The sequence below is a fragment of the Pseudokineococcus sp. 5B2Z-1 genome, assembly GCF_037482305.1.
In the GTDB taxonomy this organism is placed as follows: Bacteria; Actinomycetota; Actinomycetes; order Actinomycetales; family Quadrisphaeraceae; genus Pseudokineococcus.
The window spans coordinates 840,734-898,404 of record NZ_JBBHZG010000001.1; the positions used below are offsets into that span (position 1 = coordinate 840,734).

Here is a 57,671-nt window from a genome sequence, read left to right on the forward strand (position 1 = left end):
TTGTGGTCCCCCCCCGGGGGCGGGCCCGTGGGGCCCGCCCCGACGGTCCGCCCGACCTCAGGCGGCGTAGCTCCAGCTCGACGGGGTCGCGCTCGTGCCGTCGGGCGTCGTCGCGGCGCCGTCGTCGGCGGGGTCCTGCGGCGCCGTCGCGCCGTCGGCCGGGTCCTCGCCGGCCGGGTCGCCGGGGCCCTCACCGCGGGGACCGTGCCCGCCGGGGCCGTGGCCGCCCGGACCGGCGGGCCGGTCGCCGACCTCGGTCGTCACCAGCTCGCCGATCCGGGTCTCGAGGTCGGCGGCGCGCTCGTCCGCCTGCTCCTGCGTGATGCGGCCGTCGGCGACCTCCTCGTCGAGGTGGGCGCTCGCGGCGTCGACGAGGGCGGCGACGAGGTCGTCGGTGCTCACGCCCTGCTCCTCGGCCACGGACGCCAGGGTGGCGCCGTCCTGCGCCAGGGCCTCCCGGAGCTCCTCGGGCGTGAGGTCGAGCACCTCCGCCGCGGCGTCGAGGCCCGCGGGCCCCGGCCCGAGGCCCAGCCCGCCGGGCCCCCCGGGCCCGCCCGGACCGCCCGGACCGGGCAGCGCGTCGGCGAGCGTCGAGGCGACCTCGTCGGCCTGGTCCTGGGTCAGCGTCCCGTCCGAGACGAGGCCCGCGAGGGCCTCGGTGATGCGGTCGACCCGGTCCGCCACGGCGTCGACCGCCCCCTGGGCGGCCTCCTGGGTCGACCCCGTCACCGCGTCGGGCGCCGCGTCCGCGAGCGCCGGCCCGGCGAGGGCCGCCCCGCCGAGGGCGATCGCGCCCGCGACGGTGATGGTGGCCAGCTTCCTGCGCATGGTGTCCTCCTCCGACGGGCGGTCGTTCCGCCCGAGGACCACGACGCTGCGGGCCGCGCCTGTCAGGACGCTGTCACGCCCTCATGGCTCCCCTGCGGATCGACGGGACGCCGCCGGAAGGCCCGCCGGGCGCCCGGGACGACGCGGACCGGCGCCCGGGCGGCCCACGCCCTACCGTCGGCGCGTGAGCGCGAGCGACGACCGCCCGGCGGGCGGCGGCCCCGCCGCCGACGACGCGGCGGACCTGCACGCCCGGGTCCTGGCGGCGCTGCGGCGCACCGCTTTCCTCCTGGAGCGGGAGCTGGCGAGCACCCACCGCGTCAAGGCCTTCCGCGCAGCGGCCACGACGGTCACGCGCACGCCCGCGGACGAGCTGGCCCGCCGGGTCGCCGACGGCTCCCTCGAGCAGCTGCCCGGCGTCGGCCGCACGACGGCGGCGCTCGTCGTCGACGTCGCCGCCGGACGGCGGCCCGCCTACCTCGTCGACCTCGAGGGGCGCCAGGAGCCCCTCGTCGACCCGGCCGACGAGGGCGCCGCCGGCGGCGCGGCCCTGCGGGCGGCCCTGCGCGGCGACCTGCACCTGCACTCGGACTGGAGCGACGGCGGCAGCCCCGTCGAGGACATGGCCGTCACGGCCGTCGAGATCGGCCACGAGTACGCGGCCCTCACCGACCACTCGCCGCGCCTCAAGGTCGCGCGCGGCCTCAGCCCCGCGCGGCTGCGCCGCCAGCTGGCCCTGCTCGAGGAGCTCGCGGCGCCGCTCGCGCCCTTCCGGCTCCTGTCGGGGATCGAGTGCGACGTCCTCGCCGACGGGTCCCTCGACCAGGAGCCCGAGCTGCTCGACGCGCTCGACGTCGTCGTCGCCTCCGTCCACTCCGACCTGCGGATGGAGCGGCGCGCCATGACCCGCCGCATGGTGCGCGCCGTGCGCGACCCCCGCACCGACGTGCTCGGGCACTGCACGGGCCGGTACGTGCAGCCCCGTGAGGGGGTCGGGAAGGCGCGGCCCGAGAGCGAGTTCGACGCCGAGGAGGTCTTCGCCGCGTGCGCGGAGGCCGGCGTCGCCGTCGAGGTCAACGCCCGCCCCGAGCGCCTCGACCCGCCCCTGCGGCTGCTGCGCCTCGCTGTCGAGGCCGGCTGCCTCTTCAGCGTCGACACCGACGCCCACGCCCCCGGCCAGCTCGACTGGCAGGAGCGCGGGTGCGCCCGGGCGGCGCGGTGCGGCGTCCCGCCCGAGCGCGTGGTCAACACCTGGCCCGTCGAGGACCTCCTGGCCTGGACGGCCGACCACGCGCACCGGCCGGGCTGAGGGACGCGCCCGACCGCCGGGCCCGCGCGGGTCACCCGTCGGCGCCGACCTCCTGCACGCGCAGCAGCAGCAGCTGCTCGGGGTCCATGGCGGGGGCCCGGACGCCCGCCGCGGCGAGCACCGCGCCCGGGAGGACGACGCCCTCGTCCAGCCACGGCGGGCGCCCGCCGCGCAGGTGCGGCGCGTCCCCGGGCGCCTGCGCGCTGACGCGGTACAGCGAGTCCGGCCGGAGCCCGGGCAGCCGGACGGCGCCGGGCACGGAGGTGAGCGGCGCGTCCAGCTGCACGAGCGCGAAGAGCGCGTCCGCGCCGTCCGCGGCCACGACGCCGTGGAGCGCGACGGCGGGGTCCACCGGGTCGGCGCGGACGACGGCGCCGGTGTGCAGCAGGCCGCGGAGCTCGCGGTAGAGCGCCACCCACCGCGCCAGCTCCGCGCGCTCGTCGGGGGTGGCGCGGCTGATGTCCCACTCGACGCCGAGGGACCCGAACAGCGCCGTGCCCGCGCGGAAGGACAGGTCGTGCGTGCGGCCGGTCGTGTGGGAGCGGGGGGAGGCGACGTGGCCGCCGACGAGCTCCGGCGGCAGCAGCTGGGCGGTCCAGCGCTGGATCTGCTGGCGCTCGAGCGGGTCGTTGCAGTCGCTGCCCCACACCCGGTCGGTGCGCTCGAGGACGCCGAGGTCCACGCGCAGGCCCCCCGAGCTGCACGACTCGACCTCCACGCCCGGGTGGCGGCGCCGCAGCTCGTCGAGGAGCGCGTAGACGGCGGCGGTCTGCGCGTGGACGCCGGCCGCCCGGGCCGGCCCCGACCCGGCGTCGAGGACGTCGCGGTTGTGGTCCCACTTCACGTAGGCGATGTCGTGCTCCGACAGCAGGGCGTCGAGGCGCCCGAGGACGTGCGCGTGGGCGTCGGGGTGGCCGAGGTCGAGGACCTGCTGCCCGCGCGAGAGCACGGGCTCGCGGCCGCCGACCCGCAGCAGCCAGTCCGGGTGCGCCCGGGCCAGGTCGGAGTCGGGGTTGACCATCTCCGGCTCGAACCACAGCCCGAAGTCCATGCCGTGGGCGTGCACGGCCTCGACGAGCGGCCCGAGCCCATCGGGCCACACGTCCTCGTCGACGTACCAGTCGCCGAGGCCGGCGGTGTCGTCGCGCCGTCCGCGGAACCAGCCGTCGTCGAGCACGAAGCGCTCGGCGCCGACCTCGGCGCCCCGCCGCGCCAGCTCGGTGAGGCGCTCGAGGTCGTGGTCGAAGTAGACGGCCTCCCACACGTTGAGGACCACCGGCCGCGGGGAGCGCGGGTGCTCGGGGCGCGCGCGCAGGTGGGTGTGGAAGCGCGCCGCGACGCCGTCGAGACCGTCGGCGGCGTAGGAGCCGTACAGCCAGGGGCCGACGTGCTCCTCCCCCGGGCCGAGCCGGACCTCTCCGGGCAGCAGGAGCTCCCCGCCCGCCAGCACTTTCGCCCCCTCGGCCGTGCGCTCGGCGCGCACGACGTGGTTGCCGCTCCAGGCGACGTGCACGCCCCACGCCTCGCCGGAGCGGAAGCCGACGCCCGCCGTCCCGGCCGTCATGACGAGCGGCGCGTCCGGGCCCGTCCGCCCGCGCCTGTTCTCCCGCGCGTGGGCGCCGACGGCGAAGGGCACGCGCTGCGGGGCGCGCTCGCGCGCCCAGCGGCCGGCGAGGTCGACGACCTCGGTCGCCGCGTCCGGCACCGACAGAGAGGGCAGGACGCCGTCGACGACGTAGCCGCCCGCGGCCGACAGGTCCCGCACGGCGGCGCGGACCCGCACGAGCCCGGCGGGCAGGAGCTCGACCTCCACCCGCACGCCCAGCTCGGCGTCCGCGTCCTCCCCCGTCGCGACCGCGCGCCCGCCGCCGGCGTCGTCCGTCTCGACGTCCCACGAGACCAGGCGCGGGGACGGCGACCAGCCGCCCCCGTCGGCGCGGTGGCCGGTGAGCCCCGGCCGGCCCCGCCAGCCCGTCGCCGTCTCGGGCAGCAGCCCGAGGGGCAGGGCGACGTCGAGGTCGTTCGGCGCCACGCCCGGCTCCGCGGCGCGCCGCAGCGCCCGCAGGTGCTCCTCCGGCAGGTCGCCGAGGTCGGCGCCCCAGTGGACGACGGAGGGCAGGCGCCCGTCCTCGGCGGACAGGACGAGGCTGGTGCCGGCCGCGCGCAGGTGTACGAGGTCCACGCGCACGCACGCTAGGGCAGCCGGCGCCGGCCCCGGCGCCCCCGCCCCGTCGCGCCCGGCGGGGGCGTCACGGGCCGGGCGTCAGGACAGGGGCGTCAGGATCACGGGCAGGGCGTCAGCCGCGGGAGTCGTCCCGGCCCGACGCCAGCTGGTCGCGCCAGCTGGGCGGCTCCTGCTCGGCGGGGGCGTCGACGACGTCGACCTCGCCGGAGCGCGCCTCGCCGGCACGGCGGCGCTCCTCCATCTCCTCCTCGCTCGGCCCGGAGAAGCGCTGCGCGCGCGCCACGGCCTCGAGGCTCCCGGTGAAGAGCCCGGTCTCGTACCGCCGCGCGGGCGTGTCCCGCTCCGGGTCGGCGTCCTGGACGGGAGCGCGCTCCGCGCGGGCGCCGTCGCGCGGGGCGGGCGCACCCGCCCGCGCCCGGGGGGCCGCCCCCGCGTCCGAGGCCGTGGTGATGCGCGTGCGCGGCAGCGCGTCCGGGGCCGAGCGCTGCAGCCACACGACGAGGGCCTCGCGCAGCCCGGTCCGCAGGTCCCACAGGGTCGCGCCGTCCTTCGCGCTGACGACCGCGCGCAGCGTGACGACCCCGCCGACGGCCTCGACGACGACGAGGTTGGCCACGCGGCCGTCCCAGTTGGGCGTCGACTCGAGGTAGCAGTGCATCTCCTCGCGGAGCCCGTCGATCGGCACCTCCCAGTCGACGTCGAGCATCACGGCGCCCATGACCTCGGAGTCCTTGCGGGTCCAGTTCTCGATGGGCGTCGTCGTGAAGTACGTCGACGGCAGCACGAGCCGGCGGTCGTCCCAGATGTGGAGGACGACGTAGGTGAGCGTGATCTCCTCGATGCGCCCGAACTCGCCCTCGATGACGACGACGTCGTCCACGCGGATGGCGTCCGTGAAGGTGATCTGCAGGCCGGCGAAGAGGTTGGCCAGCGACGTCTGGGCGGCGAGGCCGGCGACGACGCCGACGACGCCGGCCGAGGCGAAGATCGTGGCACCCCACTCGCGGGCGGCGGGGATGGTGAGGAGCATCGCGCCGACGGCGAGCACCACGACGACGGCGACGGTCAGGCGGCGCAGCAGGGAGACCTGGGTGCGGACGCGGCGGGCGCGGCGGTTGTCGGGCCCGTCGAGGCGGTACTTGTCGAGCGCGACGTCCTCGAGCACGAACGCGACGACGGCGGCCAGCCAGGCGAGCATGGCGATGATCGCGAGGTTGACGACGTAGGCGACCGGCTCCGCCCACGAGGACTGGAGCGTGGCGGCCTCGAGCACGACGCGGGCGGCCACGAGGACGAGGACGATGCGGAACGGCCGCCGACCCCGCGCCTCGACGTCGCGCACGACGCTCGAGCGGCGGCCGATGCGCCGCAGGACGGCGGTGACGAGGAGGCCGAGCACGAAGGCGGCGGCCACGCCGATCGCCAGGTACAGGAGGACCGTCGTCGCCGAGGCGTAGACGATGTCCTCGGGCAACGCCTCGGCGGCGGCGCTCCCCTCCTCGTTCGGGGACAGCAGGGCGAGCACGGTGGGACCTCCGGGGGTGCTTCGAGGGGCGGGGAGCGGGCACGCGGCGACGTCAGCGGCGCTCGACCAGCCGTCAACACTGACCGGCGCCGCGGCGCGGTGCAAGCCGCTCCCCCCTCCCGGCGCCTGGGAGGTCGCTGGGAACCGGGGAGGCCACCGGTCACCCCGCCCCGGACCCGGACGGACCGGGCGCCCGCGTCCCCCGGCTCCGCGCGAGAGGCCCCGGCGGGCGCCCGCCGGCCGTCCCCGTAAGGTCGCCGGTCGTGCCCCCCGCGAGCGCCGCCGCCCCCGCCTCCACCGACGGCACCGCCGGGGCGACCCCGTCGCCGGACCGCTCGACGACCGGTGGGACGCCCGGGACGAAGGGCAGGCCCCGGTCGTCGGCGGACCCGCGCCTCGCCGTCGTCGTCATCACCCACCGCCGCCGGGCGGAGGTCCTGCGCGCGCTCGAGCGGCTGCGGGACCTGCCGGAGGGGCCGGCCGTCGCCGTCGTCGACAACGGCTCGGACGACGGCACCGCGGAGGCCGTCGCGGCCGAGCACCCCTGGGCGCTCCTCGTGGCGAGCCCGGAGAACCTCGGCGCGCTCGGGCGCGACGTCGGCGTCGCGGCGCTGGAGCGGGCGCTCGACCCGCCGCCGGAGCTCATCGCCTTCTGCGACGACGACACGTGGTGGGAGCCGGGCTCCCTGGCCCGCGCCGCCGACGTCCTCGAGGCCCACCCCGCGCTGGCGTGCGTGACGGCGCAGATCCTCGTCGAGCCGGGCGGGCGCCAGGACGCCATCAACGTCGAGCTCCGCGAGTCCCCCGTCCAGGGCCCGTCGTGGCTGCCCGGCCCGGCGCTCGGCTCCTTCCTCGCCGGCGCCTCCGTGGTGCGGCGCAGCGCCTTCCGGGAGGTCGGCGGCTTCTCGCGGCGCCTGTGGCTCGGCGGGGAGGAGGAGCTCATGGCCTCCGACCTCGCCGCGGCGGGCTGGGAGCTGTGCCACCTGCCCGAGCTCGTGCTGCACCACCAGCCCTCCCCCGCGCGCGAGCGGCTGCGGCGGCGGCGCGACGGCGTCCGCAACACCCTGTGGTTCACCTGGCTGCGCCGCCCGGTGCCGGCGGCGGCGCGGCGCACGGCGCACCTGCTGGGCAGCATCCCGCGCGACCGCACGAGCGCGGCCGGGGTGGCGCTCGCGCTCGCCGGGCTGCCGTGGGTCGTCCGCGAGCGGCGCCGGCTCCCCGCCTACGCCGAGGCGCGCTTCGCGGCCCTCGAGGAGAGCCAGCGCCGCTCCACGGCGCGCCACTACGGCTGAGCGCCCTCGGCAGCCCCTCTATCCCGCGCCGACCTCGCCGCGCAGCAGCTCGTCGGGGCCGACCTCCGGCCCGGCCTCGGGCGGGCGCGGCCGGTCCCGCGGGTGGGCGCGGACGGCGAGGAGGGCGACGTCGTCCTCGACGTCCGGCCCCACCTCGGCGAGCAGCCCGTCGAGGAGCTCCTCCACGGTCGCGCCCGCCCGCGCGAGGCGCTCCACCGTCCTGCGCAGCCAGGCGAGCCCGTCGGACAGGTGCGCCCCGCGGCGCTCGACGAGCCCGTCGGTGACGAGCAGGAAGGTGGCACCGGCGGGCAGCGGCACCTCGTGGTCGCGGCGGGCCGCGCCGGTCGAGAGGCCCAGCAGCAGGTCGCTGCGCCGCTGCAGCAGCTCGACCCGCCCGTCGGGGTGCACGAGGACGGGCGGCAGGTGCCCGGCGTTGGCCCAGCGGACGCGGTGCCCGCCCGTCCCCTCGTCGCCGTGCTCGTCGTCCTCGAGCCGCGCGAGGACGGCGGTCGCGAGGGCGCCGACGGCGAGGTCGCGCATCGCCCGGTCCAGCGCGTCGAGGACGGCGGCCGGCGGCTCGTCCAGCGCGTGCCCGACCCCGCGCAGGACGTTGCGCACCTGCGCCATGGCGACGGCCGCGCCCGCGTCGTGGCCGCTGACGTCCCCGACGACGAAGGACGTGCCGCCGTCCGACGTCGTGAAGGCGTCGTACCAGTCGCCGCCGACCGCGAGCTCGGACGCCGCGGGCTGGTAGCGCGCCGCGAGCTGGACGTGGTCCGGCTGCGGCAGCGGGGTGAGGAGGTCGCGCTGGAGGGCCTCGGACATCGAGCGCGCCAGCTGGCCGGAGGCGCGCTCGACGGCGTGCGCCCGGGCCCGCTCGAGGGCGGTGCCGAGCACGCCGGCGACGAGCACGAGGAACTCCAGCAGCACCCGGTCCACGGGCACCTCGGGGTCGACGCCCGTGACGAGCACGGGGCGCTGCGCCCGCGGGAGGACGCCCGGCAGCCGCAGCAGGACGCGGTGCCGGCGGCCCGCCCCCGCCTCGACGCCCCCCTCCGCGGCCTCCTCGACGACCTCCTCCACGACGAGGTCCCGGTCCAGGGGCGCCAGGGGGTCGTCCGGGGCGAGCAGCGCGGGGTCGACGAGGTCGTGGCGCGCGCTGCGGAGCACGGGCATCGCGGCCGCGGGCAGCGCCTCGGCGTCCTCGAGGTCCGAGAGGCGGTCGGTGAGCTGGGCGAGCAGCGCCAGCCGCCGGCGGTCGACGACCTGCCGCGTCGTCTCCGCCGTGATGTCGAGGACGCCGGCGACGCGCCCGTCCGGGGCCGTGACGGGCGAGTAGGAGTAGGTGAAGAAGCACTCCTCCGAGCGGCCCCCGCGACGGACGAGGGGCATCCGGACGTCCTCGGTCCACGTCGGCCCGCCACCGGCCATGACGTCCGCCAGCATCGGCCCGATGACCGGCCACGCCTCGGGGAAGACCTCGGCGCAGCGCCCGCCGAGGGCGTGGGGGTGCTTGTCCTCGATGATCTCGGCGTAGGCCGCGTTGTACACGAGCACGTGCTCCGGGCCCCAGATCAGGGTCACCGGGAACCTCGTCGTCAGGGCCAGGGCGAGAGCGCCGCGCAGCGTCTCGTCCCAGTCCTCCGGCGGCCCCAGCGGCCCGGCTGCCCAGTCGACGGCGTCGTAGAGCGGCACCAGGGGCCCTGCGGCCTCCCACGGCCGACGGCGCGGCGCCCCGGCTCGGGCGTCCGCGGGGCCCGTCACCGCGCCCCGCGGACGACGCGGCTCATGACGACGCCTGGGCGGCCGCCGGGCTCGGCGACCCGGTGCGGGCGACCGCGCGCTTCTGCAGGGTCAGCACGACCGAGGCGGCGAGCGCCGAGACGAGCGAGCCGACGAGGACGGCCAGCCGGGCGCCGTCCTGCACCTCGCCGGGCTCGAAGGCGAGCTCGGTGATGAGCAGCGACACCGTGAAGCCGATGCCGGCGAGGAGGGCGACGCCGAGCAGGTCCGGCGTGCGCAGGCCCTCCGGCAGCTGCAGCGGCGTGAGGCGCATGACGAGCGCGGTGAGCCCCAGCACGCCCAGCACCTTGCCCAGCACGAGGCCCAGGGCGACGGCGATCGCGATGGGCTGGCCCAGCACCGCGCCGAGCCCGCCGGCGTCGACGACGGAGACGCCCGCGGCGAAGAAGGCGAAGACCGGCAGGGCGAAGGCCGCCGAGAACGGCCGGACGGCGTGCTCGTAGCGCTCGGCCACGGAGATGTCCTCACCACGCCGGGCCAGCGCGGGCACCGAGAACCCGAGGACGACGCCCGCGACGGTGGCGTGGACGCCGGACTCGTGGACGAAGACCCACGCCACGGCCGCCGCGACGAGCATGGCGACCACGAGGAGGACGCGCAGGCCCTGCCCGCCCGGCCGCACCCGCGACAGCAGCGCGAAGACGAGGACGGCGGGGACGGCCGCGAGCAGCCACACGACGGCGAGGTCGGCCGTGTAGAAGACGGCGATGATCGTGATGGCGAGCAGGTCGTCGACGACGGCGAGCGTGAGGAGGAAGGTGCGCAGCCCCACGGGGAGCCCCTTGCCGACCACGGCCAGGACGGCCACCGCGAAGGCGATGTCGGTGGCCGTCGGCACGGCCCACCCCTGGAGGCCCTCGGACCCCGACACGAGCAGGACGACGACGAAGACGAGGGCCGGCAGGGCCATACCGCCGACGGCCGCGATGGCGGGCACCGCCGCGGTGCGGGGGTCGCGCAGCGAGCCGGCGACGATCTCCCGCTTGAGCTCGAGCCCGACGACGAAGAAGAACACCGCCAGCAGGCCGTCCGCCGCCCATGTCGACAGCGACAGGTCGAGGTGGAGGGACGCCGGCCCGACGACGGTCTCGGACAGGCCGGCGTAGGCCTCCCGCCACGGCGAGTTGGCCCACACGAGCGCGACGGCCGCGCCCAGCAGCAGCAGGACGCCGCCGAGCCGCTCGCCCGAGAGGAGGTCGGACAGCCCGCGCGAGTGCGCCGGCAGCTCGTGGGCTCCGAGGTCGGTGGGGCTCTGGGGCGTCTCCCTGCCGGAGGACGACGTGGGCGCGCCGTCCTCGCGCTCGCGGAGGTCGCGCGGGTCGGCGCCGGAGGGCGGATTCACGGGGTCTCCCTGGGGTCGACGGCACGGGACGCCGACCAGACTTCCCGGCACACCAGCCCGCTCACCGGCGGGCATCCGGCCAGGGTACGGGGCGCGGACGCCGACGGCGCACCCCGAGCGGGGGGTCCGGCCGCGACCGGTGCGCGCGTGGTCAGTGCACGAGCACGTCCCGCCCGCCCCAGACGGCGCGCTGCTCGCCCTCGGGGTCGTCGACGACGCGGTCCTCCAGGTCGAGGACGAGCGTGGAGCGGCGCTCGGCGTCGTAGCGCGGCCACGGGCCCACGGCCGGGTCGGGCTCGCCGTGGCGGACGAAGTGGAGCCAGTGCCGCTGGACGCGGTCGGCGAGGTCGGCCACGCGCCCGTCGCGGTCGAGGCGCTGCAGGGCCCGGCGCACGGGCGCGTAGGGCCACAGCAGGTACAGCTCCACGCCGTGGGTGGCCCCGAGGCCGAACGCGGCGGGCCCCCAGTCCACGCGGTAGCGCCACGTCGGGCTCGTGCGGGCGTGCGCCTCGCTGTGGTGGATGCCCGGCACGGTGAAGAGCAGGTGGGAGCCCAGGTCGGTGAGGCCCCGCTCGTCGCGCGGGTAGGCGCTGAGGATGCGGTCGGTCTCCTCGGGGCCCGCGGCCGCGTCGAGCGCCTGCGCCAGGCGGGCCCGCGTCTCGGGGAGGACGTCGCGGGCGAAGCGCCGGAAGAGCGTGTGCTCGTCGCGGTTGCTGCCCGACAGGAGCGGGACGGGCGGCGTCGACGTCGCGTGCGCCGCCGGGAGGCTCGCCGGCAGGAGGTCGCCGTCGAACCAGGGACGGGTGGCGAGGCCCTCCGGGCGCGTGGCCGAGACGGCCGCCGCGGCCCGCAGCACCTCGCGCGTCGACGCCCGCCAGAGCCCCTCGGGCTCCTCGCGGCTGACGCCAAGCTGCGCGCACAGCTCGCGGGCCAGGCGCGTGGCGTCCTCGCGGTCGGTGGCGATGGACAGCGCGCCGCTCTGGCAGATCGCCCCGGCGAACAGGCCCCGCGCGGCGGGGCTCGTCATGAGCAGGGCGACCGACGCCGACCCGGCGGACTCCCCCGCCAGGGTGACGCGCGCCGGGTCGCCGCCGAAGGCCTCGACGCCGTCGCGCACCCACTCGAGCGCCAGGACCTGGTCGCGCAGGCCGACGTTGCTCGGGACGCGCTCGGGGTCGACCCCCCGGCGGCCCGGGCCGGGCCGGGCGACGACGTCGGCCAGGTCGGCGAAGCCGAGCATCCCCAGGCGGTAGTTCACGCACACGACGACGACGTCGCCGCGCGCCGCGAGGTGGGAGCCGTCGTACTCCCCGGCGCTCCCGCTGGAGAACGCGCCGCCGTGGACCCAGACGAGGACGGGCCGGCGCCGCCCGTCCTCGGCCGCGCCCGCGGGGGCGTGGACGTCGACCGTGAGGCAGTCCTCGGTGCGCCGCCCGGTCGTGCCGAGCACGAGCCCGAGCGGGGCCGGGACGACGGGCACCCGCTGCGCGCACGCCGGGCCGGGCCCGGTGGCGTCACGGACGCCCGTCCACGGCTTGTGGGGAACGGCGGCGGCGAAGCGGTGCTCGCCCACCGGCGGGCGGGCGTACGGGACGCCGCGCCAGGAGTCGGCCTCGCCGTGCGGCGTGCTGCGCCGCACCCCGCGCACCGCGCCGCCCGGCGGACGGGCGACGACCTCCGGCACGGCCCGGGCGCTCGCGCGGCGCGCTCCGCCCGGCAGGCCCGGCAGGCCCGGGCGGCGCCCGGCCGCCGGGACGCCCGCCCCACCGCCGGCGTCGGGGTCCGGCTCGGTGGCCCGGGAGGCCTCGGCGGCCGGTGCGGCGGCGGGGCCGCCCGGCGCGGCGGCGGGGTGCTCGGTCACCGTCCCAGCGTCGCGGTCCGTGCCCGTGGCCACCATCCGGAGGGAGGGCGCCGGGGTGCGCGCCGGGTCGGGCGCGGGCGCTGGGACGATGGGGAGGTGCCCGCGATCCCCGCGCCCCCGTCGTCGCCCGCCGCCCGCGCCCGCATCCGCTCGGCCTTCCGCGTGCTGGCGGTGGTCGAGGCGCTGACGTGGGCCGGGCTCCTGGTCTCCATGGGCTGGCACTACCTCCTCGACGGCAGCCGCCACGGCATCGAGGTCTTCGGGCCGCTGCACGGCGGCGCCTTCCTCCTCTACGGCGCCGTCGCGCTCCTGACGTGGGGGGTGCAGCGGTGGAGCTGGCGCGTCGGCCTCCTGGGGCTGGTGGCGGCGCTCCCGCCCTTCGGGACGGTCGTCTTCGAGGTGCTCGCGCAGCGCCGCGGCCTCCTCGACGACCGCCCCGGTTCCGCCGCGGGCGGGGGCCGGACGCACGCCGTCCGCGGCGCCTGACCCACGCCGGACCCTTCGCGCGGAGGTGACGCCTCCTCCACTCCCAGGGCCCCTCGCCACGCGGAGGTGACGCACCCTCCCCCCAGGGCCCCTCACCACGCGGAGGTGACGCCTCCCTCACCCCCAGGGTCTCTCCCGGCGCGGAGGTGACGCCCCTTCGCCGGGGAGGGGACGCACGAGGGCCCCGTCGACGTCGTCGACGGGGCCCTCGTGGGGGGCGGGTCAGCGGCCGGGCTGGTCCCGGTCGCGGCGCACCATGGCCTTGCGGCCCTTGATCGTGCTGCCGCGCAGTGCCGCCACGACGTCGTCGGCGGCGCCCTCGGGCACCTCGACGAGCGAGAAGCGCTCGGTGATCTCGATGGCGCCGATGTCGCGGCCGCTCACGGGCGACTCGTTGGCGATGGCGCCCACGAGGTCGCCGGGGCGGACGCCGGCCGCGCGGCCGACGCCGACGAAGAGACGGGCGTTGCCGGCCGACGGGCCGCTGCGGGGGCCGGAGCGGCCGCCGCGAGCCGCCGGGCCCCGGCTGTCGCGCCCGTCCCGGCCGCGGGGGCCGCTGTCGCGACCGGCGCGGGGGCGCAGGTCGGGCGCTGGGATCTCCTGGTCGTCCACCGCGCCCTGGGCGGCGTGCGCCAGCTGGAGGGCCGCGAGCGCGACCTCCTCGGCGCTGTGGTGCTCCATGAGCGCGTCGAGGACGCCGCGGACCTCCTCGAGACCGCTGCGGTCGCCGTCGAGCACCTCGGCGACCGAGCGGCGCGTCTCCTGCAGGCGGTGGGCCTTCAGGTCGGCGACGGTCGGCAGCGGCGCCACGGCGATCGGCGCGCCGCTGACGCGCTCGATGACCGAGAGCTGACGGCGCTCGCGCGGCTCGGCGAGCGTCAGGGCGACGCCCTCGCGGCCGGCGCGGCCGACGCGCCCGATGCGGTGCACGTACGACTCGGGCGCCGACGGCACGTCGAAGTTGACGACGTGGCTCAGCTGCTCGACGTCGAGGCCGCGGGCGGCCACGTCGGTGGCGATGAGGAGCTGGGCGGCGCCGGCGCGGAGCCGGGAGACCACCTTGTCGCGCTGCTCCTGGCCCATGCCGCCGTGCAGCGCCTCGGCGCGGTAGCCGCGGGCGCCGAGGCGCTCGGTGATCGTGTCGACCTCCTCGCGCGTGCGGCAGAAGACGATGGCCGCCGTCGGCTGCTCGAGGTCGAGGATGCGGCCGAGGGCCGCGACCTTGTGCGGGCGGCCGACGACGTACGCCGTCTGGCGCACGAGCGGCGCCTCGCCCTCGGCCGCGCGCTTCTTCGCGATCCGGATGCGGACGGGCTCGCGCAGGTGCTGGCGGGCGATCCGGTCGATGCGCGGCGGCATCGTGGCGGAGAAGAGCACGGTCTGACGCTCCGCCGGCGCCGCCGAGAGGATCTCCTCGATGTCCTCGGCGAAGCCCATGTCGAGCATCTCGTCGGCCTCGTCGAGGACGACGGTCTGCAGGTGGGCCAGCGGCAGGGTGCCGCGGCCGATGTGGTCGAGCGCACGGCCCGGCGTCGCGACGACGACGTCGACGCCCCGCTCGAGCTCGCGCAGCTGGCGGCCGATCGGCGTCCCGCCGTAGACGGCGAGGACGCGGGCGCCCAGCTGCTTGCCGTAGGTGCTGATGGCCTCGGAGACCTGGAGCGCGAGCTCGCGGGTGGGCACGAGGACGAGGCCGACGGGGCGGCGCCCGCCGCCGGCGGGGACCTTCTCCAGCAGCGGCAGCGCGAAGGCGGCCGTCTTGCCCGTGCCGGTGGCGGCCTGGCCGAGCAGGTCGTGGCCGGCCAGGAGCGGGCGGATCGACTCCGCCTGGATGGGGGTGGGCTCCTCGTAGCCGAGGCCGTCGAGGGCGCGCAGCACCTCGGCGCGCAGGCCGAGGTCGGCGAAGGTCGGGCCGGCGGGCTCGTCGGCGTCGTCCTCGGGAGCGGCGTCGTCCGCGCGGGCGTCCTCGCCGCGGCCCTGGGCGGGCACGTCGGCGCGGGGCGAGCCCTCGACGGCGTCGGTGTCGGTCGTGCGGTCCTCGGCGTCCGCGGTCTCGCGGTCGAGGGCAGGGGCGGTCACGGCAGGGGTCTCCTCGCGGTGGGGTCGGCGCGGCGTCGCGCCTGTCGGCAGGTCGCAGCCGGACTCGGTGGCTGCTGCGGAGGGGACCTGTCGGCCGTGGACCCTGTGGAGATCGCCAGCGGTGCTCATGTGCTGCTGCCCGCTCGTCGCGGGCTCACCTGCGCTGCTCGACCTGCGTCGGCCCCGTCCGGGCGCCCAGGGCGCCCGCTCCTCCGTCGGGCACAAGTGTGACGCACGCGCGGGCATTCCCCGACCACGGGCCGCTCCCCCACCCGGTCGGCCCGTCGCCGTCCCGGGGAGCCCCTGCGCGCACCTCGTCGGCCCATCGCCGTCCTGAGGGCGCCCCTCAGGCACTCTGACGACGACGTGCCGTCGAGGAGGCCTGGGAGACGGCGATGTGACGACGAGGTGCGGCGGAGAAGGCGGCTCAGGTCGCCGGGCTGGCGTCCCGGGTCTCGGCCGGGCCGGCGGGCGCGCCGTACCGCGCGACGAGCTCGCGCTTGAGGACCTTGCCGCTCGGGCCCAGGGGGAGGTCGTCGACCACCTCGATGCGGCGCGGGTACTTGTACGCCGCGATCTGGTCGGCGGCGTACTCGCGCAGGGCGTCGGCCGTCGTCGTCGCGCCCTCGACGAGGACGACGGCGGCCGCGACCTCCTCGCCGTGCCGCTCGTCGGCGACGCCGAACACCGCCACCCGGGCGACGTCGGGGTGCGCGGCGAGCACCTCCTCGACCTCGCGCGGGTACACGTTGTAGCCGTTGCGCAGGATCATGTCCTTGGTGCGGTCGACGATCGTCACGTAGTCGTCCTCGTCCTTCGTGCCGAGGTCGCCCGTGCGGAACCAGCCGTCGACGACGGCGGCCGCGGTGTCGTCCGGCCGCCCGAGGTAGCCCTTCATGAGGTTGTGCCCGCGGACGACGAGCTCCCCCATCTCCCCGCGCGGCAGCAGCTCGACCCGGTCCGGCACGTCGTGGCGGGCGACCTCGACCTCCACGCCCCAGATCGGCACGCCCACCGTGCCGGGGCGGGGCGGGCGGCCCACGGGGTTGAAGGTGGCGACCGGCGAGGTCTCGGTGAGCCCGTAGCCCTCGTGGATCTCCACGCCGAAGACGTCGCGGAACCGGTCGATGACCGCCACCGGGATGGCCGCGCCCCCCGAGACGCCGTAGGCCAGCGGGGGCCGGCGCTCGTCCTTGGCCGCGGCCTCGAGGAAGGCCATGTACATCGTCGGCACGCCCATGACGACGGTGCAGCCGTGCTCGACCATGAGGGAGAGCGCCGTCGCCCCGTCGAACTTCGGCACCAGGACGAGCGTCGCACCCGCGCGGAAGGTGATGTTCATGGCGCAGGTCTGCCCGAAGGTGTGGAACAGCGGCAGGCACCCGAGGACGACGTCGTCCACGCCCATGCGGAAGGTGTCGAGCAGCGAGGTCTCCACCTGCGACACCAGCGACAGGTGGCAGCCCTCGGCGCCCTTGGGACGGCCGGTGGTGCCGCTCGTGTAGAGGATCGTCGCGGTGTCGTCGGGCTGGCGCGGCTCGACGGCGGTGATCGGCTCCGCCGCCGCGGCCAGCTCCTCGAGCCGCTCGACGCCGTGCTCGGCGGCCAGCTCGGCCGGCGCCAGGACGGTGACGACGTCGACCCCGGCGGCGCGCGCGCCGCGCAGGCCCTGCGCCATGAGGGGGGCGGCGCACACGAGCAGCGAGGCCTCGCTGCTCGTGCGCGCCACCCCCCTCATGGTGCAGGGCCTGCGCGGCGCGCGCGCCGCGCAGGCCCTGCGCCATGAGGGGGGCGGCGCACACGAGCAGCGAGGCCTCGCTGTCCTCGAGGACGTACTGGATCTCCGGCCCCTGGAGCAGGGCGTGCACGGGGACGACGACGCCCCCCAGCGCCAGGACGGCGTAGTAGGCCCGCGGGAAGTCGGCGACGTTGGGCAGCAGCAGCGCCACCCGCGTCCCCGGGCCGACGCCCTTCGCGCGCAGGGCGCCGGCGACGGCGCGCGTCTGGTCCCAGAGCTCGCGGTAGGAGATCCGCTGGTCGCCCACGACGACGGCCGTGCGGTCGGCGTGCCGGACCGCGGACTCGGCGAGGATGGTGGCGACGGACAGCGTGGCGAAGCCCTGCATGGGTGTGCTCCCGGGTCCCGGGACCGCGCCGTCGCGGCCCCCCGTGCCCGGCACAGTAGGCGCGCCCCCGGGCGGCGGCCAGGGCGTGCCGTCCGCCTCCCCCGGTCGTGGCAGGACGTCGTCGCGACGGGGTGCGCGTCCCGTGCTGGGCTGGTGCGCGTGAGCCCGCCCCCGCCGACCGGACGCCCGCGGCCGCCGTCGCCGCAGCGGCGGCTCGCCCTCGCGGCGGGCGCGCTGGCCGCCGGGCTGGTGGCGCTCGTCGTGGTCGCCGCGGCCGACGGGCGTCCCTCCGTGGCGGGCGTGGTCCTCGTCGGCGTCGGGCTGGTGAGCGGCGTCCCCGCGCTCGCCGACCTGCGCCGGTCGCGCCGACGCTGAGGGCAGCGCGCTGCCGGCAGGGAGGACGAGCTCCACCGCACGGAGCGTCACCGCAGGTCGGAGGACTGCGGCCGCTCGTGCTCGGGACCTGGTCCTCCCCGTCGGCGCTCCACCCGACGGCGCGCGTGCACCGCCGGCCAGCGGCCTCGTGGTCGGCGCCCTCGTGGTCGATCTAGCGTGCGGGCATGAGCGACCCCGGCGCGGCCCCGCAGAACACGACCTTCCCCCGCCCCGGCGGCGAGGAGGGGCACGGCTACCTCGAGCTGCCGCCGTCGGGCCGCGGGCCGGGCCTCGTCGTCGTGCAGGAGTGGTGGGGCCTCACCGAGCACATCGCCGACCTCGTGCGCCGCTTCGCCGCCGAGGGCTTCGTCGCCCTGGCGCCCGACCTCTACGGCGGGCGCACGACGCACGACGGCGAGGAGGCCATGCGCCTCATGCAGGAGCTGCCCGTCGACCGGGCGGCCCGGGACCTCGCCGGGGCGGTCGACCTGCTCCTCGGCCACGAGGCCGTCACGAGCAGCACGGTCGGCGTCGCGGGCTTCTGCATGGGCGGGTCCTTCGCGCTGACGCTGGCCGCCCAGCAGGGCGAGCGCGTCGGGGCGGTGACGCCCTTCTACGGGCTGCCCGACCCCGACGGCACCGACTGGTCGGGCGTGCGCGCCGCCGTGCAGGGGCACTACGCCCGGGAGGACCGCATCGACCTCGACGTCGTCGGGCGGGTCTTCGACGACCTGCGCGAGCGGCTCGACGTGCCCGTCGAGCTGCACGTCTACGAGGCGCAGCACGCCTTCGTCAACGACACCGGCCCCGCCTACGACGCCGACGCGGCCGCTCTGGCGTGGGGGCGCGCCACGGCCTTCCTCCGCGAGCACGTGCGCTGAGGGCGCCCCCGCGGCGGAGCGGCTCTGCGCCGGAGCGGCGGGGCGGTGCCGCGCCGCCGCGTCGAGGAGGCACAGTGGTGGCGTGAGCGCCCCGTCCGTCGTCCGCCCCGGCGCCGACCCCGGTGCCCCGGACGGCGCCGAGGGCGGCGCCGAGGACGGCGTCGCGGCGCTGCGGGCGGCGGGCCTGCTCGGCGCGCAGCACTCGGGCGCGGCGGAGGAGGAGACGGCCGAGGGCGTAGCGCCCGACGCCCCGGTCCTGCTCGCCGTCGACGGGAACAGCCTGCTGCACCGCGCGCACCACGCCCACGCCGCGGGCCAGCACCGCGACGCCGCCGGTCGGCCGGTCTGGGCGCTGCGGGGGGTCGTCTCGCTCATCGCGAGCGCCGCGGCCCGCCTGACGCCGGACGCGCTCGTGGTCGGCTTCGACTGCGCGCGGACGTCGGTGCGCCGCGCGGAGCACCCGCCGTACAAGGCGCACCGCCCCGAGAAGCACCCCGACCTGCGCGCCCAGCTCGACGACGCCCCGGCGCTGCTCGCCGAGGCCGGGCTGCCCGTCGTCGTCGCCGAGGGGTTCGAGGCCGACGACGTCCTCTGCTCGGCGGCCGAGCTCGCCCGGCGCAGCGGCTGGCGGTGCACGGCCGTGACGAGCGACCGGGACTCCTTCGCCCTCGTCGACGCCTCGACGTCGGTGCTGCGGGTGCTCAACGGCGGGATCGGGGGATCCCCCGTGCTGACCCCGCGGACGCTGCCGCTCGTCACGGGGGTGCGCGCCGGCCAGTACCGCTGCCTGGCGGCGCTGCGCGGCGACACCTCCGACAACCTGCCCGGCGCGCTCGGCATCGGCCCGAAGACGGCCGCCCGCCTGCTGGCCGCCTTCGACAGCGTCGACGACGTCTACGCCGCGCTCGACGACGGCCGCGAGGACGAGGTGCGGGACGTCGTCGGCCCCGGCGTCGTCGCCAGGCTGCGCGCACCCGAGGCGCGGGCCAACGTCGCCCGCAACCAGCGGCTCATGGCGATGCGCGACGACCTCGCCCTGCCCGACCTCGACGCGCTGCGCCTGCCCCTCGACCTCGCCCGGGTGCAGGCCGCGCTCGGGGCGCGCGACGTCCGCCTCGGCCCGTCGCTCTGGGCGCTCGTCGGCGGCGCCCCGCCCGCGGACCGGTGGTCCCCCCTGCCGTCGTGGGTCGACGAGGCACCGCTGCCCGACGGGCCGCCGGACGACGGTGCCGGGGCGCCCGAGGACACCGCCGCCCGCAGCGACCCCCGGGGCGTCACCCGGAGCGAGACCCGCCCGGCGCCCGCGGCCCCGCCCCCGCCGCGCGAGCCCCTCGGCGCCCGCGGCGTCGCCCGCGCCCGCAAGGACCCGGGCGAGGACCAGCTCGACCTCTTCGGCTGACCCACGCCCCTCCGGGGCGATGTGCGGCCATGTCGCCCCACCCAGACCACCCCCCGGGCGATGTGTGGCCATGTCGCCCTCCCCACCCCACCCCCAGGGCGATGTGTGGCCATGTCGCCCTCCCCACCTCACACCTCAGGGCGACGTGTGGCCATGTCGCCCTGGGGGAGCCCCGCCATGGGGCGACCTGGCCACACATCGCCGTCTGGGGGGCGCGAGGCGTCCCGATGCCTTGCGGCCGCAGACCGCTCTGCGCTACAAAGTGCGCATCTGCTCTGCACCGCAGACCACTCTGGGGGTCCCCGATGGGCACGACGACGCAGCACGACCAGGACGACGCGGGCCTCGACCCGCGGGAGGCGCTCGCCCTCCTCGACGCCGAGCGCACGAGGACGCAGCAGCGGCTGGTCCCCGACCTCCGGCTGCTCTACGGCACCTGGGGCGTCGCCTGGCTCGTGGGCTTCCTCGTGCTGTGGAGCTCGACGACGGGGCGGGGCCCGCTCGCGCTGCCGCCGGCCGCGGGCGGCGCGGTGTTCACGGGCCTGCTCGTGGCCGCCGTCGTCGTCACGGACGTCCACATCGCCCGCCGCACGGCCGGGGTGCGCGGCGCCTCGAGCACGCAGGGCGCCATGTACGGGTGGGCGTGGCTGCTCGGCTTCGGCTGCATGGCCTCCGTCATGGCGTCGGCCGCCGGCGCCGGCGCGTCGCCCGACGTGCTCGGGGTGCTCGGCCCCGCCGTGTCCGGGCTCGTGGTCGGTCTGCTCTACCTCGGCGGCGGAGCCATGTGGCAGGACCGCGCCCAGTACTCCCTCGGCGTCTGGATCCTGCTGTCGAGCGCCGTCGGGGCGCTCGCCGGCTACCCGAGCAACCACCTCGTCATGGGGCTGCTCGGCGGGGGCGGCTTCCTCGTCGCCGCGCTCGTCGTCGCGGCCCGCGGCCCCCGTTCCGGGGCGCCGGCGTGAGCGACCCCCAGCCCGACCTCGACCCGGTCATCCACGCCCCGGCGCGGCTGCGCCTCGTGGCCGCCCTCGCCGCGCTCGACGACGGCGACCGCATCGCCTTCCCCCGGCTGCAGCAGCTGCAGGGGCTCACCGCGGGCAACCTCGGCGCCCACCTGCGCAAGCTCGAGGACGCGGGCTACGTCGCCGTCGAGAAGACCCACCGCGGCCGCACGCCGACGACGTACGTGCAGCTGACCCGCCGCGGCCGCCAGGCGCTGGAGGACCACACGGCCGCCCTGCGCGCCCTCCTCGAGCCCGTCACCGCCCGTGCGGCGGCCGGTGAGTCCGAGGGCGCCGCGTGAGCGCCCCGCTGGTCCGCCTCGCCGGGGCGACCCGCCGCTACGGCGACGTGACGGCGCTGGACGGCGTCACGCTCGACGTCCCCGCCGGGCAGCTGCTCGGGCTCCTCGGTCCCAACGGGGCGGGCAAGTCGACCCTGCTGCAGCTCGTGAGCGGCCTGCGCCGACCGACGTCCGGCGTCGTCGAGCTCTTCGGCCGCCCGCCCTGGGAGCCCGCGGCGCGGGCCGGTCTCGGGATGACGCCCCAGGAGACCGGCCTGCCGCCGACGCTGCGCGTGCGCGAGGTCGTCGACGTCGTCGCCGGCCACTTCCCCGACCCGGTGCCGACGGCGGAGGTGCTCGAGCGCTTCGGCCTCGGCGACCTCGCCCGCCGGCAGACCGGGGGCCTGTCGGGCGGGCAGAAGCGGCGGCTGGCCGTGGCGCTCGCCTTCGTCGGCCGGCCGCGCCTCGTGCTCCTCGACGAGCCCACGACGGGCCTGGACGTCGACGCCCGCCACGACCTGTGGGACGCCGTGCGCGCCTACCACCGCGGCGGCGGGACGGTCGTCCTGACGAGCCACTACCTCGAGGAGGTGGAGGCCCTGGCCGAGCGCGTCGTCGTCGACCGCGGCCGCGTGCTCGTCGACGGCTCGCTCGAGGAGGTCCGCTCGGCCGTGCCGGCCCGCCGGGTCCGCGTGCGCGCCGCGGCGCTGCCGGACCTCGGCGCCGACCGCGCGCTCGTCGACGGCGAACGGCACGAGCTGTGGACCAGCGACGCCGACGCGCTCGTCCGCCGGCTCGTCCGCTCCGGGGCGCCCTTCGCCGACCTCGAGGTGGCCTCCGCCTCGCTCGAGGAGGCCTTCCTCGCGGTGACGGCAGCCGCCGACGCCGACGACCCGCGGGAGAGCCGCCCTCCGACCGACCTCGTCCGGACCAGCGCCCCCGAGACGGGCACGCACACGACGAGCACCCCCGAGGTGGCGCGATGAGCAGCACCCCTACGACGGCGACGGCGAGCGACGCCACCTCAGCCCGCAGCGGTGGCGGGCGCGCCGGCGGCCTGCGCCTCACGGCGCTGCACACGCGCGCCCAGCTGCTCGAGACGGTCCGGGTCCCCATCGCCGTCATCGGCACGGTGGTCTTCCCGACGCTGACGATGCTCTTCTTCGTCGTCCCGCAGCCGTTCGCCGACGACCCCGCGCAGGCGACGGCGGCGACGGCGCAGATCTCGCTCTTCGCCGTCATGAGCGTGTGCCTGTTCACCTACGGCGTCGGCGTGGCGGAGGACCGCGCGCTCCCGTGGGACTCCTACCTCCGGACCCTGCCGGTGGGCGCGGGCCCGCGGCTGGCCGGTCGCCTGCTCAACGGGCTGGCGTTCGCGCTCGTGAGCCTCGTGCCGCTCGTCGTCGTGGCGTGGCTGCTGACCGCCGCCGCGCTGCCCGCCGACCGACTGGCGCTCACGGCGGGCGCGCTCGCGGTCGCGGCCCTGCCGATGCTCGGGCTCGGGCTGTGGATCGGCTACGGCATGTCGACGAAGGCGGCCCTCGCCGTCGCGCAGGTGCTGCTGCTGCCGCTGGCGTTCGGCGGCGGGCTCTTCCTGCCGCCGGAGATGTTCCCCGGCTGGCTGGACGCCGTCAGCACGTGGCTGCCGACGCGGGCGGGCCGCGACCTCGTCGTCACCGCGACGACGGGCGCCGAGCTGCCGGGCACCACCTGGGCCGTCCTCGCGGCGTGGGCCCTGCTGACCGCGGTCCTGGCCGTCCGCGCGTACCGGCGCGACGAGGGGCGCCGCTTCCGCTGAGGTGCCTCGCGAGGGAGGCCTCGACGGGGTCACCTCCCGTCCCCTCCGCACCCCCTTGTCCGGGTGCGTCCGCACCCCTACCGTCGGCCGCCTCACCCGAGCGGGTGAACCGACCCTCGGAGGACCGCCGTGGACCGCACCTCGTCAGCCGCCGCTCCCACCACCCGCCGGGGACGTCCGCCCCGCTCGGCCCTCGCCGTCGGCCTCGCGGGCGCGCTGGTCGCCGGCCTCGTCGGTGCGGCCCCCGCGTCGGCCGAGCGCCCGGGCGGCCGGGGCGGCGCACCGGTCCCCCTGCCGCCGCGCGCCCCGGTCGCCGTCGGCACCGGGGGCGCCGTCAGCTCCGTCGACCCCTACGCGACCCAGATCGGCCTCGCGGTCCTCGCCGACGGCGGCACGGCCGTCGACGCGGCCGTGGCCACCGCGGCGGCCCTCGGGGTCACGGAGCCGTACTCGGCCGGCGTCGGCGGGGGCGGCTTCCTCGTGCACTACGACGCCGAGACCGGCGACGTGACCGCCTACGACAGCCGCGAGACGGCGCCCGCCTCCTTCACCGAGGACGTCTTCCTCGTGGACGACGGCGCACCGCTGCCCTTCCGCGACGTCGTCAGCTCCGGCCTGTCCGTCGGCGTCCCGGGCACCGCGGCGCTCTGGGAGCGCCTCGCGGAGACCGAGGGCACCCGACCCCTGGCCGAGCTGCTCGCCCCGGCGCGCGACCTCGCGCGCCGGGGCTTCGTCGTCGACGAGACCTTCGCGGAGCAGACCGCCGCGAACGCCGAGCGCTTCTCCCTCTTCCCGGCCACCGCGGAGGTCTTCCTCCCGGGCGGCGAGGTGCCCGAGCCGGGCGACGTCTTCCGCAACCCCGGTCTCGCCCGCGCCTACGACGAGATCAGCCGCCGCGGCACGCAGACCCTCTACGACGGCCGCATGGGGCGCGCCGTCGTCCGCGCCGCCCGGTACCCGCGCACCGCGCCCGGCGTCGAGGTCTTCCCCGGGCAGATCACCGCCGCCGACCTGGCGGCCTACGAGGTGCTCGAGCCGGAGCCGGTGCGCTCGGACTACCGCGGTCTCGAGGTGGTCGGCATGCCCGTGCCGTCCTCGGGCGGCACGACGGTCGCCGAGGCGCTCAACCTCCTCGAGGCCTACGACGACCTCACGGGCGAGCAGCTCGCCGACGTGCCCGAGGACGCCTACCTGCACCGCTTCGCGGAGGCCACGGCGACGGCCTTCGCCGACCGCAACCGCTACGTCGGGGACGTGCCGGGCGTCCCGGTCGAGGAGCTCGTCTCGCAGGGCTTCGCCGACGAGCGCGCCTGCGGGCTCTTCGACCCCGACGTCGCCGCGGCCCGGCCCATCCCCTTCGGCTCCCCGGACGGCGACTACGCGACCTGCGACGCTGCGGCCGGCGTCCAGGAGGCCCCGCGCGACGACCACGGGACGACGCACCTCACCGTCGCCGACGCCGGCGGAGACGTCGTCGCCTACACGCTGACCATCGAGCAGACCGGCGGCTCGGGCATCACGGTGCCGGGCTACGGCTTCCTGCTCAACAACGAGCTGACCGACTTCTCGTTCGCGCCGACGACGCCCGGCGTGCCCGACCCGAACCTGCCGGGCCCGGGCAAGCGACCCCGCTCGTCGATGGCGCCGACGGTCGTCCTCCAGGACGGCGTCGCGGTCGGCGGCCTCGGCTCGCCGGGCGGCTCGACGATCATCACGACGGTCGCGCAGGTGCTCACGGGGTACGTCGACCGCGGCCTGCCCCTCGTCGACGCGATCGCGGCGCCGCGCGTCTCCTCGCGCAACGGCGCGACGACGACGGTCGAGCCGGCCGTCGCCGACGGACCGCTCGGCGAGGCGCTGCGGGCGCGCGGCCACGCGCTGTCGACGTCCTCGGAGATCGGCGCGGCGACGGCGGTGCGCCTGCTGCCGGGCGGACGCTTCGAGGCCGCCGCCGAGACGGTCCGGCGCGGCGGCGGCGACGCGGGCGTCGTCGACCCGGGGTGAGCCGGGCGAGCGGGCGACCACTCGCCCCGGGTGGCTGCCCTCAGGGCGAGCAGGCGACGACTCGCCCCGAAGGGGCTCAGGCGCCGGCGGGGCGCTGGCTGTAGGCGATCTCGGGGTACTCGACGCCGCAGCCGGTGCAGCGGTACCAGTCCATGCCGCTGACGACGACGCGCAGCTCGGCCGGGGCGCCGCAGTGCGGCAGGTAGCAGGAGCGCTGCACGGGCGCGGCGGCGCGCTGGGCCGGCACCCGGGCGGTGCGGACGACGTGGAGGGTGCTGCTGGTCATGGCGGGTCCTTCGGGGGCTGGCGGAAGGGCTGGTGGCGGAGCGGGCCGGACGGCGGGTGCCGCCGGCGACCCCTCCGTCATCGGCACGACCGCGCCCGTCCTGCAGTCCCCTCGCGCGAGGCGCCCCACGCGCGAGGACCCGGGGCCCTGCTCGACGGCCCGGCCGACGCCCCGGGACCGCCCGTCGCCACGCCCGCGGCCCCGCGCCCCCGTAGCGTCGCGCCCGTGAGCGACGAGGGGCAGCGCGCGTGGTGGGGCCTGACGGGCGTGGTCGCCGCGGTCTGCGTGGTGCTGCAGGTGGCGCTCGCGGCGACGTCGGGGGCGCCCGAGGTGGGCACCCGCGTCGTGCGCTCCCTCAGCTACTTCACCATCGACACCAACGCCCTCGTCGCCGTCCTCGGCCTGCTGGTGGCGGCCCGGCCGGACCGGACGGGCCCGTGGTGGCGGGCGCTGCGGCTGGGCGCGCCGCTGTGCATCGTCGTCGTCGGCGTCATCTACCACGTCGAGCTGCGCCAGCAGGGCCTCACGGGGATCGACCTCGTGCTCGACACCGGCCTGCACTACGTCGTGCCCGCCCTGGCGCTCGTCGGCTGGCTCCTCGCCACCCCGCGGGGGCTCGCCGACGTCGGCGCCGCCCTGCGCGCGCTCGTCTACCCGGTGGTCTGGCTCGTGTGGACCTTCGCCCACGGCGCCGTCACCGGCTGGTACCCCTACCCGTTCCTCGACGTCACCGAGGTCGGCGCGGGCGGGGCGGCCGTGGGCGTCGCGCTGGTCGCGCTGCTGCTGGGCGTCCTCGCGGTGGCCGCCGTGGCCGGGGACCGGGCCGTCGCCCGCCGGCGGTCACCCGCCCCGCAGGGCTGAGCCCCCTGGATCCCTGGACCGCTGGGGCCCGCACCGCTGCGGCGCCTCACTCGCGGACGGCGCCCTCGAGCATCCCGCGGATGAAGTGCCGCTGGAGCACCAGGTAGACCACGACGACGGGCAGCGCCACGAGCACGGCGCCCGCGGCGAGCAGCGAAGTGCCCTGCGTGTACTGGCCCTGGAAGAGCGCCAGGCCCAGCGGCGCCGTGCGCAGCTGCCCGGCCGGGGCCATGACGAGCGGGATGAGGAACTCGTTCCACGTCCACATGAAGACGAGCAGCACGAGCGTGGTGATGGCGGGCCGCCCGATCGGCACGAGCACCGACCAAAGCACCCGGTGGGGGCCGGCGCCGTCGAGGCGCGCCGCCTCGATGAGCGAGCGGTTCGTCGTCCGGAAGTACGCCCGCATCCAGTAGGTCCCGAAGGCGACCGACTGCGCCACCTGCGGCAGCGCGATGCCCCAGACGGTGTCGGTGAGCCCGAGGGTGCGCAGGTCGAAGAAGAGCGGGACGACGACGACCTCGGTCGGCACCATGATCCCGAGCAGGAAGAGGTAGAAGAGCACCTCGCGGCCGCGGAACTCCATGGTGCCGAAGGCGTAGCCGCTCATGATCGACAGCAGCGTCGCCGCCACGACGACGACGACGGCGACGAGCGCGGACGTCGCCATGTAGTCCCCGAAGCGGCCCTGCACCCAGGCGTCGGCGAAGTTCTGCGGGCGCAGCCCCGTGCCGTCCGCGGCCCGCTCGGGGCTCAGCGCCTCGGCGACCACCGTCACGACGGGGCCGAGGGCCAGCAGCGCGAAGCCGACGAGGACGACGTAGCTGACGGCGCGGTGCGCGGCCGAGCCGCGCGAGGGACCCCGCGCCGGCCCGGCCCCGGGGGCTGCGCCCCGCCGGCGGGCCGCCGTCGCGGCGCTCACCGCTGCCGGTCCGCGACGCGGTTGACGACGAGGTTGACGGCGAAGACGAGGACGGTGAGCACGACGCCGACCGCGGCGGCCGCGCCGACCTCGCCGAGCTCGAACGCGCGGCGGTAGACCTCGTAGCTCGGCACCGTCGTCGAGGTCCCCGGGCCGCCCCCGGTGGTGACGTAGACGAGGTCGAAGGTCTTCAGCGCCGAGATGATCGTCAGGGTCAGCGCGACGGCGATCTCGGGCCGGATCGCGGGCAGCGTGAGCGCGCGCAGCTGCCGCGCGGGGCTCGCGCCGTCGAGGGAGGCCGCCTCGTAGAGCTCCTTCGGCACCCGCGCCATGCCCGCCATGAGGAGCACGGTGACGAGCCCGGTGGAGACCCACGTGCCGATGAGGCCGACGGCGGGCAGCGCCGTCGCGTAGTCACCGAGCCAGGTGCGCGTCAGCGCGTCGAGACCGACGGCGCGCAGGAGGTCGTTGAGGGTGCCGTCGGGCGCGTAGATCCGCCGCCACGCGACGGCGACGACGACCATCGCGATGACCTGCGGCAGGAAGACGACGGTGCGGAAGAGCGGCAGCCCCCGCACGCGCGCCCGCACGAGCAGCGCGGCGAGCACGAGGCCGACGAGCAGCGGCAGCAGCGAGAAGAACACGACGAGGACGAGCGCGTGGCCGAACGCCGCCCGCAGGCCCGCGTCGGTGAGGACGGCGGCGTAGTTCGCGAGGCCGACCGGCGTGCCGACGGTGAGCCCGTCGAAGTCGTAGAAGGAGAACTGCACGGCCCGCAGCAGCGGGTAGAGCAGGAAGGCGCCGTAGACGGCGAGCGCCGGGGCGAGGAAGAGGTACGGCGTCGCCCGCCCCCGCGGCGCCCGCCCCCGCACGGGGGCGGACGCCGCGCTCGCCGGGGCGGCGGCGGCCTCAGCCGCCGCTGGAGGTGAAGTCGGCATAGTCGGCCTCGAGCGCGTCCGCCGCCTGCTCGGGGGTGAGCTCGCCGGCCAGCAGCCCCTGCAGCGTCTGGTTGAGCGTCTCGCCGAAGGTCGGCGTCGCGTAGTCGAGGTAGGGCAGCAACGACCCCTCGGAGCTCACGTCGCCGAAGGCCGTGTAGACGTCGGCGAGCAGGCCGCTCTCCGGCGCGTAGGAGGCCGTGTCGACGACGGGGAGGTTGCCCGTGTCCGCCAGCACCTGCATGGCGTCGTCGCTCGTGAGGAAGTCGATGTACGCGGCCGCGACGTCGGGCTCCTCGGCCGCCGTCGTGATCGAGAACGGGATGCCGGTGCCCCCGGTCGTGGCGAGCTCGCCGCCGTCGGCGGGCGGCGGCGCGAAGAAGCCCGCGTCCTCGCCCATGGCGTCCTGCAGGTCGGGCGCGAGCCACGATCCCGCGACGAGGAAGACGCCCTGCCCGTCGGCGAGCTGCTGCCACGCGGCGTCGTAGTCGGTGCCGTTGACGCCCTCGTTGAACCAGCCCTGCTCCTGCCACTGCTGCAGCTGGCCGAGCGCCTCGAGGTTCTCCGGCGTCGTCCAGCTGGCGCCGGCGTTGCCGAGGCCGAGGTCGCGGATCTGCTCCGGGTCCACGTGCGCCCCCTGCACGGCGCCGAAGACGTGCCCGGCGGGCCAGCCCTCGATGTTGCCGAGGAGCAGCGGCGTGCGCCCGGCGTCGGCCGCGGTCTGCAGGGCGGCCTCGAAGTCGGCCCATGTCTGCGGGACCTCGAGCCCGAGGTCGGCCAGGGCGCTGCGGCTGTAGTAGACGCCGACGACCTCGCCGACCTGCGGCAGCCCGTAGAGCGAGCCCTCGCCGAAGACCGTGCCGTCCTCGGAGTAGGTGGAGTACTGCAGGACGCTCTCGGGGTAGCGGTCGCGCCAGCCGTACGCGTCGGCGTAGGCGTCGAGCGGCACGAGCTGGCCGGCGGCGACGAACTGGCCCATGGTCGCGCGGGCGTTGTTCGTCTGGACGACGTCGGGGGCGTCCTCGCCGGTGAGGGCCAGCCGCAGCGTCGTCGCGAGGTCGTCGAAGGACTGCGACACCCGCTCGACGGTGACGTTCGGGTACGCCTCCTCGAAGGCGGCGTTGAGCTGGGTGATCTGCTCGTCCTGCCCGCCGCGGACCTCCTGGTCCCACACCGTCAGCGTCACGTCGCCCGCGTCGGCCACGTCGGTCGAGACCGGTCCGGTGGGCTGCGGCGGCGCCCCGCCGTCGTCGCTGCCGGACCCGGGGGCGCACGCCGTCAGCGCCAGGGCCGCGGCGGCCCCGAGCCCGACGGCGCGGGCGACCGACCTCCCCGCCGCGCTCCTCGTCGATGCCATCGCCGGTCCTCCTGTCGTGGCTGCTGCTGGGTGCCGTGGCGCACGTGCTGCGACGCGCCGGTGGGGGGAGCCTGCCTCAGAGGTCCGACGCCAGCGCGAAGGTGGCCTCCGCGCGCCGCACGGCGCCCACCGGGTCGGTCGGCAGCAGGTCGGCGAGGAAGCCGTACCGCCGCTCGAGCTCCTCCCCCCGCGGGTCCCCCGCGCGGGCCCGCGTCGTCGTCGCGGCCCACCAGTCGGCGATGTCGCCCCAGCCGGGCGCCGCGAGCGAGCCCCCGAACTGCTGGACGGCGAGGGAGGCGCACAGCGCGGCGAAGGCGAGCCGCTCCTCCAGCGGCCAGCCCGCCAGCGTGCCGAGGACGACGGACGCGCCGAAGACGTCGCCGGCGCCCGTCGGGTCCACGGCCTCGACGGCGACGCCGGGCACGCGCGCGGACTCCCCCGTGGTCGCGTCGACCGCCATCGCCCCGTCGGCGCCGCACGTCACGACGGCGAGCGGCACCCGCTCGGCCAGGGCCGCGAGCGCCCGCTCGGCGGTCGGGGTGCGGGTGTAGGCCATGGCCTCGACCTCGTTGGGCAGGAACGCGTGGCAGCTGCCCAGCCGCTCCAGCACCGCCGGGTCCCACGCGCCGCTCGGGTCCCACCCGACGTCGGCGAAGACGGCGGCGCCCTGGTCGCGGGCCGCGAGCCACCACGGCGCGTCGGCCGCCCCATCGGAGGCCCCGTCGGACGCGCTGGCGGCCGGGTCCGCGTCGTGCGGCAGCGCGAGCTCGGTGATGACGGCGCGCGAGCGCGGCGGCGGCGAGCCCACGAGGTCGGCCTGCGGCACCGGCAGCGGGTGCCCGTGGGTGACCATGCTGCGGTCGCCGTCGTGCGCCATCGAGACGGTGACGGCCGAGTGCCAGCCGGGGAAGACGCGCGAGCGCGAGAGGTCGACGCCCTCCTGCTCGCGGAGCACCTGCCAGCAGAAGCGCCCGTAGACGTCGTCGCCGAAGCCGGCGGCCAGGCCCGTGCGCAGGCCGAGCCGGCTCGTGGCCACGGCCAGGTTGGCGATGCCGCCGGGCAGCGAGCCCATGCCCGTGGTCCACACCTCGGTGCCGGGCGCGGGCGCCGCCTCGAGGCCGGTGAAGACCATGTCGAAGAAGAGCTGGCCGGAGAGGAAGACGTCGAGGGGGGCCGGCGCGGCGTCGTCCCCCGGCGGGCGCGCGGGCCGCAGCGGGTCGTGGCGGGGAGGACCGGCGGGGGTCATGCGCGCCTCCTCCTGCTCGTCGGCCGTCGTGCGGCGGGGCGCCGCCGGGGCGGCGCCGTGCGGGGCGACCGTAGCCCCTCGCGGGGCGACCCCCGTGGGGCGCGCACCGCCTGCCGCGGCGGGCAGGATCAGGGGCATGAAGCTCGTGCTGGTCGGTGGTGGCGGCTTCCGCGTGCCCCAGGTCGTCGAGGCCGTCGGCGCCGCGGACGCCGCGGTGCGCGTCGACGAGGTGCACCTGCTCGACCCCTCCCCCGAGCGGCTCGGGGTCATGCGGTCGGTGCTCGACCAGCTGGCGCAGCGCCTGCCCCACCCGCCGCGCGTGAGCGTCGGCAGCGACCTCGAAGAGGGGCTCCGGGGCGCGGACTTCGTCTTCTCCGCCATGCGCGTGGGCGGCACCGCCGCCCGCGTGCTCGACGAGCGGGTGGCCCTCGACCTCGGCGTCCTCGGCCAGGAGACCGTCGGTCCCGGCGGCCTGTCGTACGCCCTCCGGACGCTGCCGCACGCGCGCCACCTCGCCGAGCGCGTCCGCGCGGTCGCCCCCGAGGCCTGGACGATCAGCTTCACCAACCCCGCCGGCGTCGTCACCGAGGCGATGCGCGCCGTGCTCGGCGAGCGCGTCGTCGGCATCTGCGACACCCCCATCGGGCTCGTGCGCAAGGCCGTCCGCGCCGTGGGCGCGCCCCCCGGGGCGGACGTCGTCTTCGACTACGCCGGGCTCAACCACCTCGGCTGGCTGCGCTCGCTGCGGGTCGACGGCGAGGACCGGCTGCCCGCCCTGCTGGCCGACGACGACGCCCTCGACGGGGTGGAGGAGGCGCGGCTCCTCGGCCCCGACTGGGTGCGCGCCACCGGCGCCCTGCCGAACGAGTACCTCTACTACTACTCCTTCCCGCGCGAGGCGACGGAGACGCTCCGCACGGCCGCGCAGACGCGCGGGCAGGTGCTCGACGCCCAGCAGGGCGACTTCTACGCCCGCGCCGCCGCGCACCCCGAGCGCGCGCTCGAGACCTGGGAGCAGGTGCACGCGGCGCGCGAGGCCGGCTACATGGCCGAGTCGCGCGGCGCGGACGAGGAGCGCCGCGCGGAGGACGTCACCGGCGGCGGCTACCAGCGGGTGGCCCTCGACCTCATGGCCGCGCTCGTCACCGGCCGCCCGGCGACGATGGTCCTCGACGTCGGGAACGGCGGAGCCCTGCCGGGGCTGCCGGACGACGCCGTCGTCGAGGTCCCGTGCACGGTCGACGCGGACGGCGTGCACCCGCACCGCGTGGCGCCGCTCGCCGGCGACATGCTCGGGCTCGTCCAGCAGGTGAAGGCCGCCGAGCAGCTGCTGCTCGAGGCCTCGCGCACCCGCTCGCGCGAGCTGGCCTGGCGGGCCTTCGCCGCGCACCCGCTCGTCGACTCGGTCGCCGTCGCGCGCCGCCTCGTCGACGGCTACCGCGCGGCGATCCCCGAGGTGGGGCGGGCGCTCGACTGACGGGGGCTGCCGGGCCCCGCCCGGACCGACGCCGGTGCAGGGCCGGTCCCCCGGGGCGGGGGGGCTCAGCCCCGCGGGACGAGGTCGACGGCGCCGAGCTGCGCCCGGACCGCCAGCTCGGCGGCCTTGAAGGCGTGCGCCTGCGTCATCGCCGTCTCGGTGCGGTCCAAGCAGTCGCGCAGCAGCTGCCCGAAGAAGGGGTAGCCCACCTCGCCCCGGACCTGGACGTGCCGCTCCCCCTCGCCGTTCGCGAGGAACAGGTGCCCCGGGCCGTCCTGCGTGCCGATGTTCATGTACTTGCGCTGCTCGATGAAGCCCTCGGTCCCGAGGACCAGGCTGCGCCCGTCGCCCCACGTCTGCAGGCCGTCGGGGGTGAACCAGTCGCAGCGGAAGTAGCCGGTCGCGCCCGTGCTCGTGACGAGCATCGCCTCGCCGAAGTCGTCGAGCCCGGGGTGCTCGGGGTGCGCGTGGTTGGCGACGTGGCTGCGCACGACCGTCGCGTCGTCGGCCCCGGTGTAGTGGAGGACCTGCTCGACCTGGTGCGAGCCGATGTCGGTGAGGATGCCGCCGTAGCGGCTCCTGTCGAAGAACCAGTCGGGGCGGGTCGCGGCGGACAGGCGGTGCGGGCCGGTGCCGATGACCTGCAGCACCCGGCCGATGGCGCCGTCCTCGATGAGCTGCCCCGCGAGGACGGCCGTCTCGACGTGGACGCGCTCGGAGTAGTAGACGGCGTACTTGCGCGCTGTGCGCTCGACGGCGGCCCTCGCCTCGGCGAGCTGCTCGAGCGTCGTCAGCGGCGCCTTGTCGGTGAAGTAGTCCTTGCCGGCGTCCATCACGCGGATCCCGAGGGCGCACCGGTCGGCGGGGACGGCGGCCCCGGCGACGAGGCGGACGGCGTCGTCGCCGAGGACCTCGGCCTCCTCGCGGGCCGCGCGCGCCTCGGGGAAGCGCTGGCGGAAGGCCTCGACCTTCGCCGGGTCGGGGTCGTAGACCCACTTCACGCTAGCCCCCGCGCCGACGAGCCCCTCGCACATCCCGTAGACGTGCCCGTGGTCCAGGCCGACGGCCGCGACGGCGAACTCCCCCGGCCCGACGACCGGGGCGTGGACGGCCTGCGGGGCGTAGGTGCCCCCGTCGCTCGCGGTCATGGCGCTCCTCTTCCGGCGGGGCCGGGGGCGGCTCCGCGTCGGCCACCCAGCCGGGATCCGGCGAGGTTAGCCCGCGCAGCCAGCCGCGGGAAAGCGCATGCCACGCGTAGCCCGCCGTCCGCGCGCGTCAGGGCGTCTCGTCGAGCGCACGACGCCACAGGTCGGCCATGCGGTGGCCGCGCGCCACGAGGACCACCCGCTCGACGTCGCTCGTCGCCCCGCGCAGCGCGGCGACGGAGACGCGCGCCGCCTCCTCGTCCGGGTAGCCGTAGACGCCGGTCGAGATGGACGGGAAGGCGAGCGAGCGCGCCCCCACCTCGTCCGCCCGCGCCAGGGAGGACGTGTAGGCCGAGGCGAGCAGCTCGGCGTCCTGCGGTCGGCCGCGGTAGCGCGGCCCGACGGCGTGGACGACCCACCGCACCGGCGCGAGGTCGAAGGCGGGCGTGACGGCGGCCGACCCGGTCGGGCAGGGCGCCAGCGCCCGCGACGCGCGCACGAGCTCGGGGCCCGCCGCGCGGTGCACCGCGGCGTCGACCCCGCCCCCGCCCTTGAGCGCCTGGTTCGCCGCCGTGACGACGGCGTCGACCGGCTGCTGCGTGACGTCCCCCTCGACCACCTCGATGCGCACGCCGCCATGGTGCTCCTCATCGCCCGGCGGCCACCGCAGGTGGCTGCACCACGACGGCGTGGAGGCCGTCGTCGTGCAGCCACCTCGGGCCGGACCCGCCGCGCGGCGCCGGCGTCCGCGTACGGTTGCCCCGCCTCGCCGTCCCGGCGGGCCGGGCCTCTAGCTCAACTGGCAGAGCAGCGGACTTTTAATCCGCGGGTTGTGGGTTCGAGCCCCACGGGGCCCACCCCGCGCACAAGGCTCGAACCCTTGCCAACAGAATCGTTGACTGGGGTTTGAGTCGCCCTGGCTCTCATAGAGGCTCGAGCGTTGGGAAGTCGACCTCAGTGTGGTCGGTCCCGGTGGCAGCGTAGAAGGCCGCCTCGAACTCCAGTGGTGGGACGTCGCCGAGGTAGCCGTGCAGCCGGGTGGTGTTGTGCCAGTGCACCCAGCCGAGGGTGGCCAGCTCGACGTCCTCGACGCTCCTCCACGGCCCCGGCCGAGCGGGCCCGCGGATCAGCTCGGCCTTGTAGTAGCCGTTGACCGTCTCGGCCAGGGCGTTGTCGTAGGAGTCGGCGACCGTCCCGATCGAGGGGACGGCGCCGATCTCGGCCAGGCGTTCGCCGTAGCGCAGCGACGTGAACTGCGCTCCGGCATCGGAGTGACACCGCAGCCCGGTCAGCTGGGTGCCACGCGACCACCGGGCCATCTCGATCGCGTCCAGGACCATGTCGGTGCGCATGTGCGCCGCGACCCGCCACCCCACGATCGCCCTCGAGTAGGCGTCGACGATGAAGCAGACGTAGGCGACCCCGGCCCAGGTCGGCACGTACGTCAGATCGGTCACCCACAGCTGGTTCGGTGCCGTCGCGGTGAAGTCACGCTGGACGAGGTCAGGGTGACGGGCCGCGGCCGGGTCGGCCCTGGTGGTCCGGACCCGCTTGGTGCGGCGGGCGCCTTCGATGCCCATCGCCCGCATCAGCCGAGCGACCTGATCGCGCCCGAGGTCCATGCCGGCGCGGCGGGCGGCCTTCCACAGCTTCCGGGCGCCGTAGACGCGGTAGTTGTCCTCCCACAGCGCCCGCAGCGCCGGCCCGGTCACCGCATCGCGGCGGGCCCGCGCCGAGGGCCGGCGGGCCTTGGCCGCGTAGTACGTGCTCGGCGCCACCTGCAGCACCCTGCAGATGGGCTCGACCCCGAGCTCGTGCCGGTTGGCGTCGATGAAGGCGACTACCTCCGGTGCTGGCGGTCGAGCTCCGCCCCGAAGAAAGACGCCGCCCGCTTGAGGATCTCGTTCGCCCGCCGCAGCTCGCGGTTCTCCTGCTCCAGGGCCCGGACCCGGGCGGCCTCGTCGGTGCTCACCCCGGGGGCGCGGCCCTCGTCGATGTCGGCCTGACGCACCCACAACCGCACCGACTCGGTGCCGTACCCGAGCTGGCGAGCGACCCGATGCACCGTGCCGTGCTCGGTGCCCAACTCGGCCCGCAGCGTGCGGACCATCCGCACCGCGGCCTCCTTCTCCTGCTCGGAGTACCGCCGTGTCGTCGGCTTCCCCGCGGACTGCTCCTTCGGCATGGCCCCATCCTCGTTTCCAGGGTCAGGAGCCTCCACCAGAGCCAGGGCGACTCAGTTCGGGGTGCTCCAGCATGTGGGTGCCGAGTTGTCCGCGCACGAGACCATCACCGCCGAACAGGAGAACTGGGGGTCGCTCGCCCAGCTCGCCGCCGAGTACGAGACCATCGCCGCCGCAGCCCAACGAGACCGCTGGGCCACCCTTATCCGTGCCTCTGGTCTGACAGCCGAACAGGCCGACGCCGCGATCGAATCCGAGGCATTCGGGGCGCTTACCGCGGAGCTGCGCCGCGCCGAGGCGAACCACCACGACCTCGATACCTTGTTCCCGCGCCTGGTTGCCGCGCGCGTGTTCACCGATGCCGACGACATCGCCTCCGTACTGCACTACCGCGTCGCCCGCGCCATCGCACGCCCGGCAGGCTCGGGCCGCACCCGCAAGACGCCGCGGCTGATCGCCGGACTGATCCCGTCCGCGGACGGCCCGATGACCGACGATATGCGGCAAGCCCTCGATGGGCGGCGCGAGATGATTAAGGCCCGCGCCGACGCCGTGCTCGACACCGCCCGTGAGGCCGGGAAAGCCTGGACGCGGTCGCTCGGTGAGCCACCGCGTGACCCGCGCAAGGCAGGAGTGTGGCGACGGTCCGCCCGCACTATCGCCGCCTACCGCGACCGTTACGGCATCACCGATGAGACAGCCATCGGTCCGCCTGCCGAGGCTGAAGCACAGAGAATCGATCGGGCACGAGCGGCGGCAGCACTTACACACGTACGCGACCAGGACCGGGCACGGCGCGACGGTCAGGCTGCTCCCCAGCGATCGATCACGGTGGAACGTGAGGGCCGGGTCCTCTGACTTACTGCCACTCCGCGAGTCTTCGGCGCTCAGCTCGGCGCGCCTCTCTCCACAGCACTGCTATGGGGCATAGCATACGCCTAGGAGAGGACTAACTTGCCGGACTAGGGAGGGCCGACGCGCGATGTGGCCCGACAATGAGACCGATCGAGACTTCCTCAACTTCGAGGGCGTGGCGGACACGATTGCCGAGATGATCGTCGGCGCGGATGGCCGGCCCGTTTCAATCGGGGTCTCAGGCGACTGGGGCGTGGGCAAGTCGTCGATGATCAAGCTCACTAAGGCCTCGTTGAGCAAGCATCAACCGGAGAATTCCCCGGAAAAGTACCTCTTTGTCGAGTTCAACGCTTGGCTCTATCAGGGTTATGACGATGCCCGAGCCGCACTCTTGGATGTCATTGCGAGCAAACTTGCTGCTGAGGCCGCCGCGAGGGAGTCGGGAGTTGATAAGGCCCGAGATTTCCTCGGGCGAGTCAAGTGGTTTCGTCTGGCGAAACTGTTCGCGTTGCCGGCGGCGGCGGTCGCCTTGGGGCTTCCTCCGATCGGCCTCCCTGCGGAAATCGCCGCCGTTATCAAGGACGGAGCAGCGGGAAAGATTGATGAGCAAGGACTGGAGAGAGCCGGTGCCGCTGCGTCGACAGTTGCTGCGGCAGTACCCGCTTTGCTGGACCCCAAGAAGGAGTACTCGCCTCCGAAGGAGATTCAGGCGCTTCGAGACTCTTTCGAGGACGCGCTCGGAGAAATCGGGGTCACCCTAGTCGTTCTAATTGATGACCTCGATCGGTGTCTACCCGACACGACAATATCCACGCTTGAAGCAATCCGGTTGTTCCTATTCCTCAAGAACACTGCTTTCGTCATCGCGGCTGACGACAACATGATCAAGCACGCGGTAAAGAAGCATTTCGGCGAACTCGACGACGACACTCTGGTCACCAACTACTTCGACAAGCTCATTCAAGTTCCGATCCGAGTCCCTGCCCTCGGTACCCAAGAGGTACGGGCCTACATGATGATGCTCTTCATCGAGAACAGCGGACTCGATGCCAAGCAAAAAGATGACTTGCGTGCGGCAATTGCTTCCCAGCTCCGAGATTCTTGGAAAGGAAAGCGGGTCGATAAGAACTACATTTCCAACTGCGGCGTAGAACTGCCGGCCGCCCTCGTCGCGCGGCTAGATACGGCTGAACGCCTGGCGCCGCTCATGACGACCTCTAACCGCATCGCCGGCAACCCTCGACTCATCAAGCGCTTCCTCAACGCACTGTCGATCCGGATGACGATATCGGCAGCGCAAAGCGTTGGTGTGGACGAAGCCGTGCTAGCGAAGCTGCTCCTGTTCGAGCGCCTCGCGCCCAAGGCCACCTACGCGGCGCTGACGTCCGCTGTCACCGCCGATCCAGACGGAAAGCCACGGCTCCTCGCAGAATGGGAAGAGGCTGCGCTAGCCGGACAGGAGTATGAGCTCACGGGCGCGTGGGATGACGACTTTATCCGCGAATGGCTCGCACTCCCTCCAGCCCTCGCCGACGAAGACCTTCGAGGCGCCCTGTATGTGGGACGTGAACAAGCGCCGCTGATCACTTCGGCAGATCGGCTCTCATCTGAGGCCGCCGCCTTGCTTACAGCGCTGTTGGAGAGTCCTGAGGAAGCCGAGGCGTTAGAGAGCGACTTGCGAGGCCTCCAGCGAACGGAAATTGGCATCATTATGGAACGCCTGCTTGCCCGCGCGCGGCAGGAACAGGCATGGGGCGTTCCGGCGATCCTGCAAGCCTGCATTTCTGTTGCCAACGCGGACGAGTCACAGGGCACCACGATCGCCGGGTTCCTCATCGAGCGTCCAGGTGGACAGATCGAGCCCAGCATCGTTCCGAAAATTGCGTCACTCCCGTGGGCATCCGACGTGCTCGCGCACTGGAAAGGCTCGCCGGACGTCGCAGGCCCTGTAAAGAAGATTATCGACAGTCAGGGACTGAATGGGAACCTCGCAAAGTAGCAGTGGGCCCGGGGCAGGAGTTCCGCTGGTACCACCATGGGCCGATGACGTCGATCCGCCTGAACCACCGGACGGGGACTCGCCTCCTGAGGGCGAGGACGCGCCGAAGCCCGACCCCTTAGCGCCTCGCGCCCGTTTCCGCGACGCTCGCCGCGGACTCGGCAGATTCGTTCGGTCGGGTGATAGCCGCTATCTGCGTCGGACGCTTGGCCACTACGTGAGAACCGGTTACGGCGGCAGCGCAACAATGAGCCGTCGCGTCGGCGGCACCGCGGCAACTGCCGGGCGCTTGAACGGCGTACTCCAGTCAGGGCGCGCCCCCGATGGCAGCGCGCTCCGGGATGCGGCTCTTGCGAGCGGTAACGATGTCAACGTGGTCTTGGATGCCATTGTCGAAGCTGCGAGCCCCGCTGACGGAACGCAAGACAGAGAGTCTTCCCGGCACGCAGTTCGTGACGCCCTCACCGACCTCTTGGCCCGTTTCCCTGATGCGGATCTGCTCGCGCTCACCGACGCGCAACGAGAGTTCGTCATCGAGCGATACGCTGCGCTCGACGTCTACGGCCGATTCTGTCTGGATCTCAAGAGGACCATCATGGAGAAGGCGCCCGACCCGGCGACAGCCCTAAGGCGTCTGAGGCAGGTGCGGGAGTTCATCAGCCAGCAAGTCGCTGCGGCGTTCAGAACTGTCCGCGAACGGGGTGCCCCGGCGACGACAGCAAACGTGGCGCGACTCACCGCACAAGCGCTCCGCGAGACACTCAGTGTGTTCGAGGAGTACACGACATGAGATATGTCAGCGGGCCAGCCTCCGCGCTCACAAAGGTCGATGACACGTCTACCCCCGTCGTCCTATTCGGCCGAGCGACATCGGACGACGTGGCGAGCGCGGGTGGGTCAGCTGCGCTGACCGTGCGGCGCCAGAAGCTAGTACCTGACTCCGCAGCGTGGGACCTGCTGGCGATCGCACTCTCGGTGGTTGTCGCTGACGGGGCGACGAAACGAGACACCAGCTCGGATGGATGGACTCGGGAACTCGAACTCAACGTCGCCCTTCACGACTCAGCACGCTGGCAACCGTACGCCTCCTCGTTCTCGTCGGCACTCGCGTTCCTCACCACCGACCGGTGGCAAGTTGAACTTCGGGGAGGGGGTGCGATCCCGAAGCCATCCAAGAAGCCGCGCTATCCCGACACGGACGCAGTCGTGCTGCTATCGGGAGGGCTGGATTCATTGATCGGCGCCATTGACCTCGCCGCGAACGGCCAGCAACTCTTTGCCGTGAGTCAGACAGTGCGCGGAGACGCCGAGAAGCAGGATCGTTTTGCGCGGATCATCGGCGGTGGCCTCGAACACCTACAGGTCAATCACAATGCCAGCACTAAACGCGGGCTCAAAGAGACGTCGCAGCGCTCGCGTTCGCTAATCTTCCTCGCCTTCGCTGTATTGGCTGCTACATCAACAGATAGATACCGCAACGGCGAAACCGTTCCACTATATGTCTGCGAAAATGGGTTCATTGCGATAAATCCTCCGCTTACTATTTCACGGATTGGGAGTCTCAGCACGCGCACCGCACATCCAGATTTCCTCGGTCGGATGCAGGAAATATTCGATGGCGTGGGACTGCGGATCAAAATTGTGAACCCGTACGCGGAAAAGACAAAGGGGGATATGCTCCGCGAGTGTCTGGACCAAACGCTCCTGTCTGCCGAAGCGTCGGTCTCGACCAGTTGTGGACGTTTTCAGCGATTCAATTACAGACACTGCGGACGGTGTGTCCCCTGCCAGATTCGTCGCGCCGCGTTTACCGCCTGGGGTCGCGACGATCCCACGGACTACGTATACGCGGACCTAGGTCGTCCCGACGAGGACCACGCCGCCTTTGACGACGTGCGTTCTGTGGCGCTAGCCCGGCTAGTTGTCGCTGAGGAAGGGTTTGACCGGTGGCTCGGCCCTACGCTTAGTTCGCCGCGGATCACGAACAGAGCAGCGCTACGCGAGATGCTTCAGCGAGGACTCGGCGAACTGGGTGCGCTGCACGGGGAGTACGGCCTGGCGTGATCGACTTCCACTCTCATCTCGATCTCTACTCCAACCCCGTCGAGACGGCTGATGAAGTCCAGCGCAGAGGCATTGGCGTGTTGTCCGTGACGACCACACCTTCAGCGTGGACCGGCACTTCCCGGCTGAGTCAAGGGCGCCCCGCCATCAGAACCGCCCTCGGACTCCATCCGCAGTTGGCCAGCGAACGAAAGCACGAGGTGAAGATCTTTGACACGTTGTTCGACGAGACGCGCTTCATTGGCGAGGTGGGTCTCGACGCCTCTCCCGAATTCAAGGCGAGTTGGGCAGATCAGTCAGAGGTCTTCCGGCATATCCTGCATGCGTGTAGTGACGCGGGAGACAAGATCATCTCGATTCATAGCCGTCGAGCAGCCACACCAGTGCTCGACTTGCTAGAGGAGTTTGACGGGGTCCGCTCGCCCATCTTGCACTGGTTCTCCGGCAGCCGCGCCGAGCTTGAGAGGGCAACCAGCCGAGGCTGCTGGTTCAGCGTAGGGCCGGCGATGCTCGCTGGCGCCAAAGGCCGAAGCCTCGTGGCTGCGATGCCACGTAGCCGTGTCCTGTTGGAGACCGACGGTCCGTTCGCGCAACTCCGCCGTGCCCCTCTAAAACCGTGGGACATCGCCGTTGCCTGCCTATCGCTTTCAAACGTCTGGAACGTCGACTACCCCGAGGCGGAGTCGATCATTCGCCGCAACGAGACAGCTTTGCTAGCAGGCCAGTAAGCGGACATGATGCGCACGTCCGGGATCGAACACATCGCAGTTCCGCATGTGTACGCCCGCTGGACAGAGATGGACGGCACCGTCCAGCCGCAGCGCACGTGTCGCCGACGAGGCCGCCTGACCTAGGTTCCTCGACCCACTCGACGCTAGCCAAGTGCAGTGCGCGTGGTCAGTTCCGTTGGTCAGGACACCGGAGTACATTGGAAGCCGAGGCAGGTTCTCCTCGATTGCGGGTCCTTCGGGACGGCTCAGCTTGAGCGCTCATACACGTACTGCCTCCTCGACGGAGAGACACGTGTGACGAGAGGCCCGCCATGATCCGCCTGATCTGGACGCTCAGCGCCCACACCCGTTACTACCTGCGCCGCTACATGCCCAGCAACCGGCTGCTCGACGCGATCCGACGCCGACGCAACCTGAAGTGGGGCATCCCCGCGATGCTTCTTGCCGTGCCCTACCTGTTGATCTCGAGCATCTGCACCAACGCCCTCGCTAACGGTGCCCCAGGCTGGTTGCATCTGGTCGTGGTGTGGGCGGTGTGGAACGCGATGAAGTTCATCATCATGGGACCGGTCAGCCTCATCCTCGTGCTCCGCCCCCGTCTCCGAGAGGCTGGTGCACGTCGCCGGGATCGAACACGTGAGCCCCTCAGCCGGACTCTCCGCGCCAGGAGGAACCGACTACCTACGTCGCGGCGCGGTAGCCCTCGCCGGGACAGGCCTCAAATGATCGGCGTGCGTAGTCACGCTCGCGGCGGTCCGGAGGCCGGCTGCGAACGCCCTATCGGTGCGTGGGTTGTCCCTTCGCGCGCCTGCGGGTCGCTCTAGAATTGAACCTGAGTAGCACGGTCGCTCCCGACTTCGCACTCGCGGCGAGGGAGGATGACGGTGACAGACGCGACGCCACCTCAACGGGTAGACCCGCGCGACCTGCTCAGCGAGTGGGCGAACACCTCCGACGAGTGGGTCCGCTACATCGTGAGGCACGTCCTCAACGGCGGCGGGCCGCTCGGAAGCGAGGAGCAATCCGGAGCGTACGTCCTGTTTCGTCAGGAGAAGGCCCTCGACACCCGCGAACTCCCCACGGAGGAGCCGCTGGTCACCCTCGAACGCGAGGATGAGGCGATCGAGCCGCTGACCCTTACCTCGCTCTCCGATGTCGTTGGTGTCAACGCCTTGGTAGAGGGCGGAGTCATCGAACCGCATGCCGGCCTGACGATCTTGTTTGGAGAGAACGGCACGGGCAAGACGGGGTACTCCCGCATCTTCAAAGCCCTCGCGGCGAGCCGCACTGCCGACGTGATCCTCGGCGACATCGAAGCGGCATCGCCGCAGCCCCAATCAGCACTTGTCGGCTACACGCTCGGCACTGAGACGAAGACCTACACCTGGACCGGACAACAGGGCGTCGCGCCCTTCACTAGGATGTCCATCTTCGACAGCCCTTCTGTCAGCTTCCACGTCGATGACGACCTTGAGTACGTCTACGTGCCAGCAGCCCTGGCACTGTTCAATCACGTCATCGCAGGTATCAAGTCGGTACAAGCCCACATCGACGAGGCCGTCGAAGACCTACGATCTGGGTCCACAGGGCTTCTATCTCGCTTCCCACGCACTGCCGCGGTTTACCCGCTCATCGAGACACTGGGAGCGTCCACTGATCTGGAACACCTGAGGTCGCTCGCCGACCCCGATCCCGACGTCGAGACACGTGTCGGCGACCTGCGCCGCACGGTCGCCGCGCTGGAGGCGGACACCATCAGCGCTGAGATCAAGCTGCAACAGCGGGTCGAACGCGTCTTGACGCAAGCTTCCAACGCGGCCACCTTGATGGCTGACTTCAACGTGGAGGCATACGGCCGCGAACGCGACACCCTCCACGGACTTGAAGAGGACTACCGCGCCTTCCGAGCCGCCCTGTTCGAGGCAGCCGACCTGCCGGCCGAGCCCGACGACACCTGGAGCATGTTCATCGAGGCCGGCGAGGCATACCAAGCACATCTCATCGCGGTCGGAGCACACGACGCCGATCGGTGTCTGTACTGCCGGCAGCCTCTCAACGAAGCGGCGCGATCGCTGATCGGCAAGTACTCCGAATACCTCGAAGACAAGATCACCACTGACATCGCCGCTTCAAAGGCGCGGCTACACGCACTTACAGAATCGGTCACCTCGATCCAGGTCAACGACGTCTCTACCTTCGCCGACGAGTACGCAGATACCGAGGACAAGCCCCACGTCCACGTTGAACTCGACCGGACCCTGAGCACCATCGCGGAGCTATCCGAGCAGCTTCTCGCCGCTTCCGCCGTCAACACAGCGCTGACCGAACACGCCGGCACAGATGCGATAGCGCTCGGCTCGGCGTTGGAGACCGCCAAGCAGGCCCTCGGCGAACTGAGGACACAGGCAGCCACACGGGCTGACACCTTGGCCGAGAAGAAGAAGGACCTTGTCGAGCTAGAGGCCGCAGCAGAACTCACGAAGTCGTGGACGCTCATCGAGTCACACGTACGCGACGCCAAGCAGGCTGACCGGCTCACGCTGCTCGCCAAGCCCATGCCTGGGCTCCTGCGCGCTGTAACCGGGCTGGCCAAGACCGCAAGTGACCAGATGATCAACGAGAGCTTCGATGCGCTTTTCAACGAAGAGTGCGCGGCACTTCGCGCGCCCGCGCTGCACGTGGAGTTCGTGGGCCGCCAGGGGCGCGCACAACGCCGCAAGATCCTCAGCGGGAAACACAAACCGTCCAAGGTGCTCTCCGAAGGAGAGCAGAAGGTCCTCGCAATAGCGGACTTCCTCGCCGAAGCGCGCCTCGCCGGAATCACCGCGCCGGTCATTTTCGATGATCCTGTCTCAAGCCTCGACCATCGCCGCATCAACGAAGTCGCGCAGCGCGTCGCGTCACTCGCTGACACGACACAGGTCATTGTCTTCACCCACGACATCTTCTTCGCCAGCACGCTGCTTACGCTCATGGAAGCAACCAAGCGCTGCTCCTACTTCCAGATCACCGATGAAGAGGGCAAAGGAAAGGTCACCCGAGCGACAGGACCCCGCTGGGACAGCTTGAACAACATCAAGAAGAACATCAACGAGACCATCCAGGCAGCAAAGTCACAGGACGGCGATGCGCGGGCGGCGCTGGTCCGCACGGGTTACGACTGGGTGCGCGCGTGGTGTGAGGTATTCACCGAGACTGAACTACTCCAGGGCGTCACGCAGCGCTATCAACCCAACGTTCGCATGACCAACTTGCCCAAGATCAAGTCCGAAGCACTTCCCGCTGCGATCGATACCGTCAACCGCATCTTCGAGGAAGCATGTCGGTACATCGACGGCCACTCACAACCCCTGCCTAGCCTCGGGGTCAGCCCTACACTCGCCGGACTCGAAGCCCACTGGGCCGAGCTGACCGAAGCGCGAACCGCATACAACGCGGCGACCCCGTAGGCCGTCTCAGCGACACCCCACCGCAGTGGTCGTTGATGCCGTGATTCTTCTGGCCAACATCCTCCGTCGCATCCAACCAACGACGTAGCCCTATGCCCCGGCATCCTGAGCACCGGATCGGGCGGACGATAGTCACATGAGCGACACTGAGCTTGCGTCAGCAGTGTTCACACACGTTGGCCGTATGGCGACGGTTGGCTCGTCAGGGCGGTGCATCTTCATAGTCGAAGAAGGCTGCCCTCGGCAGAATCTGCCTCTCGCGAAGGCTCTTCTTGTCTGCGGCGCTCAAGCGCGCGACCTCTGCAGCGTCGTTCCAGTTGTCGCTGATGGCAGACACGAGATGGTCGATGATGTCCCGAGCTTGTGCCGCGCTGAGCCCGTAGGTCTCCGACTCGCGTACCAGGGCCGCAAAGTTGGACACCTTCGCGCCGTGGTCGCCTCGCCCGAAAGCCATCGCCTGCTCGAATGTGTCTCCGGACCTTTGCCCGGGCGCGAGGTCGTAGGCAGGGGTCAGCTCCAGGTGCCTCCCGTCCCAGAATGCGGCGTGATTCCGGGCGTGGTCATCGTTGTTGCTGATGGCGATGTTCATCGCGATGCGCCGGAAAAGCTCAGGCCCGGGCTGAGCCGCATCCTTCGCGTACAGACGAAGCACATCGAGGATCTGCGGGTAGGACACGTACCGCGCGTACATCTCGTCGGTCTGCGCCATCGTCAGACCGGATACCACGTGGCGCCGCCCTCCTGTGGCATCTCGGTCGAACCGCCGGACAAGAAGAACCTCTTTACCAAGAGACGACACGACCTTGCTCTCAGGAACGTTGATACCCGCCCTGCGCGCAAGCTCAAGCATCGCGCCTTCGGCGTTCACCACTGAGAACACGCGATCGTCTGATGACGCGAACTTCGCGAGCCACTGGCTCCCATCGTCACTGGTGAGGGTCGCTTTCGGCCGTGCGCCTCCCAGGCTTGTGCCATGTATCAGCGCGGCGTCGAGGCCCGCCGATAGTTCGCCGCCCTCGTCGAGGATGATGGCTGCCTTGTGCAGCTCATCGAGGGTCGCCGAGTCATCCCGCGGAACGTAGGTCTCGCGACTGGCTTGGAAGTCCAGTGCTCCGAAGCGATTCGAGCTGGAACTCAGCATGTAGTCGATTTCGCTGAGGGAGTTCGGTGTGGCACCTCGTCGGCGTTCGATGACACCCCGCCCCCACCTGTCGGGACTCCCGTCCCTGAGGACGCCCGCTATGGTCAATCCATCTGCCGGCTCCTGGATGCCGGGGCGCAGCGGAAGCTCCGGCGCGAACAGACTGATGGCATCCGGCCTCGATCGGTACCTCAGCGCGTAGATGAAAGTGAAGAGCGGCCCAGCCTGGTCCACCCTCCCGGCCAGGACGGGCTCGGTCTGGCCTGGCAGCCACGTCCAGACATAGAGCTCCTCAGAAGTCGTCATCGATGGTTCCTGCCTTCGACCGGCGAACACGGCTTGGGAGCAGAGCGAGCATCTCCTCGCCGCGTCGACGACGGATTGCGATCTCGGAGCGGTCTTCGATACCGAAGAGGGGGATGCCGACGAGGTCGGCCAGATCCATCATCGTGCCGACGGCGGTGCCACGGTGGCCGGCCTCTGCGGAGAGCACGGTCTGCTCCGAGACGTTCGCGCGGGCCGCGAGATCCTTGGCCGTCCAGGCGCGGTCGAGCCGACCGCGCCTGATGAGCTGTCCCCACACGCTGAGGGCGTCCTGCACGTGCGGTCGCAACGGGACAGTGCGCTTCGCCATCACTGACCTCCTTAAAACATATCCAGACGCCTCTAGAGATGTTTTATCATAGCAGTGACGTCAGCTCGTGAAGTGTCTCCGCGGTGCGGACCCGGTCTGCCGGGCGCCCCTCCGACCTGAGGCCGAGGCCCCCAGGGCGCCTTCACGCACGCGTCAAGCGCTCATGCAGGAGAAGGCCTGGCGCACATCAGGTCGCCGCTTGAACACGACGACCACTCCGGCGGATCGCGACCCCCTCGGCCGCAAGCGCACGGCGCACCGTCTGCTGGCTGACACCAAAGCGCAACCCCACCTCCATGAGCGTCAAGCCTTCGGAGTACAACTCGCCCGCTTCGGCGAGGTGCCGTTCATCCAGGCCTCGCGTGCGGTTCGGGACTGACCGGCGGACAAGGTGGGCGGCCGCCGTGCGACGGTGCACGCCGAACCGTTCACCCAGTTCCACCAGTGTCGCGCCCGCCTCGTAGAGGGCCGCCAGCTCGTCCACCTGCGTCGGGCTCAGAAGGGTTTGAGTCATCCCAACTGCGCGCACCATCCGCCCTCGCAAGTCCACCACGGACGGCTCCAGCGGCCTCCGATCCCGTCGGTAGACTCCCCGCGACCTGCGAGAAGCCACCGTTTTCAAGGCCGAGCAAGGGTTCTCGAACTCTCTACGGAGGTCCACCGACCGCGGACCACCCGACCGCGGCGGCACCGACGCCCGGCCGCCCACCACGCCCCCCCGGCGTCCTCCGCAGGCCTGGACCGCCCCGTGGCCCCGGGCTACTGTCCGCACGCTCCGCCCGGCCACGAGAGGTACGCAGGTGTCCACTGACGAGAACGGCGCTCGACCGGACGACGCCCCGAGGGCGAGGGGCAGCGCGCTCCGCCGGTCGGTGCGGCGGACCGAGGGGGCCCTGTCGAGCCTCGACTACCGGGTGCCGAAGTACCCGCACGACACCCACCCGGCCCTCGTGCCCGGCATCAGCATCGACGAGCAACGACGCCGCTACCGCGTCTCGCGCTTCGTGCTCGCCGTCGCGGGCACCCTCACCGTCGCCTTCGTCGTCTGGGGGGTCACCTCGCCCGACACGGTGGCGAGCGCCGCCCAGGCCGCCTACGACTGGGCCACGAACAACCTCGGGTGGATGTTCAACCTCGTCGCGGTGGTCGTCCTCGTGGCGCTCCTCGGCATCGCCCTGTCGCCGTACGGGAAGATCCCGCTGGGCAAGGAGGGCGAGGAGCCCGAGTTCGGCACCTTCTCGTGGACCGCCATGCTCTTCGCGGCCGGCCTGGGCGTCGCCGTCCTCTTCTGGGGCCCGGCGGAGCCGCTGACGTACTTCATCACGCCGCCGCCGCTGACGAACGACGCCGAGACCGTCGACGCCCTGCACTACGCCTTCGCGCAGACCTACTTCCACTGGGGCTTCCACGCCTGGGCGATCTACGCCGTCATCGGCGGGGCCGTCGGCTACGTCGCCTACCGCCGCGGGCGCCCGCTGCTCGTGTCGTCCGTCTTCCGCTCGCTGTTCGGCGCGAGGGCCACCGACGGCGTCGCGGGCAAGCTCGTCGACGTCTTCGCCATCGTCGCGACGCTCTTCGGCACCGCCGCGGCGCTCGGGATCGCCGCGCTGCAGATCGGCTCCGGCGTGAGCATCGTCTCCGGCAGCGGCCCGGTGACGAACACCGTGCTCGTCGCGATCATCGCCGTCCTCACGGCGTGCTTCATCGTCTCGGCGGTCTCGGGCGTCGCGCGCGGCATCCGCTACCTGTCGAACACCAACATCCTGCTGACGGTCGGGATGCTGCTCGTCGTGGTGGTCCTCGGCCCCACGCTCTTCCTGCTCAACCTCGTGCCGTCGGCGATCATGGAGTACCTCGGGTCCCTGTTCGACCTCATGGGGCGCTCGCTGTCCTGGGGCGAGGAGACGCAGGCCTTCCAGTCGACGTGGACCGTCTACTACTGGGCCTGGTGGATCTCCTGGGCGCCGTTCGTCGGGATCTTCATCGCGCGCATCTCCCGCGGCCGCAGCATCCGCCAGTTCCTCCTCGGCACGATCTTCATCCCCTCCGCGCTGATCTTCGTCGCGTACGGGGTCATGGGCGGCACGGCCATCTCGATGTACCGCGACGGCGCCCCCGGCTTCTCCGACGACATGGCGGCGCCGGAGGTGCTCTTCGCCCTGCTCGACAACCTGAACGCGGTGGCGGGCTGGATCCCCTTCGTCGCCATGGCGATCCTCGCCATCTTCTTCATCACCGCGGCGGACTCGGCCTCGATCGTCATGGGCATGCTCAGCACCGGCGGCTCGCAGACCCCGCCGCGGCCGCTGGTGATCTTCTGGGGCCTCGTCATGGCCGGCATCGCCGTGGTGATGCTCACGCTCGGCGAGGGCGTGGCGCTGCAGGGCCTGCAGCAGCTCGTCATCGTCACGGCCGTGCCCTTCGCCCTGGTGCTCCTCCTGGCCGTCGTCGCCTGGTTCAAGGAGCTGCGGACCGACCCCATCGCCCTGCGCCAGCACTACACCCGCTCGGCGCTCGACAACGCCGTGACCGACGGCATCGAGCGCTACGGGGACGACTTCGCGGTGCAGGTCACCCGCAGCGAGCACGACCGCGGGGCGGGCGCGGACGTCGACTCCACGAGCGCCGAGTACACCGAGTGGTACCAGCGGCGCGACGAGGACGGCGAGCCCGTGGGCTACGACTTCTCCACGGGCGAGTGGGCCGACGGCTACCGCGACGACGACGGGGACGGCGACGGGGACGCGCCGGCTCCGGCGGCGGACGACGCCCCGGCGGCGCGGTCGGACGGACCCGCGGAGCGGTCGGAGTCGCACCGGTCCTGACCGCGCCCGGCCGCCGATGAGTCCCCGGGACGGACGCGGTCGGACCACCATGACCACGGACCCACTGCCCACCGGGCTCAGCGCCCTCACCGTCTTCGTCGAGGACGTCGCCGCCGAGGCGGACTTCCACCACCAGGTGCTGGGCCTGCCGGTCGTCGCCACCGACGACCACTCCGCCGTCCTCCGCACGGGCGCCACGTACCTCAACCTGCTCTCGGCGGAGCAGGCGGGGGAGCTGGTCGCGCCGCGGCCGAGCGCCGCCCTCGGGAGCACGGCCCAGGTGATGCTCTCCCTCTGGGTCGACGACCTCGACGCCGCCTGCGCGACGCTCCGCGAGCGCGGCGCCACGCTGCTCAACGGTCCTGTGGACCGCCCGTGGGGCAAGCGCACGGTGGCCCTCTCGAGCCCCGGGGGGCTCGTGTGGGAGGTGGCGCAAGACGTCTGAGGGCGGGCGACGGCCTCGCCGGCCGGGGTCAAGATCGGGGCCGGACCTGCCGAGGACCCGACCATGCGCTCCGCCCCCACCCGTCCGGCCGCCGCGGTGCGGCGGCTGCTCGGTCCCGTGCTCGTGCTCGGGATGCTCACGGCGGCGCTCGCGCTGCTGCACCGCACCTTCCGCGGCTACGACTGGTCCGACCTCGGCCGCGACCTCCTGGGCCTCGGGCCGGGCACGGCGCTAGCGGCCCTGCTCGCCACCGCGGCCTCCTACGTCGCGATGACGGGCTACGACACGCTCGCGCTGCGCTACGTCGGCCACCCGCTGCCCTACCGCCGCTACGGCCTCGCGTCCTTCGTGGCCACGGCCTTCGGCAACAACCTCGGCGCCTCCGCCGTGGTGGGGGCGGCGCTGCGCGCCCGCGTGTACTCCAGCTGGCAGGTGCCGCGCTCGGCCGTCGCGCGCATCGTCGGCCTCAACACCGTGACGCTGGCGCTCGGCGCCGCCGTCCTCGCCGGCGCCGGCGTGCTGCACGACCCGGCGACCGCCGCCCGGGCCCTGCGCCTGCCGCCGACGGTCGTCGTCGCGCTCGGCGCCGTCCTGCTCGCGGGCGTGCTCGGGTACCTCGTCTGGGCGCTCGTCGGACGGGCGGTGGGCCGCGGCCGCTGGCGCCTCGAGCGCCCCTCGCCCCGCCTCGCGCTCACCCAGGTCGCGCTCTCGACGCTCGAGTGGCTCTCCATGGCCGCCGTCCTCCACGTCCTCCTGCCCGCCGACGACCGGATGGCCTTCCTCCCCTTCGCCGCCGCCTTCGCCGTCGCGACCGTCGCCGGGCTCGTGAGCAACGTGCCCGGGGGCCTCGGGGTCTTCGAGACGGCGCTCGTCGTCCTGCTCGGCGGGACGACGTCGCCCGCGGACCTCGCCGTGGCCCTCGTCGCGTACCGGCTCGTCTACTTCGTCCTGCCGCTGCTCCTCGCCGCGGCGCTCCTCGTCCGCCACGAGATCCGCACGGGCGCCGCGGCCGCGCCCCTCCCCACGACCGCCACCCCGGACGTCCACGCGCCGGTCGCCGGCGCCGCCGGGCTGCGCGTCCCGGCCATGCGGGCGCCCTCGGCCGCGGAGCAGACCCGCCCGGCCGGCGCCGGCACGACGGCGGGGCGCCTGCCCACCGTGCTCACGCCGTCCGTGCTCGCCCTCGTCGTCGCGGGCGCCGGCACCTTCGTGGCCGTGCGCGGCGACCTCCCCGGCAGCCGCGGCCTCGACGTGCCCGCGATGGCCACGAGCCTCGTCGGCTGGTCCGCGCTGCTCCTCGGGCTCGGCCTGCACCGCCGGCTGCGCACCGCCTGGGCCGCCACGCTCTCCCTCCTCGCGGGGACGGCGGTCCTCGCCGTGACGCACGGCGACGTCGTGCTCGGCGCCGTCACCGCGGCGCTCGCCCTGCTCCTCGTGCCCGCCCGTGCCGTCTTCTCCCGGGGCACGCGCTCGCGCCGCCCGCGCGACCTCGTGCGGCCGGCCGTCGCGGCCGCCCTCGTCGTCGGGGCGGTCGCCTGGCAGGAGCTCGCCGGTTCCGTCGACGCTCCTGTGCTCACGACGGCCCTGTCCGCCGCCCCGCTCGCCGACCGGCTCGCCGCCGTCGCGGGTGTCGCCGGCGTCGTCCTCGCGGGCACCTGGGTCCTGCGGCGCCGTCGGCCCGACGGTGCGTCCGCGGACGACGACGAGCTGGCCCGCGTCGAGGACCTCGTCGCCCGCTCCGGCCGCTGCGCCGCCCAGCTCGCCTTCACCGGCGACAAGCGCTTCTTCTTCGCCCCCTGCGGGGCCGCCTTCCTCATGTACCAGGTGGAGGGCCGCAGCTGGGTCGTCATGGGCGACCCGGTGGGCGACCCGGCCGCCGTCCCGGGGCTGCTCCGCAGCTTCCTCGCCGAGGTGGACCGGCACGCCGGTCGCCCCGTCCTCTACAGCGTCCTCGACGACCACGCCGACCTCTACCGCGCCTCCGGCCTCGCCGTCACGAAGTTCGGCGAGGAGGCCGTCGTCCCCCTCCAGGGCTACACGCTCTCGGGCAAGGCGAGGACGAACCTGCGCACGTGCCGGAACAAGTCCCAGCGGCTCGGCATGACGGTCGAGGTCGTGGCGCCGGAGGACGTCGACCCGCTCGTGCCCGAGCTGCGCGCGGTCTCCGACGCCTGGCTCGCGGAGCGCCGGGGCGGCGAGAAGCGCTTCTCCCTCGGCGCCTTCGACGACGACTACGTCCGCCGCTCCCCCGTCGCCGTCGTGCGCCAGGAGGGGCGCGTCATCGCCTTCGCGACGCTCTGGGTGGGCGGCGACGGCGAGGAGGTCCAGGTGGACCTCATGCGCCGCCTCCCCGACGGGCCGAGCACCGTGATGACCTACCTCTTCGTCGAGAGCCTCCTCTGGGCGCAGGAGCAGGGCTTCTCCGCCTTCAACCTCGGCACGGCCCCGCTCTCGGGGCTGCGGACGGGCGCCGGCGCCCCCGCCTGGGAGCGGCTCGGGCACCTCGTGTGGACCCACGGCGGGCCGCTCTACAACTTCCAGGGCCTGCGCGCCTTCAAGCAGGGCTTCGGCCCGCAGTGGCGCCCCTGCTACGTGGCCGCCCCGCGGGGGCTCGTCCTCCCGGGGGCGATGGTCGACGTCGCGACCCTCGTCGGCGGCGGCGTCCGCGGCGTCGTCCGAGGATGAGCACGTGACCTCCCGACGCGCGGCCGCCCCGCGCCGCGGCGCGCGCACCGTCGCCGCGGTCCTCGGCGCCCTCGTCCTCGCGGCCTGCGGCGCCGGACCCACCGGGGCGCCGGCGGCGACGGCCACGACGGCCTCCGCCGCCGCGAGCGCCGCTCGCCCGGCACCCCCGCCCGCGGGCGGGGTGCTCGACTACCAGCTCGGCGGCGCCTACCCGCCCGCCGCGGACGTCGACGTCGTCGTCCGCGACCGGACGGCCGCGCCCGTCCGCGGCGTGTACTCGGTCTGCTACGTCAACGCCTTCCAGACCCAGCCGGGCGAGACCGCCTGGTGGCGGCGCACGCACCCCGACCTCCTCCTGCGCGACGCCCGCGGGCGGCTCGTCGAGGACGCGGACTGGCCCGGCGAGGTGCTCCTCGACACGTCGACGTCGGCCAAGCGGGCGGCGGCGGCCCGGGTCGTCGGGCGCTGGATCGACGGCTGCGCCGCCGCCGGCTACCGGGCGGTCGAGCTCGACAACCTCGACGCCTGGACCCGCTCCGGGGGGCGGCTGACGCAGGGCCAGGCGGTGGCCCTCGCCCGCCTCCTGGCGCGTCGCGCCCACGCGGCCGGCCTCGCCGTGGCGCAGAAGAACACCGCCGAGCTGACGCGCCGCCAGGTCCGCGCGGTCGGGTTCGACTTCGCCGTCGCCGAGGAGTGCCAGGTGTGGGACGAGTGCGACGTCTACACCGGCCACTACGGGCGCCACGTCCTCGAGGTCGAGTACACCGACACGGGCCGGCAGCCCTTCCGCGAGGCCTGCGCGGCGCGCGGCGACCGCATCTCCGTCCTGCTCCGGGATCGCGACGTCGTCCCCCGCGGCACCCCCGGCTACGTCTCCGAGCACTGCTGACACCACCTCCCGCGCCACGCGTCCCGATCGGACCCAACCGCCCGGGCCGCACCACCGAACCACCCGCGCAGGGCCGCTCCGAGGAGCGAGCGGTCCCGCGCGCACCGACCGGCGCCGGGGTGGGGACCACCGCTCGGCGCCGGTGACGACGGACCACGGGAGGACCCCCGATGACCCGCACGACGCACACGCGCAGCACCCACCGCACCTTCGCCCTCGCCGCCACCGGCGCGCTCGCGCTGGCCCCCGGCCTGATCCTCGCGGGCCCGGCCTCGGCGGCCGACGGCACCTACGACCTCAGCGCGCAGCTCACCGAGCTCAACGACAGCGGCGCCAGCTCCGACGTGACCGGGACCCTCGACGGGAACGAGCTCACGCTGTCGATCACCTCCAGCGGCCTGCTCGCCGGCGCGCCGCACGCGCAGCACGTCCACATCGGCGGCGCGGGCACGTGCCCCGACCCGGGCCTCGACCCGGACGGTGACGGCGCCCTCGAGACCACCGAGGCCGCCGACGCCTACGGCGCCATCCAGGTGTCGCTGACCACCGAGGGCGACACGAGCCCCGACAGCGGCCTCGCCGTCGACCGCTTCCCGGTGGGCGACACCACCTACGAGCGCACAGTCGAGGTCTCCGACGAGGTCGCGCAAGCCGTGGCGGCCGGCGAGGCCGTCGTCGTCCAGCACGGCGTCGACCTGGACGGCTCGGGCGCCTACGACGGTGAGACGATGTCGGACCTCGACCCCTCGCTCCCCCAGGAGGCCACCGTGCCCGCGGTCTGCGGCGTGCTCAGCAGCTCCATGGCCATGCCCGACGGCGGGGCGGACACCGGCGCCGGCGGGGCGTCGGACGGCACCGAGCTGGGCCTGCTCGGCGCGGGCCTCGGCCTCGTGGCCGTCGGGGCGGGCGCCTACGCGGTCCGCCGCCGCTCGAGCGACGCGAAGGGCTGACGACGATGGCGCAGGGGACCGGACGCAGCCGGCGGGGCAGCCGCGCGGCCACCGCCGCGTCGATCGCCTGCGTCGTCGTGGGGGCGGGCCTCGTCGGGTCGGCGCTGGCCGACCAGGCGGGCCCCCCCGGGGAGCCGCCGCGCACGTCCTCGGACGTCGCGGCGGCCCCCTACTCCGCTCCCGGGTCGACCCCGGGTGTCGGGACGCCGTCCGGTGACGGCGCCACGTCGCTGCCCGCCCCGGACGGGACGGCGACGCAGGACCCGGAGCCGGAGCCGGAGCGCACCCGCGTCACCGACGCGACGAAGGGCGACGTCCTGCCCACCGAGGCCCTCGCGCCGGAGGGCGACATCCCGGGGCTCGTGCGCATCCCCGCGCCCGAGACGCCGGCCCCCGAGCCCCCCGCGGAGCCGGAGGCGCCCGAGGTGGCCGAGCCGGTGCGCCTGCGGGTGCCCGCCATCGGCGTGGACACCGACCTGCTGCACCTCGGCCTCAACGACGACGGGTCGCTCGCCGTCCCGCCGCGCGAGGGTCCCGACAACCTCAAGGCGTCCTGGTACGACGGGTCGCCGCGCGCCGGGGAGGTCGGCCCGACGGTCCTGGCCGGCCACATCGACTCCAAGGCCGGGCCGTCGGTGTTCTACCGCCTCGGCGAGCTCGAGCCGGGCGACGAGGTCCTCGTCGACCGCGCCGACGGCACGACGGCGACCTTCGTCGTCGACACCTCCGAGCGCTACCCCAAGGACGACTTCCCCACGCGGCGCGTGTACGGGCAGACGCCGGACGCGCAGATCCGGCTCATCACCTGCGGCGGCGTCTTCGACCGCTCCGTGGGGCACTACGAGGACAACACCGTCGTCTACGGGCACCTCGTCGACGGCTGACCCCGCGCGCCCCCCGCGTCAGGCGCTCCCGCCGAGCTCGCGGTCGAGGTGGACCGCCGCGCTGATGAGCGCGAGGTGCGAGAGCGCCTGCGGGAAGTTGCCGGTCTGGTGCCCCGTGGCGCTGACCTCCTCGGCGAAGAGGCCCAGGTGGTTGGAGAAGCGCAGCGTCTTCTCGAAGACCTCCTCGGCCTCCTGCGACCGGCCAGCGCTGGAGAGGGCCTCGGCGTACCAGAACGAGCAGGCGACGAAGTAGCCCTCGCCGCCGTCGAGCCCGTCCGTCCCGTCGGTCGGGTAGCGGCGCACGAGGCAGTCGACGACGAGCTCGGAGCGCAGCGCCTCGAGCGTCGCCGCGAAGCGCGGGTCCGTGGGGCCGGCGAACTTCACGAGCGGCAGCATGAGAAGGCTGGCGTCGAGCTGGTCGCTGCCCGCGCTGACGCGGTAGCCGCCCGTGCGGGGGTCGAGGCCCTCCTCCTGCACGCGCCGGTAGGCGGCGTCGGCGCAGGCCTCCCACTTCTGGCGCGGGGCCGGCAGCCCGCGCTGGCGGGAGACGCGCAGCGCCCGCTCGAAGGCCACCCACACCATGACCTGCGAGTAGGTGTTGCGCCGGGGCTCGCCCCGGCTCTCCCAGAGACCGGCGTCGGGGTCGGCGGCGTGGTCGGCCAGCCAGTCGAGCATGTCGACGACCTGGGTCCAGATGTCCCAGCTGATGGGGCGGACCTTGTTGTAGAGGTAGATGGAGTCCATGACCTCGCCGTAGCTGTCGAGCTGGCGCTGGGCGTAGGCGGCGTTGCCGGTGCGCACCGGGCGCGAGCCCGCGTAGCCGCCGAGGTGCTCGAGCACCTCCTCGTCCGGCGGGCGCTCCCCGCGGACGGTGTAGACGGGCAGCAGCCCCTCGTCGCCCGCCGCCGCCATCCGCTCCTCGAGCCAGGCGAGGAAGGCGTCCGTCTCGTCGGGGAAGCCCAGGGTCATGAGCGCGAAGGTCGTGAAGGCGGCGTCGCGCAGCCAGGCGTAGCGGTAGTCCCAGTTGCGCGCCCCGCCGACCTCCTCCGGGAGGCTCGTCGTGCCGGCCGCGACGACGGCGCCCGTCGGGGCGTACGTCAGGAGCTTGAGGGTGATGGCCGAGCGATGCACGATCTCGCGCCAGCGGCCGCGGTAGCTCGAGCGGCGCACCCAGTCGCGCCAGTAGGCGTGCGTGGCGTCGAGGAGGCGCTGGGCCTCCTCGCGGCCCACCTCGCCCCCCTCCTCCGGCGCGAGCTCGCCCCAGTGCAGCACCAGGGCCAGGGCGTCGCCCCGGCGCAGCAGGACGCGCCCGCGGGCCGCGCCGTCCTCGACGTCGAGCGGGTGGGAGGACCGCAGGACCAGCTGCTCCTCCCCCGCGCGGAAGCGGACGCCGCCGTCGACGGCCTCCGCCTCGTGCGGCGCCCGGCCCCAGTCGAAGCCGGGGCGGCAGTCGACGACGACCTCCTGCTCGCCGTCGAGCACCCGCACGAGGCGCACGAGCAGGGGGCGGCGCCCCGGGCGGGCCTCCGCGTCGTCGTCGGGCAGCGCCTCCTCGGGGACCATGCCGTCGAGCACCTCGAGGCACCCGCGGCGGCTGCTGAAGCGCGTCGCCAGCACGGCCGAGCTCGGCAGGTAGTACTGGTGCGTGGTGTCCCACGCGGTGGGGCGCACGGAGAAGCCGCCGCCGCCCTCGCCGAGCAGGCCGGCGAAGATGCCGGGGCTGTCGAAGTCGGGGGCGCAGGCGAAGTCGACCTCGCCGTCCTTGGTCACGAGCATGATCGAGCGCAGGTCGCCGACGACGCCGTGGTCCTCGACGGCGCAGGGCCGCTGCACCTGCTGGTCCCCGCCCTCCTCGCCCCGCTCGGCGGACGACGGCTGCTGGGGCTGGCGCGGGGTCTGCACGGGCGCAAGCCTCTCCGACGGCGCTCGCGACGGCACGCAGGGGGGGCCCGCGGCCGGGTCGGCAGACGCGGCGAGGGCGGCCGCAGGGGCGCAGGAGGCCACGTCGGCGGGCATCATCGCGCGCGGAGGCCCGCGCACCGGGGCGCGGGCCGGTCACCGGAGGCAGACGTGAGCACGCACGACGACCGCACCCCCGCCGCCACCCCGTCCGCCACCCCTGCGGATGAGCAGGTCGACCTGTCCCTGCGCCTCGACGGCCGGACGGCGCTGGTGACGGGCGGCGCGTCGGGCATCGGCAGCGCCGTCTGCGGGCTCCTCGCCGACCGCGGCGCCCGCGTCGTCGTCGTCGACGTGGCCGAGGAGGCCGCACGTGCGCGGGCCGGCGAGCTCGGGGGCCCGGCGGCGGGCCAGCACCTCGCCGTGGCCTGCGACGTCACCGACGCCGCGTCGGTGGAGGCGGCCGTCGAGGAGGCCGTCGCGGCCACCGGGCGGGTCGACGTCCTCGTCACGTGCGCGGGCATCGCCGTCCTCGCCCCCGCGGAGGACCTCTCGGACGACGCCTGGTCGCGGACGCTCGCCGTCAACCTCACCGGCACGTGCCTCGTCGCCCGGGCGGTGGGCCGGCGGATGCTCGCCGCCGGGTACGGGCGGGTGGTGACCATGGCGTCGCAGGCCGCGACGGTGGCGCTCGACGGCCACGCGGCCTACTGCGCCAGCAAGGCCGGCGTCGTGGGCCTCACCCGCGTGCTCGCCCTGGAGTGGGCCGGCCGCGGCGTGACGGCCAACTCGGTCTCCCCCACCGTCGTCCTCACCGCGCTGGGGCGGTCGGCGTGGAGCGGCCAGAAGGGCGAGGACGCGAAGGCGCAGATCCCGACGGGCCGCTTCGCGCTGCCCGACGAGGTGGCCGCCGCCGTCCTCTACCTCTCCAGCGGGGCCGCCGGGATGGTCAACGGGCACGACCTCGTCCTCGACGGCGGGTACACGATCCGCTGAAGCTCCTCCCCGGGGCCGCCCCGGGGAGGCCCCCGGGAGAGGTCGGGCGAGCGCTCAGGCCGGGACGGCGGCGACGGCCTGCGCTGTCAGGTCCACCGACCGCACGCGCGCCGCGGCGGTGGGCGCCGAGTGGGCGGTGATGAGCTCGTCGGCGTCGGCCAGCGCGGCGAAGGCGTCGAGCTGGTCGCGCACCTCGTCGGGGGTGCCCAGCGCCGTGTGGACCATCATCGAGTCGATC

General features: G+C 74.2%; 45 protein-coding genes, 1 tRNA gene, 2 pseudogenes and 1 other annotated feature (1 of these 49 cut by a window edge). Of the genes and pseudogenes, 27 read left to right on the forward strand and 21 right to left on the reverse strand.

Translation table 11 applies throughout. The features are described from left to right. Window positions 1-57 precede the first annotated feature (57 nt). Window positions 58-828, reverse strand: a complete 771-nt coding sequence (locus WDV85_RS03520; protein ID WP_339569295.1) for a hypothetical protein — start codon at window positions 826-828, stop codon at window positions 58-60. A 244-nt stretch (window positions 829-1,072) separates the two neighbouring features. Here WDV85_RS03520 and WDV85_RS03525 point away from each other — a divergent pair, with 244 nt between their 5' ends. Then, window positions 1,073-2,137 (forward strand): PHP domain-containing protein, encoded by a 1,065-nt coding sequence (locus WDV85_RS03525; RefSeq protein ID WP_445263191.1) that lies wholly within the window; start codon window positions 1,073-1,075, stop codon window positions 2,135-2,137. A gap of 31 nt (window positions 2,138-2,168) precedes the next feature. Here WDV85_RS03525 and WDV85_RS03530 read toward each other — a convergent pair whose 3' ends face one another. Beyond that, window positions 2,169-4,319: an alpha-galactosidase gene (locus WDV85_RS03530; RefSeq protein ID WP_339569297.1), complete on the reverse strand. Its 2,151-nt coding sequence runs from the start codon at window positions 4,317-4,319 to the stop codon at window positions 2,169-2,171. Between the two features lie 115 nt (window positions 4,320-4,434). Further along, window positions 4,435-5,847 carry a mechanosensitive ion channel family protein gene (locus tag WDV85_RS03535; RefSeq protein WP_339569298.1) on the reverse strand — a complete coding sequence of 471 codons (1,413 nt, stop codon included), beginning with the start codon at window positions 5,845-5,847 and terminating at the stop codon, window positions 4,435-4,437. 410 nt (window positions 5,848-6,257) lie between these two features. On the opposite strand from WDV85_RS03535, the gene WDV85_RS03540 reads away from it, so the two are divergent. Beyond that, entirely contained in the window at window positions 6,258-7,139 is an 882-nt protein-coding gene (locus tag WDV85_RS03540) for a glycosyltransferase family 2 protein (protein ID WP_445263192.1), read from the forward strand. Between the two features lie 18 nt (window positions 7,140-7,157). On the opposite strand, the gene WDV85_RS03545 is transcribed toward WDV85_RS03540, so the two are convergent. From WDV85_RS03545 to WDV85_RS03555, 3 genes are all read right to left on the reverse strand, one after another. Beyond that, entirely contained in the window at window positions 7,158-8,834 is a 1,677-nt protein-coding gene (locus WDV85_RS03545) for a PP2C family protein-serine/threonine phosphatase (RefSeq protein ID WP_339569300.1), read from the reverse strand. A 91-nt stretch (window positions 8,835-8,925) separates the two neighbouring features. After that, a complete protein-coding gene (gene nhaA / locus WDV85_RS03550; RefSeq protein WP_445263193.1) occupies window positions 8,926-10,167 on the reverse strand; it encodes a Na+/H+ antiporter NhaA in 1,242 nt (413 codons plus the stop codon). A gap of 268 nt (window positions 10,168-10,435) precedes the next feature. After that, entirely contained in the window at window positions 10,436-12,145 is a 1,710-nt protein-coding gene (locus tag WDV85_RS03555; RefSeq protein WP_339569302.1) for a carboxylesterase/lipase family protein, read from the reverse strand. Between the two features lie 96 nt (window positions 12,146-12,241). On the opposite strand from WDV85_RS03555, the gene WDV85_RS03560 reads away from it, so the two are divergent. Continuing rightward, a complete protein-coding gene (locus WDV85_RS03560) occupies window positions 12,242-12,631 on the forward strand; it encodes a DUF3817 domain-containing protein (RefSeq protein ID WP_339569303.1) in 390 nt (129 codons plus the stop codon). Between the two features lie 222 nt (window positions 12,632-12,853). On the opposite strand, the gene WDV85_RS03565 is transcribed toward WDV85_RS03560, so the two are convergent. Beyond that, on the reverse strand, window positions 12,854-14,710 hold the full coding sequence (locus WDV85_RS03565; protein WP_339569304.1) for a DEAD/DEAH box helicase: 1,857 nt from the start codon (window positions 14,708-14,710) through the stop codon (window positions 12,854-12,856). 427 nt (window positions 14,711-15,137) lie between these two features. After that, a pseudogene (locus tag WDV85_RS03570) lies at window positions 15,138-16,892 on the reverse strand (long-chain-fatty-acid--CoA ligase); the annotation flags it as partial. A gap of 103 nt (window positions 16,893-16,995) precedes the next feature. Between WDV85_RS03570 and WDV85_RS03575 the strand changes: the two are divergent. From WDV85_RS03575 to ggt, 8 genes are all read left to right on the forward strand, one after another. Further along, the gene (locus WDV85_RS03575) at window positions 16,996-17,211 is read left to right on the forward strand and encodes a hypothetical protein (RefSeq protein WP_339569306.1); all 216 of its coding nucleotides are present in this window, start codon (window positions 16,996-16,998) and stop codon (window positions 17,209-17,211) included. A 185-nt stretch (window positions 17,212-17,396) separates the two neighbouring features. Next, window positions 17,397-18,092: a dienelactone hydrolase family protein gene (locus WDV85_RS03580; RefSeq protein ID WP_339569307.1), complete on the forward strand. Its 696-nt coding sequence runs from the start codon at window positions 17,397-17,399 to the stop codon at window positions 18,090-18,092. Window positions 18,093-18,174: 82 nt separating this feature from the next. Beyond that, window positions 18,175-19,491 (forward strand): 5'-3' exonuclease, encoded by a 1,317-nt coding sequence (locus WDV85_RS03585; RefSeq protein WP_339569308.1) that lies wholly within the window; start codon window positions 18,175-18,177, stop codon window positions 19,489-19,491. 305 nt (window positions 19,492-19,796) lie between these two features. Continuing rightward, window positions 19,797-20,453, forward strand: coding sequence for a hypothetical protein (locus WDV85_RS03590; RefSeq protein WP_339569309.1), 657 nt, complete (start codon window positions 19,797-19,799; stop codon window positions 20,451-20,453). Further along, a complete protein-coding gene (locus WDV85_RS03595; protein WP_339569310.1) occupies window positions 20,450-20,794 on the forward strand; it encodes a transcriptional regulator in 345 nt (114 codons plus the stop codon). Before WDV85_RS03590 ends, WDV85_RS03595 begins: the two co-directional genes overlap by 4 nt. After that, entirely contained in the window at window positions 20,791-21,759 is a 969-nt protein-coding gene (locus tag WDV85_RS03600) for an ABC transporter ATP-binding protein (protein ID WP_339569311.1), read from the forward strand. The genes WDV85_RS03595 and WDV85_RS03600 overlap by 4 nt, the downstream gene beginning before the upstream one ends. Further along, window positions 21,756-22,571 carry an ABC transporter permease gene (locus tag WDV85_RS03605; RefSeq protein WP_339569312.1) on the forward strand — a complete coding sequence of 272 codons (816 nt, stop codon included), beginning with the start codon at window positions 21,756-21,758 and terminating at the stop codon, window positions 22,569-22,571. Before WDV85_RS03600 ends, WDV85_RS03605 begins: the two co-directional genes overlap by 4 nt. 129 nt (window positions 22,572-22,700) lie before the next feature. Continuing rightward, window positions 22,701-24,575, forward strand: a complete 1,875-nt coding sequence (gene ggt, locus WDV85_RS03610; protein WP_339569313.1) for a gamma-glutamyltransferase — start codon at window positions 22,701-22,703, stop codon at window positions 24,573-24,575. A 76-nt stretch (window positions 24,576-24,651) separates the two neighbouring features. On the opposite strand, the gene WDV85_RS03615 is transcribed toward ggt, so the two are convergent. Beyond that, complete coding sequence (locus tag WDV85_RS03615; protein ID WP_298802095.1) at window positions 24,652-24,861, reverse strand: hypothetical protein; 210 nt, start codon at window positions 24,859-24,861, stop codon at window positions 24,652-24,654. 225 nt (window positions 24,862-25,086) lie between these two features. On the opposite strand from WDV85_RS03615, the gene WDV85_RS03620 reads away from it, so the two are divergent. Then, a complete protein-coding gene (locus tag WDV85_RS03620; protein ID WP_339569314.1) occupies window positions 25,087-25,722 on the forward strand; it encodes a Pr6Pr family membrane protein in 636 nt (211 codons plus the stop codon). Window positions 25,723-25,768: 46 nt separating this feature from the next. Here the strand turns inward: WDV85_RS03620 and WDV85_RS03625 are convergent, their stop codons facing one another. From WDV85_RS03625 to WDV85_RS03640, 4 genes are all read right to left on the reverse strand, one after another. After that, window positions 25,769-26,521: a carbohydrate ABC transporter permease gene (locus WDV85_RS03625; protein ID WP_445263194.1), complete on the reverse strand. Its 753-nt coding sequence runs from the start codon at window positions 26,519-26,521 to the stop codon at window positions 25,769-25,771. Between the two features lie 119 nt (window positions 26,522-26,640). Further along, window positions 26,641-27,582, reverse strand: a complete 942-nt coding sequence (locus WDV85_RS03630) for a carbohydrate ABC transporter permease (RefSeq protein ID WP_445263146.1) — start codon at window positions 27,580-27,582, stop codon at window positions 26,641-26,643. Further along, window positions 27,554-28,936: an ABC transporter substrate-binding protein gene (locus tag WDV85_RS03635; RefSeq protein ID WP_339569316.1), complete on the reverse strand. Its 1,383-nt coding sequence runs from the start codon at window positions 28,934-28,936 to the stop codon at window positions 27,554-27,556. Before WDV85_RS03635 ends, WDV85_RS03630 begins: the two co-directional genes overlap by 29 nt. 76 nt (window positions 28,937-29,012) lie before the next feature. After that, complete coding sequence (locus WDV85_RS03640; RefSeq protein ID WP_339569317.1) at window positions 29,013-30,182, reverse strand: PfkB family carbohydrate kinase; 1,170 nt, start codon at window positions 30,180-30,182, stop codon at window positions 29,013-29,015. Between the two features lie 136 nt (window positions 30,183-30,318). Between WDV85_RS03640 and WDV85_RS03645 the strand changes: the two genes are divergently transcribed. Further along, on the forward strand, window positions 30,319-31,659 hold the full coding sequence (locus tag WDV85_RS03645; protein WP_339569318.1) for a 6-phospho-beta-glucosidase: 1,341 nt from the start codon (window positions 30,319-30,321) through the stop codon (window positions 31,657-31,659). A gap of 65 nt (window positions 31,660-31,724) precedes the next feature. Here the strand turns inward: WDV85_RS03645 and WDV85_RS03650 are convergent, their stop codons facing one another. Beyond that, on the reverse strand, window positions 31,725-32,807 hold the full coding sequence (locus WDV85_RS03650) for a Gfo/Idh/MocA family protein (protein WP_339569319.1): 1,083 nt from the start codon (window positions 32,805-32,807) through the stop codon (window positions 31,725-31,727). Window positions 32,808-32,934: 127 nt separating this feature from the next. Further along, on the reverse strand, window positions 32,935-33,435 hold the full coding sequence (locus WDV85_RS03655) for a macro domain-containing protein (protein WP_339569320.1): 501 nt from the start codon (window positions 33,433-33,435) through the stop codon (window positions 32,935-32,937). A gap of 153 nt (window positions 33,436-33,588) precedes the next feature. Between WDV85_RS03655 and WDV85_RS03660 the strand changes: the two genes are divergently transcribed. Continuing rightward, window positions 33,589-33,661: transfer RNA gene (locus tag WDV85_RS03660), tRNA-Lys, on the forward strand. 66 nt (window positions 33,662-33,727) lie between these two features. Here the strand turns inward: WDV85_RS03660 and WDV85_RS03665 are convergent. After that, a protein-coding gene (locus WDV85_RS03665; RefSeq protein ID WP_339569321.1) for an IS3 family transposase occupies window positions 33,728-34,989 on the reverse strand; the annotation gives its coding sequence in 2 pieces (ribosomal slippage) (window positions 33,728-34,686 and window positions 34,686-34,989; 1,263 coding nt in all). Then, window positions 34,574-34,690, reverse strand: a sequence feature (AL1L pseudoknot). Its footprint overlaps the gene before it by 117 nt. A 49-nt stretch (window positions 34,990-35,038) precedes the next feature. Here WDV85_RS03665 and WDV85_RS03670 point away from each other — a divergent pair. From WDV85_RS03670 to WDV85_RS03695, 6 genes and pseudogenes are all read left to right on the forward strand, one after another. Then, window positions 35,039-35,845: pseudogene (locus WDV85_RS03670) on the forward strand (MobF family relaxase); the annotation flags it as partial. Between the two features lie 124 nt (window positions 35,846-35,969). After that, complete coding sequence (locus WDV85_RS03675) at window positions 35,970-37,841, forward strand: KAP family P-loop NTPase fold protein (protein ID WP_339569323.1); 1,872 nt, start codon at window positions 35,970-35,972, stop codon at window positions 37,839-37,841. A 217-nt stretch (window positions 37,842-38,058) separates the two neighbouring features. Further along, window positions 38,059-38,631, forward strand: coding sequence for a Qat anti-phage system associated protein QatB (qatB, locus tag WDV85_RS03680; protein WP_339569324.1), 573 nt, complete (start codon window positions 38,059-38,061; stop codon window positions 38,629-38,631). Continuing rightward, window positions 38,628-39,905, forward strand: coding sequence for a Qat anti-phage system QueC-like protein QatC (gene qatC, locus WDV85_RS03685; protein ID WP_339569325.1), 1,278 nt, complete (start codon window positions 38,628-38,630; stop codon window positions 39,903-39,905). Before qatB ends, qatC begins: the two co-directional genes overlap by 4 nt. Then, window positions 39,902-40,633: a Qat anti-phage system TatD family nuclease QatD gene (gene qatD, locus WDV85_RS03690; RefSeq protein ID WP_339569326.1), complete on the forward strand. Its 732-nt coding sequence runs from the start codon at window positions 39,902-39,904 to the stop codon at window positions 40,631-40,633. Before qatC ends, qatD begins: the two co-directional genes overlap by 4 nt. 881 nt (window positions 40,634-41,514) lie before the next feature. Further along, entirely contained in the window at window positions 41,515-44,085 is a 2,571-nt protein-coding gene (locus tag WDV85_RS03695) for an AAA family ATPase (RefSeq protein WP_445263147.1), read from the forward strand. Window positions 44,086-44,287: 202 nt separating this feature from the next. Here the strand turns inward: WDV85_RS03695 and WDV85_RS03700 are convergent, their stop codons facing one another. The 3 genes from WDV85_RS03700 to WDV85_RS03710 all read right to left on the reverse strand — a co-directional run bounded on the left by WDV85_RS03700 (window position 44,288) and on the right by WDV85_RS03710 (window position 46,344). Next, window positions 44,288-45,532 (reverse strand): type II toxin-antitoxin system HipA family toxin, encoded by a 1,245-nt coding sequence (locus tag WDV85_RS03700; protein ID WP_339569328.1) that lies wholly within the window; start codon window positions 45,530-45,532, stop codon window positions 44,288-44,290. Further along, entirely contained in the window at window positions 45,519-45,860 is a 342-nt protein-coding gene (locus WDV85_RS03705) for a helix-turn-helix transcriptional regulator (RefSeq protein ID WP_094180900.1), read from the reverse strand. The genes WDV85_RS03700 and WDV85_RS03705 overlap by 14 nt, the downstream gene beginning before the upstream one ends. Window positions 45,861-46,047: 187 nt before the next feature. Beyond that, window positions 46,048-46,344 carry a hypothetical protein gene (locus WDV85_RS03710; protein WP_339569329.1) on the reverse strand — a complete coding sequence of 99 codons (297 nt, stop codon included), beginning with the start codon at window positions 46,342-46,344 and terminating at the stop codon, window positions 46,048-46,050. Between the two features lie 316 nt (window positions 46,345-46,660). Here WDV85_RS03710 and WDV85_RS03715 point away from each other — a divergent pair, with 316 nt between their 5' ends. The 6 genes from WDV85_RS03715 to WDV85_RS03740 all read left to right on the forward strand — a co-directional run bounded on the left by WDV85_RS03715 (window position 46,661) and on the right by WDV85_RS03740 (window position 54,538). Continuing rightward, window positions 46,661-48,685: a BCCT family transporter gene (locus WDV85_RS03715; RefSeq protein WP_339569330.1), complete on the forward strand. Its 2,025-nt coding sequence runs from the start codon at window positions 46,661-46,663 to the stop codon at window positions 48,683-48,685. A 49-nt stretch (window positions 48,686-48,734) separates the two neighbouring features. After that, a complete protein-coding gene (locus WDV85_RS03720) occupies window positions 48,735-49,130 on the forward strand; it encodes a VOC family protein (RefSeq protein WP_339569331.1) in 396 nt (131 codons plus the stop codon). Window positions 49,131-49,193: 63 nt separating this feature from the next. Further along, entirely contained in the window at window positions 49,194-51,815 is a 2,622-nt protein-coding gene (mprF, locus tag WDV85_RS03725) for a bifunctional lysylphosphatidylglycerol flippase/synthetase MprF (protein ID WP_339569332.1), read from the forward strand. Window positions 51,816-51,819: 4 nt separating this feature from the next. Beyond that, on the forward strand, window positions 51,820-52,704 hold the full coding sequence (locus WDV85_RS03730; RefSeq protein ID WP_339569333.1) for an endo alpha-1,4 polygalactosaminidase: 885 nt from the start codon (window positions 51,820-51,822) through the stop codon (window positions 52,702-52,704). A gap of 170 nt (window positions 52,705-52,874) precedes the next feature. Then, window positions 52,875-53,654 carry a hypothetical protein gene (locus tag WDV85_RS03735; protein WP_339569334.1) on the forward strand — a complete coding sequence of 260 codons (780 nt, stop codon included), beginning with the start codon at window positions 52,875-52,877 and terminating at the stop codon, window positions 53,652-53,654. A 5-nt stretch (window positions 53,655-53,659) separates the two neighbouring features. Further along, a complete protein-coding gene (locus WDV85_RS03740; protein WP_339569335.1) occupies window positions 53,660-54,538 on the forward strand; it encodes a class F sortase in 879 nt (292 codons plus the stop codon). A gap of 18 nt (window positions 54,539-54,556) precedes the next feature. Here the strand turns inward: WDV85_RS03740 and WDV85_RS03745 are convergent, their stop codons facing one another. Then, a complete protein-coding gene (locus tag WDV85_RS03745; protein ID WP_298989027.1) occupies window positions 54,557-56,440 on the reverse strand; it encodes a glycoside hydrolase family 15 protein in 1,884 nt (627 codons plus the stop codon). Window positions 56,441-56,608: 168 nt separating this feature from the next. On the opposite strand from WDV85_RS03745, the gene WDV85_RS03750 reads away from it, so the two are divergent. Continuing rightward, window positions 56,609-57,433, forward strand: coding sequence for a GolD/DthD family dehydrogenase (locus WDV85_RS03750; RefSeq protein WP_339569336.1), 825 nt, complete (start codon window positions 56,609-56,611; stop codon window positions 57,431-57,433). Between the two features lie 54 nt (window positions 57,434-57,487). Here the strand turns inward: WDV85_RS03750 and WDV85_RS03755 are convergent, their stop codons facing one another. Continuing rightward, window positions 57,488-57,671, reverse strand: partial view of an LLM class flavin-dependent oxidoreductase gene (locus WDV85_RS03755; protein WP_339569337.1) — the end only. Its footprint extends 806 nt past the window's final position; only the last 184 of its 990 coding nucleotides appear in the window; its start codon lies beyond the right edge, outside the window — the gene reads right to left on this strand; the stop codon is at window positions 57,488-57,490.

Coding starts and splice junctions, on each gene's coding strand:
- WDV85_RS03650 (WP_339569319.1), bottom strand. CDS start 32,807: ATGACCGCGAGCGACGGGGGCACCTACGCCCCGCAGGCCGTCCACGCC.
- WDV85_RS03645 (WP_339569318.1), top strand. CDS start 30,319: ATGAAGCTCGTGCTGGTCGGTGGTGGCGGCTTCCGCGTGCCCCAGGTC.
- WDV85_RS03675 (WP_339569323.1), top strand. CDS start 35,970: ATGTGGCCCGACAATGAGACCGATCGAGACTTCCTCAACTTCGAGGGC.
- WDV85_RS03705 (WP_094180900.1), bottom strand. CDS start 45,860: ATGGCGAAGCGCACTGTCCCGTTGCGACCGCACGTGCAGGACGCCCTC.
- WDV85_RS03635 (WP_339569316.1), bottom strand. CDS start 28,936: ATGGCATCGACGAGGAGCGCGGCGGGGAGGTCGGTCGCCCGCGCCGTC.
- WDV85_RS03700 (WP_339569328.1), bottom strand. CDS start 45,532: ATGACGACTTCTGAGGAGCTCTATGTCTGGACGTGGCTGCCAGGCCAG.
- WDV85_RS03640 (WP_339569317.1), bottom strand. CDS start 30,182: ATGACCCCCGCCGGTCCTCCCCGCCACGACCCGCTGCGGCCCGCGCGC.
- qatC (WP_339569325.1), top strand. CDS start 38,628: ATGAGATATGTCAGCGGGCCAGCCTCCGCGCTCACAAAGGTCGATGAC.
- WDV85_RS03580 (WP_339569307.1), top strand. CDS start 17,397: ATGAGCGACCCCGGCGCGGCCCCGCAGAACACGACCTTCCCCCGCCCC.
- WDV85_RS03630 (WP_445263146.1), bottom strand. CDS start 27,582: ATGCCGACTTCACCTCCAGCGGCGGCTGAGGCCGCCGCCGCCCCGGCG.
- WDV85_RS03720 (WP_339569331.1), top strand. CDS start 48,735: ATGACCACGGACCCACTGCCCACCGGGCTCAGCGCCCTCACCGTCTTC.
- WDV85_RS03695 (WP_445263147.1), top strand. CDS start 41,515: ATGACGGTGACAGACGCGACGCCACCTCAACGGGTAGACCCGCGCGAC.
- WDV85_RS03615 (WP_298802095.1), bottom strand. CDS start 24,861: ATGACCAGCAGCACCCTCCACGTCGTCCGCACCGCCCGGGTGCCGGCC.
- WDV85_RS03740 (WP_339569335.1), top strand. CDS start 53,660: ATGGCGCAGGGGACCGGACGCAGCCGGCGGGGCAGCCGCGCGGCCACC.
- WDV85_RS03735 (WP_339569334.1), top strand. CDS start 52,875: ATGACCCGCACGACGCACACGCGCAGCACCCACCGCACCTTCGCCCTC.
- mprF (WP_339569332.1), top strand. CDS start 49,194: ATGCGCTCCGCCCCCACCCGTCCGGCCGCCGCGGTGCGGCGGCTGCTC.
- WDV85_RS03520 (WP_339569295.1), bottom strand. CDS start 828: ATGCGCAGGAAGCTGGCCACCATCACCGTCGCGGGCGCGATCGCCCTC.
- WDV85_RS03605 (WP_339569312.1), top strand. CDS start 21,756: ATGAGCAGCACCCCTACGACGGCGACGGCGAGCGACGCCACCTCAGCC.
- WDV85_RS03590 (WP_339569309.1), top strand. CDS start 19,797: ATGGGCACGACGACGCAGCACGACCAGGACGACGCGGGCCTCGACCCG.